The organism is Pseudomonas sp. CVAP#3 (genome assembly GCF_018986375.1).
In the GTDB taxonomy this organism is placed as follows: domain Bacteria; phylum Pseudomonadota; class Gammaproteobacteria; order Pseudomonadales; family Pseudomonadaceae; genus Aquipseudomonas; species Aquipseudomonas helvetica.
Genome location: NZ_JAHMSC010000021.1, coordinates 1 through 57,671 on the forward strand (window position 1 = coordinate 1; position 57,671 = coordinate 57,671).

Here is a 57,671-nt window from a genome sequence, read left to right on the forward strand (position 1 = left end):
ACACCTCGGTAACAAACGTCCACGTGGTCCCCGTCACCGTGGCCACGCCCAACTGATTCTCGCCCTCGTAAATATCAAGATCTTTACCCGGTGCCACCGTGCCTTCAAGGGCCAGCGGCGTCTTGTTGGTCGTGCCGGGATTGGTGACCGGCGCGCCTTCGGAGTCCGTCACTTCGCCGATCGTGGGTTTCACCACCGCAGCAGCCTTAACGGTATAGCTTCGCACCTCCGAGAGGTTCGCCTTGCTCTCGTCATCAACCTGATCAAACGCAACCCTATACCCAAGCGTCAGGACCGATCCATCGGCCAACAGCTTTAACTCACTGTAAAGAACAGACACCTCTTTGTAGCCCAGAGTGATCCAATCCTCATTGACCTCGTCCTTGAACAGCTCTCTTTCATAATCGTTGCCATCCGCCTTCTTGCCCTTCAGCACGATCCAGCACCATTGCCCTTTGGCAATCAGCGGCCAGATCTCAACGCGCACCGTCCGGTCGTCGGTGTCGGTGGTCAGGTCCAGTACGTCCCCGGTACCGTCATCGTCCTTCCCGAAGATCACCCCCGCCGTCAGATCCTCAGGCGCAAGGTCGAGCACCTTCAATTCGAGCACCTCGGACGTTACCGGGTCTTCGCCGTCACGATAGGCGGTGTATTCCACCTTGATTATCTGGTCCAGGTTAAAAGCAACGACCTCAGGATCCAGATTCAAGACCCTGAGGTTTGCTGGCCCAAACGGTAAAGGGTCGCCGTTATTGCTGGTGTACGAACCGCGCTTTTCATCAGCGTTCCAGCCCTTGAACCTGACGACGACTCCGTCGGTCTCCCGAAACCCCTGCGCGCTCCGTTTAATTTCTGCCCTCAGTTGTTTTACGCCTCCGTTGTGGACCTTCATCGGGTCCAGGTTGTCGTCAACCGGCGGCGGCCTGATGCCCGGCTTTTCAGGCGTTTCCGGGAGGTCAGCGTGTATTTTTGGGGCGTCTTCTTGAGCAGTCATGAGCAATCTCCATCTCGCAAGAGTCGCCGCAACATGAGCGGCAGGGCTGGCGCTCATCTAACACCTCGCCCCGAGACGCTGACCACTGTCAGAAATAACAGGTAGGCCGTGGTTTCCGACCAGCGGTAGGAATTACATAGCCAGAGCGGTGAGCGGGTTTTGCCCGCGCATAAACGAAAAAACGCCCCAGAGGGGCGTTTTTCATGACGGCTGGGCCTGCTTGATTACTTCAGGACAACAGCACCTTTCATCATCGAGTTGTGGCCAGGGAACGAGCAGAAGAACTGGTAGCTTTCGCCAGCGGTCAGCTTCGATACATCGAAGGTCACCGAGTCTTTCTCGCCGGCACCGATGATTTTGGTGTGAGCGATGACGCGAGTGTCACCCTCTTTCAGGTAGTTCTTGTCGATGCCGGCGGCCATGCCATCGGTCGTGATGCCAGCCATGTCTGCGGTTTTGCTCAGCACCCAGTTATGACCCATGACGTTCTTCGGCAAACTGCCGGAGTGGGTCAGGTTGACGGTGAAGGTCTTGCAGCTCTTGTCGATGGTGATCTCCTTGGTGGTGAAGGACATCTGATCGGTGGAGTCGACATCGACCTTGCACTCTGCAGCCATCAATTGGCTGCTGGCCAGTGTCAGCAGGGATACCGCAACGAGTTTGGCAAACATGGTGAATCTCCAAGGCAGGGTTAACAAAATCCGTAGGGCATAAAGACTGCCTGAAATTTCTGCAAGTGCCTATGACCTGAATCAAGAATTGTATACAACTTTCGGGCTATGACATTGATCGAAACAATTAACCGGCCAGACCTCTGGCGCGCACCTATCATCGGTTTGTCATCCCACTCTGGAGCGCCTGTCATGTCCTTCAATAGCCTGTTGTGCAGTTTGCTCGCCGCCTACGCCTGTGGCGCCAGCGGTACCTATGAAAGGCCTCGCAGCGAGGATTAGCCCTTGGAACGCCTACGGTCAGCCATTACTCTGGGGTCATCACTGACCATGGAGTAAGGCATGTCTTTAGCGTCTGTTTGTGTATTTTGCGGCGCCAGCACCGGCACTGACCCGGCGTATCGGCAAGCGGCGATCGCTCTCGGCCAGGCGCTGGCCCGGCGTAAGCTGACGCTGGTATATGGCGGCGGCGCTGTCGGTTTGATGGGCATAGTGGCCGATGCGGCGCTGGCGGCGGGTGGCGAAGTGATCGGGATCATCCCCGAAAGCCTGAAGAACTCGGAAATCGGCCACACCGGCCTGACGCGCCTGGAAGTGGTCGACGGCATGCATGCACGCAAGGCGCGCATGGCCGAGCTGAGCGACGCGTTTATCGCTCTGCCGGGCGGCCTTGGCACCTTTGAAGAACTGTTCGAAGTCTGGACCTGGGGCCAGCTCGGTTACCACGGCAAACCGCTGGGACTGCTGGAAGTGAACGGCTTTTACAGCAAACTCACTGCATTTCTTGATCATGTCGTCGGCGAAGGCTTCGTTCGCGGGCATCACCGTGACATGCTGCAAATGAGCGAATCGCCGCAGGATCTGCTGGATGCGCTGGATGCCTGGCAACCGGTGGTAGCACCAAAATGGGCCGGGCAAAAACCCAGCTAGGGTCTGTACGAAAACTCGCCGAACGGCGATCAGGCAAGGCAAAAACAGGCGAGGAAGCGGAGTTTAGGCCCCTAAATGAGCATTCCGAGCCTGTTTTTAACGCAGCCTGGTCGACGTGCAGGCAGTTTTCGTACAGAGCCTAACCCTTGCCCCCGGTTTAAAGGCAGAATAGGCGCCGCTCAACCTCACCTTCGACCCCAGAGGATCGCCCATGGCTAAACCTAATTACTCCTTCGCCAAACGTCAAAGAGACTTGGCCAAAGAGCAGAAGAAAGAGGAAAAGTTGCAACGCAAGAAAGCTGCCGCCGATGAAGAAACCGGCGCACTGAACCCCGATGCAGAAGGTGAAGTGGTTGCTGATGACGCTGTTGAAGCACCGAAAGATCAGGCGCCCGACGCCTGAGACCCACAGGGTTTGATGTTCTGATCAAACCCACCGGATCTGTGTCCAGGGTCGGCAGTCATGCTGCCGACCCTCACAGCCTCCACAATCGACTTGCACAAATCCCCAAAGCACAACCCACCCGACATTGATCGGCTGAGAACCTGTGGCGAGGGAGCTTGCTCCCGCTCGGCTGCGCAGCAGCCGTAAAACCAGCGAATGCGTTTTACCTGATACGCCGCGCGTGCAGGTTTTGGGTCCGCTGCGCGGCCCAACGGGAGCAAGCTCCCTCGCCACAAGAAACTTGCGCATTCAAGAACCGCGTTCATCCAATGGCATCACGGTCACCTGCACTTGCGGGTCATGGCTGCCGCCGCCCAGTATTACTCCACGCAATGGCGAGACATCGGAGAAATCCCGGCCCCAGGCCAGCGTGATGTGCTCCAGCGCCGGTTGCACGTTGTTGGTCGGGTCGAAATCAACCCAGCCCAGCACCGGACAGAACACCGAAACCCAGGCATGAGATGCGTCGGCGCCGATCAATCGGGGCTGGCCCGGTGGTGGCTGGGTCAGCAGGTAACCACTGACGTAACGCGCCGCCAATCCGCGGGAACGCAGGCAGGCGAGCATCAGGTGCGCAAAGTCCTGACAGACCCCGCGCCGACGTTCCAGCACTTCCACCAGTGGCGTCGCGACCTGAGTTGCCTCGGCGTCAAAGGTGAACTCGCTGAAGATTTTTTCCATCAACGCCTGAACGCCCAGCATCAATGGACGGCCCAGCGGAAAACAGCTTTCGGAGAACTCGACGAAGCTGCTCTTCAAGTGCACATACGGCGACTCGAACCGATAGCGGCACGCATCCATTAGCTGCGGAGCAATCGGCTGACTGCTGTAGGTCAACGCGCTACGGGTCATGTCCCAGGCCGGCGATTGATTGAAATCGCGCACCGGCCGGGCCAGCACTTCGACGGTCAGTCGGGCATTGACCAGCAGTTCGTCGTGAGGCCTTTCAAACGCCAGCCGGGTCAGCGGATTGCCAAACACGTCCAGCTCATCGCGGCGCGAAGTCGGCTCCGGGCTGATCTGCAATTGCTGATCAATGCAACGCTGCCAGGCGCAGTGCCGTGGCCACAAATGAGCGAGTTGCTGGGCCAGCGAGACCGGGCTGTCGTAGTGATAATGGGTGTCGTGGAGAATCTGGTAACGGGCGCTCATCAGACGGACACCGTGCGCTGGCTGACATCATCGACATGGGCGAAGTGCCGCAACGCGAGACGATCAGACACCTGATTGCTGACATCGGCGATTTCTTGCAGCAGGTCCGCCAATCCACTGAGGGCAGCGCGGACGCTGGCTTCGCCGAACAACCCGTTCTCTAGGCAACCGAGATCGAATCGCGCCAGACGCTCGACCAACGAAGGCAACGCCAGATCGCGCGGCAGACCAAAATCATCGTTCAGGCGTTTGAGGGTCCGGGCCACCAGTTTCAGCTGGAACAATACGCCGTGAGGGTTCTGCTCATCGAGCAGCAACACATCGAGCACCGGAATCAATTGCGCCACCGCCAGGTAGCGGGAACGGTAGGTGATGCTGCTGTTGCCCAGCTCCAGCAGCCATTCCAGCCCGGCTTGATCGAAAGCCCCGGCGCCGCGCAGGAACGCGGCCAGGCTGCTGCCAAGAAACTGCAATCGCTCGATCCGCCGCCCGATCATCAAAAAGCGCCAGCCTTCGTCACGGGTCATGTCGTCCAGCGCAAAGCCCGACAGCGCCGCGAGCGACATGACCAGGCGATTGAGGAAATCCAACCGCTCGCCAAAATCCGGCTCTTCGGTTTCCAGCTCCATGGCATCGCGCTGCAACTCCACCAACGCCTGCCAGTTCTCTCGCGAGAGTTTGCCGCGCACCTGGGAGGCTGCCCACTGCAAGCGTTGCAGGTTGGAGCGCAGGCTGAAGGCCCAGTCATCACCGCACAATGCCGTCAGCAAACGCTCGGGCAATTCACCTTCGTCGGGCAATAACAACAGGCTTTCACCGAGATCGACCGCGGCCTGCAAGGCTTGCGGATCGTCGCCGTCAACGTAACGCGTGAGCATGATCCGCAGCAGCCGCGCACTGTCGTCGCAGCGCTCGCAATAGCGACCGAACCAGAACAGGTTTTCGACCACCCGCGACGGCAGGTAGGGATCACGTCGCACCAGATCATGTACACCGAGGGTTCGCTGGGCTTTCCATTGCTCGCCGATCGGCGCTCGCTCGCCCAACACCCAGGTGTCCTTGCTCGCGCCGCCGCGCTGCATCGACACCACCTCGGCATCGGGTTCCGCCGCAACCCGGGTCAAGCCGCCGGGCAGCACCCGATAGCCGTCTTGACTGGCCACCGCGTAAACGCGCATGCCAATCGCGCGGGGCTGCAACTGGCCGTCTTCGGCTTGCCAGATCGGCGCCTGCGACAGTTGCGCCAGTTCTTGCGCCACATAGGCATAAGGCCGTGCCTGCATGCGCTCGGCGAGGTCCTGGCGCTGTTTTTCACTCAAGTCACGGCCCAATACCGAGGCAAAACTCTGCGAGGGGAACGCCGGCTTGATCAGCAGTTCAGGCATTTTTTCCAGGGCCTGTGCCAACACCGGAGGCTCGCCGCACCACCAGGTGGCAATGGACGGCAGGATCAGTTCTTCGCCGAACAGGAATTGATTGATCTTCGGCAAAAAGCCCAACAGCCCCGGCGACTCCAGTACGCCACTGCCCAAGGCATTGGCCACCAGCACCCGCCCCTGTCGAACCGCGTCAAGCAGGCCCGGCACGCCGAGCGCCGAGTCGGTGCGCAACTCCAGCGGATCGCAGAAGTCATCGTCGAGCCGACGCATGATTGCGTGAACCCGACGCAAACCGCTGAGGGTTTTCAGATAGACCGTGGCATCGCGTACGGTCAGATCACCGCCTTCAACCAGTGGATAACCCAATTGGCGAGCCAGATACAGGTGCTCGAAATAGCTCTCGTTGAATCGCCCCGGCGTCAGCAGCACCACCAGCGGCACTTCATCGGCACTCGGTGCCTGACGCGCGAGGGTTTCCTGCAAGGTACGGAAGAACCCGGCCAAATGCTGCACCTGCAAATCACGGTACAACTCCGGAAAGGCCCGCGACACGATGGTGCGGTTTTCCAGCGCGTAACCGGCACCGGATGGCGCTTGAGTCCGATCCGCCGTGACCCACCAACGCCCATCGGGCGTGCGCGCCAAATCCACCGCGTACAGATGCAAAAAGATCCCGTCCGGCGGTTGGATGCCCTGACAGGGCCAGAGAAAATTGTTATGGCCGAACACCAGTTCTGCCGGCAGCAGGCCTTCGGCAATCAAGCGCTGCGGGCCATACAGATCCGCCAATACCGCGTTGAGCAAACGCGCACGCTGGGCGATCCCGGCGGACAACTGCTTCCACTCATCAGCCGCCATCACATGAGGCAGCAGGTCCAGTTCCCATGGACGATCAGCGCCTTTGGGGTCGGCGTAAACATTGTAGGTGACGCCGTTTTCCTGAATCTGCCGTGCCAGCAAGGCTTGCCGTTGCAGCAGTTGCGCCGGCGTGCTGCGTTGCAACTGATCGAACAGCCGTCGCCAGTGCGGGCGCACCGCACCGCTATCGTCGAGCAATTCGTGATAGGTGCCCGGCGTAAGCGGGTAACGGTCAAGCAGGTCAGGCATGGAAAGCTCGGCAGCCAGCAATGAAAAGTCAGATTAACGCAGACCTTTGACGCCCGGATAGACGAAAAATCCGGACGTCGTGTCTGATTCAGAAACGTCGCAAATCGAGCGTCATCGGTAGCTCGTCGTTAAGGGTCAGCGTTGGCATCGGCAAGGTTCCCGGGCTGTGGCCGAGGCGGAAGAACCGCGCCATCCGCCGGCTCTCGGCCTCATTCGCGTTTACCGGCAGGCTGTCGTAGTTGCGCCCGCCCGGATGCGCGACGTGGTACTGACACCCACCCAGCGAGCGCTGCATCCAGGTGTCGAGCAGATCGAACACCAACGGCGCGTGTACCGGGATGGTCGGTTGCAGGCAGTTCGCCGGTTGCCATGCGCGAAACCGCACGCCGGCAACAAACTCGCCGACCCGCCCGGTCGGTTGCAGCGGTACCGGGATGCCATTGCATGTCAGCACATAACGCTGCGGCGCCAGGCCTGTGAGCTTGACCTGCAAACGTTCCAGTGACGAGTCGACATAACGCACCGTGCCGCCGGCCGAGCCCTCCTCCCCCAATACATGCCAAGGCTCCAGCGCCTGACGCAGTTCCAGCTCGATGCCGCTGACCGCGTAATCGCCGACCTTGGGAAAGCGGAACTCCAGATGCGCGGCAAACCACTCGGCGCGCAGCGCATAGCCGGCGGCGTTGAGGTCGACAATCACATCGGCAAAGTCCTGTTCGATGAAGTGCGGCAACAGGAAACGGTCGTGCAACTCGGTGCCCCAACGCGCCAGCTTGGCCGGTGCATACGGTTCGCGCCAGAACCGCGCCACCAACGCCCGCAACAACAATTGCTGAGCCAGGCTCATACGCGCGTGGGGCGGCATTTCAAAGGCGCGCAGTTCCAGCAGACCGAGGCGTCCGGTCGCGCCATCCGGCGAATAGAGCTTGTCGATACAGAACTCGGCGCGGTGGGTGTTGCCCGTGACGTCGATCAGCAGGTTGCGCAGCAAGCGGTCCACCAGCCATGGCGCACACTCTTCGCCGGGTTTTGGCATCTGCGCAAAGGCGATCTCCAGCTCGTACAACGCATCGTTGCGCGCTTCGTCCACCCGTGGTGCCTGGGAAGTCGGGCCGATGAAAAGACCGGAAAACAGGTAGGACAGCGACGGGTGGTTATGCCAGTAGCTGATCAGACTGCGCAGCAGATCCGGCCGCCGCAGAAACGGTGAGTCGGCCGGCGTCGCGCCTCCGAGGACGAAATGGTTACCGCCGCCCGTGCCGGTATGTCGACCGTCGATCATGAATTTCTCGGTGGTCAGCCGGGTCTGACGCGCCTCTTCGTAGAGAAATTCGGTGCGCTCGACCAACTCGTCCCAACTGGCGGACGGCTGCACGTTGACTTCAATGACGCCGGGGTCGGGAGTAATGCGGAAGTTGCTCAGGCGTGGATCGCTCGGCGGTTCATAACCTTCCAGCAACACCGGACAATGCAGTTCCTCGGCAGTGGCTTCGATGGCGCTGACCAGTTCGAGGTAATCCTCGACGCGTTCCAGCGGCGGCATGAACAGGTACAACCGCCCTTCCCGAGCCTCGGCGCAGAGCGCAGTGCGGGTCAGCCAATCGGCGGACTGGTCGACTTTCGGTGCGCGCTCATCGACGGTGGCCGGCTCGCCATGGGCCTGCAAACTGGCGGCGTCAGGCAGCTCCGGCAAATCCTGATTCGGATCGACCGGGTGCACGAACGGATACTCCGCGGCCGTCACCCACGGTTGCGAAGCCAACGGCAAGCGATAACCCAGCGGTGAATCTCCTGGCACCAACCGGCAATGGCTGTCACGCAGGTACCAGCGGCCGCTCTGCCATTGATCGCCCTTGGCGGTGCGCGCCAGCGGCAGTACTTGGCCAATCACCTTGTCCAGACCTTGGCTGAAGACCTTGTGCAGGCGCGCGCGCTCAAGTTCGTCGCTCAGCCGTGAGTCTTCAGCGCTGACGTTGACCGGCAACGCACCTTCGCGCCAGAGGTAGTAGAGGTTGTCTTCGTAGGCCGGAAACACAAAGCGCGCAGGCAGTTTCAAACGCTCGGCGACACTCGCCAGAAAACGCCCGGCCAACTTGCCATCGGCGCCGTAGTCTTGCTGCTCATCGGCAATCAGCGCGCTGTTGTGCCAGATCGGCACGCCATCTCGCCGCCAGTAGCAGTTCAGCGACCAACGCGGCAGTTGCTCGCCGGGGTACCACTTACCCTGGCCAAAATGCACCAGGCCCTTGGGTCCGTAATGCTTGCGCATGCGCTGGAACAGCTCGGCGGACAGCCGCCGCTTGTCTGGCCCGAGCGCGGCGGTGTTCCACTCGGCACCGTCGGGGTCGTCAATGGAGACGAACGTCGGCTCGCCGCCCATGGTCAGGCGCACATCGCCTTCTTGCAGGTCGGCATCAATCTGCCGGCCCAGCGCCTGGATCGCCAGCCACTGGTCTTCGGTGTAGGGTTTGGTAACGCGTGGGGCCTCCCAAATCCGCTCGACCGACATTTCGTGGCTGAATTCACACGCGCACGGTTCGACCAGGCCACTGATCGGCGCCGCCGAGGACGGATCGGGACTACAGGCCAACGGAATATGCCCTTCGCCGGCAAACAGCCCGGAAGTAGCGTCCAGGCCGATCCAGCCGGCGCCGGGCAGATAAACCTCACACCAGGCGTGCAGGTCGGTGAAGTCCACCTCGGTACCAGAAGGACCGTCGAGGCTTTTGACGTCAGCGGTGAGCTGGATCAGGTAACCGGAAACAAATCGCGCCGCCAATCCGAGATTGCGCAGCAGTTGCACCAGCAACCAGGCCGAATCGCGGCAGGAACCCGAGGCGTGTTCCAGAGTGTATTCGGGGGTTTGCACGCCCGGTTCCATGCGAATCAGGTAGCCGATGTCTTCGCTCAGGCGCTGGTTAAGGGCCACCAGAAAATCCACGGCGGGCAGCGGCGTGCGGTCGATGCCGTCAAGGTAGGCCTTGAACGTCGGCGTCAGCGGCAGGGTTTCCAGGTACGGCGCCAGCTCACGCTGTTCGTCTGCGGCATAAGCGAAGGGAATTTTTTCCGCGTAGGGCTCAAGGAAGAAGTCGAACGGATTGAACACCGCTATCTCGGCCAGCAGATCGACTTCGATCCGCAGTTCCGTGGTGTTCTCCGGGAACACCAACCGCGCCAGGTAATTACCCTGAGGGTCTTGCTGCCAATTGATGAAGTGTTGCTCTGGCGACACTTTCAACGCATAGGAAAGAATCCGCGTACGGCTATGGGCCGCCGGGCGCAAGCGAACGATCTGCGGACCGAGCTCGACAGCGCGGTCGTAGCGGTAATGCGTAACGTGGTGCAACGCGACATGAATCGACACGGCGTGCCTCCTGCGAGCCTAAAGCGTATTCGAAAGCGCGCAAGACTTATGCCACCCAGCAGCACCGGCGCTTTCACAGATTTGCTTAGGGCAGTACAGCACCAAAATCGGGCGATGCGGGAATTGGGTTCGGGCTTGTTGCACGCAGATGTAGCAAGCCGCTGCTGCGTGGGCTCACAGAGCGCGCTTGAGGCTCGCTTCGAGGCGTTTGAGTCGCTGACGGATTCGGGCGCCCACTTGCAGCACCTTGATCCCACGCTGGTAGCGACGCGTGCTCATCAAGTACAAGCCGATCAGCGACGGCACAGCGGCTATCCAGACAAACCCCAGATGATTCGCCTCGATCATCGCCAGCAACGTGATGGACAGACAAAACACCAACATCGTGAACAACCCCCAGACGGCGTTGGGGTAACCACGAATCAGCGCAACGAGACACGCGGACATCACCACGACACCTCCCATCATGGCGAAGATGAAGTACTCCATCATCGGATAGTCGTGTGGGAAAAATACTTCGTCGAAGACCGAACCGGTCAATGACATGGCGAATGTCGTCATCATCATGACCGCGATATGAATCCAACCATAGCGTCGCACATAGGGTTGCCAAGCCAGCCAGTGGGCGAACTTCAACTGCATGAGTTTGTCGGCGGTGAGTTGCTGCGCGGAGGATTTCTTGCGGCGGGCCACGGTGTTCTTCCTTGGGTTGAAAACTTGAGCAATCACTTACTTGTGATAGATGGCGAATGAGGTCTCGCCGGGGTTGGCACTCGGCCATTCTACAGAATGCAGAACGCCAACCCGAATGTTGGCGTTCTGTTCAGCTCAAGTGAAGCTTAGCGCGGTACAACCGGCTTACACGCAGGCTTTGGCCCTTTGCCTTTGGCGGCGTCCTTGCGGTCCTTGGCGGCTTGCTGGTTGCGGGCGAACGCCGCAGCCTTGGCCTGTTCACGCTTGTCCCAAGGATTGGCGCCATCGCTGGCACGCGGCGGCGAACCGGTGTGCTGGGTCAGGATCTTGATGGTCTTCTCGCCTGCCACTTTGTGGCTGCCAGCCGGCGTCGAGTTCTTGCGACGGGCGCTCTGGTAGCTGTCGGTGGCCGGCTGATGACACGGCGGCCTCCTGCGAGCCAGGGCATGGAAACAAAGCGCGCAAGACTTATGCCAGAGCGGCGGTCATTGCGCTTTATCGTAAGACCCGTTGCAGTACAGCACCAAAACGGCGCGATGGCTGCCGTCGTGGTGCGAGGGTTGCACATATTTGTGGCGGGAGTGTGAGGGTGGGTGGTGAAAGTACCCAGATGACGAGCCGTGCCGTGGTACCTATCGGTTTTTATGCTGGGCTTTTAATGCCTGCCGAAGATGGCGGATTTCCACGAGCTTAATACGCATATCTCGCTGAACGGCACTGTTGAGTATCAATAGGCCAAACAGCGGAAAAACCAAAGCAAAGCCATAAAGAACAGCGTGGGGTTTGTATTGAATCATTGGAAGCACAAACAAAAAGCACGCGAAGTAAATACCCACCGTTACCCACACCCAAGACGGTCGCCCCCGCAAAATCATGAAATTGCTATGGACCGTTAACAGGATCAGAAACGCTCCGGCAAGCATGATTGATAAGCCCAAACCTCCAGCGAGAGGAGCATCACGAAAATAGGTCGCAAAGGAAAGCGCGGTAGCGAAGCCCAAGGAAAAATAGGCCGCAAATACACCACCGATAAAAGTAAGGAAGTAGTGCCTGAAAAAATCACGAAGCGTCATCAGCTCGCTCATTCGCCGACTTCCTCATACAACCCCAATGCGATGGTTTTTACGTTGCCCGTATAAGCACTCCCACCAAAGCCCGCCGTTGCGCCTAAGGCATCTTTAATTTGGGTCTTGGTGCTGTGCTTAAGTTGAGTCGGGGTAAAACGCTTGGGTAGCTCGCCCGACAATTGCTTGAGCTTGAGCATCTTCGATGTCAGGCGGGGGTCATTGATGGTCAACAGTTCTTTGTTGATTTCACTTTCGATGCGCTGGCGCACCATGAACTGGGAGCGGTTGGAGTCCATGCCGATGCTGAGCAGGGGGTTGCTCATGGGTGTTCTTCCTTGAAGTGGAGGGTGGTCATGCTGGCCTCATCGCGGGCAAGCCCGGCTTGTATGTTTAGACTTGAAGGGGTGGGTGGTGAATCTACCCAATCAACCCGCCTTTGCCGCCTGGCGCAACCGACGTACTTCCACAAGTTTGCGCACCATCGAGCGATAGCCTTTGCTGTTGAGCAACAACAAGCCCAGCAGTGGCCAGAACAAACATTCACTGTAGATAAACCAATGCGGGCGGTATTGCAGCGTCGGCAATACCACCAGCAGGCACGCCACGAAAAACGCCACCATCCCCCACACGGCCCAAGCCCGCCCACGCACAATCAGGAAGTTGCTGTTGACCACAAACAATGCAGCGAATATCACCACAAACCAGGACACAGTGGCATTCGTAGCCATGGGCACATCGGCGAAATAGGTGCTGGCCGCTAAGGAAATTGCGCCAGAGCCACCGAGGCAACCCGCGAGAATCACGCCAATGAACGATGGGAAATGTTCCAGCAAAAACGGTTTTAACGACGGAACACCACTCATCACTCCAACTCCTCATACAGGCCTATCGCCAGGGTCTTGAGCTGCTTAGGGTTATCCGAGCGCGCCAGGCCCCAGACGCTTAGCCCTGCACTGAAGGCATCGCCCAACTGTACGATGGTGGAATGCTTGAGCTCGGTGTGAGTGAAGCGCTTGGGCAAGTCACCGCGCAGTTGCAGCAGCTTGCGCATTTTGGTCGACATCCGCGGGTCGGCAATTTTCAACAGTTCTTTGGTCAGTTTTTCTCGCTCTTGGCCATTGAGGCCTTTAAGCACCTGGCGCAGGGTTTTACCGGTGGATGCACGGGCGACATTGACCAGTTTGACCGTCGTCAGCGCAGACGCGCCCACACCGACCAAGGCGGCGCCGTCCATGATCTTGGTAGCGGCCTGGTACCACTCTTCGTTATCCAGATAGTCATTCATGCCAGGGTTGACGATTTCATTGCGGGTGCGAAATGCGCCCATCAGGCATGACGCCGTACTGGCTGTAGCACTGGCATAGCCAATGACCGTGATGACCGAACTGGCGCCAGCGGTGAACGGCACCGCGATGGTGCCACTTAACATCACCAGCCAACCCAGGACCGCGCCGCCACAGGACAACGTGGTGTTGAAAGCTTCGCTGATCAGTCGCGACTCTCGCGGGTTATTCACCACTTGGTCAGCGAATTGTGCGGGAGCGACGTATTTCTGCGCCTCACGTACGATGATGCGCTTGGGCTGGATGCTGCAAATCGGCTTGAACTCACGCAGGGTAACTACGTTGAAGTCGGCATCGATGTACACCACCCCTGCGCCGACGATGCTGGGGTCGGCGTCGATGGCAGCAAATATACGCGGCAGGTTGATTTCACTTTCGATGCGCTGGCGCGCCATGAACTGGGAGCGGTTGGAGTCCATGCCGATGCCGAGCAAGGGGTTGCTCATGGGTATTCTTCCTTGAAGTGGAGGGTGGTCATGCCGGCCTCATCGCGGGCAAGCCCGGCTCTCACATCTGGAATGCATTCCCCTGCGGGAGCTGGCTTGCCTACGATGGCAATTAATGGGCGCCACCTTAACAAACAAGTTCTCCAGCGCCTATAAAGCAAAACGCCAGCACGAGGCTGGCGTTTTGTTTTCTAGGCTGCGATCAACGCGGCACGACTGGCTTGCGCGCAGGTTTTGGCCCTTTGCCTTTGGCGGCGTCCTTGCGTTCCTTGGCGGCCTGTTGGTTGCGGGCGAACGCCGCGGCCTTGGCCTGTTCACGCTTGTCCCACGGATTACCGCCATCGCTGGCACGCGGCGGCAAGCCGGTGTGTTGCGTGAGGATTTTGGTGGTCTTTTCGCCAGCCACTTTATGGCTACCGGCTGGCGTCGAGTTCTTGCGACGGGCGCTCTGGTAACTGTCGGTGGCCGGCTGGTGCAGCGGGATCAGCTGGTTCTTGCCCGGCCCGATCAGGTCGGCGCGGCCCATGCGGGTCAACGCTTCACGCAACATCGGCCAGCCTTTCGGATCGTGATAACGCAAGAACGCCTTGTGCAGGCGACGCTGCTCTTCGCTCTTGACGATGGTCACGGCGTCACTCTTGTAAGTGACCTTGCGCAGCGGGTTCTTGCCCGAGTGATACATGGCGGTGGCGGTGGCCATCGGCGACGGGTAGAACGCCTGCACCTGATCCGCACGGAAGCCGTTGCCCTTGAGCCACAGGGCCAGGTTCATCATGTCTTCATCGGTGGTGCCGGGGTGGGCGGCGATGAAGTACGGAATCAGGTACTGCTCTTTCCCGGCTTCCTTGGAGTACTTCTCGAACATCCGCTTGAACTTGTCATAGCTGCCGATGCCCGGCTTCATCATCTGGTTGAGCGGACCTTCCTCGGTGTGTTCCGGGGCGATCTTCAGGTAACCACCGACGTGGTGGGTCACCAGCTCTTTGACGTATTCCGGCGACTCGACCGCAAGGTCGTAACGCAGGCCGGAGGCGATCAGGATCTTCTTCACACCCGGCAAGGCACGGGCGCTGCGATACAGCTGGATCAGCGACGAGTGGTCGGTGTTGAGGTTCGGGCAAATGCCGGGGAACACGCACGACGGCTTGCGGCACGCGGATTCGATTTCCGGGCTCTTGCAGGCAATGCGGTACATGTTCGCGGTCGGGCCACCGAGGTCGGAAATGACGCCGGTAAAACCTGGCACTTTGTCGCGGATCTCTTCGATTTCGCGAATGATCGACTCTTCGGAGCGGTTCTGGATGATCCGGCCTTCGTGCTCGGTAATCGAACAGAAGGTGCAGCCGCCGAAGCAGCCGCGCATGATGTTCACCGAGAAACGGATCATGTCGTAGGCCGGGATCTTCTCCTTGCCATACGCCGGGTGCGGAATACGTGCGTAAGGCATGCCAAACACGTAGTCCATCTCTTCGGTGGTCATCGGAATCGGTGGCGGGTTGAACCAGACATCGACTTCGCCGTGCTTCTGCACCAGTGCACGGGCGTTGCCCGGGTTGGTTTCCAGGTGCAACACGCGGTTGGCGTGGGCGTACAGAACGGCGTCGCCACGAACCTTTTCTACCGATGGCAGACGGATCACGGTCTTGTCGCGGGTCATCCGAGGGCTCGCCAGGATCTGCACGACCTTGGCTTCTTCCGGATCGTCAACCGGACCTTTTTCCTGCTCGATAGCGCAGGCCTGGGTGTCCTGGGTGTTGACGTACGGGTTGATGATCTTGTCGATCTTGCCCGGACGGTCGATGCGCGTGGAATCGACTTCGTACCAGCCTTGCGGCGTATCGCGACGAATGAACGCGGTGCCGCGCACGTCGGTGATGTCTTCGATCTTGTGACCGTAGGACAGACGCTGGGCAACTTCGACGATCGCCCGCTCGGCGTTGCCGTACAACAGAATGTCGGCGCAGGCGTCGATCAGGATCGAGTTGCGCACCCGGTCCTGCCAGTAATCGTAGTGCGCGATGCGGCGCAGGGAAGCTTCGATGCCACCGAGAACAATCGGCACATTCTTGTAGGCTTCCTTGCAGCGCTGGCTGTAAACCAGGCTGGCGCGGTCCGGACGTTTGCCTGCCAGGCCACCGGGGGTGTAGGCGTCATCGGAACGGATTTTCTTGTCGGCGGTGTAACGGTTGATCATCGAGTCCATGTTGCCGGCCGCGACACCGAAAAACAGGTTCGGCTCGCCGAGCTTCATGAAGTCGTCTTTGGACTGCCAGTTTGGCTGGGCAATGATCCCGACGCGAAAGCCCTGGGACTCCAGCAGCCGGCCGATGATTGCCATGCCAAACGACGGGTGGTCAACGTACGCATCACCGGTGACGATGATGATGTCGCAGGAATCCCAGCCAAGCTGATCCATCTCCTCCCTGCTCATTGGCAGGAATGGCGCTGGACCGAAACATTCGGCCCAGTACTTGGGATAGTCAAATAACGGCTTGGCTGTTTGCATGACGATGACCGGTGTTGAGATGAAAAATCGCGGGCGCGGAATATAGCACAAAATTTAACCAATTCCGACGGCTATGGTCGGAAATTGCAGAGCCGGATTCGCAACAAGCTCCTGAGGCATAACACAGCTCCTGTGGCGAGGGAGCTTGCTCCCGCTGGGCAGCGAAGCGGCCCCCATAGTTTATCTGTGATACCGCAAATTCAGGATTTACGACTGCTGCGCAGCCGAACGGGGCGGTGCGGCGTTCCGACGAGCTCCCTCGCCACAAAGTCCCTGCTCAGTTACTCGTCGTCGTCGAAGTTATAGCTGCCCGGCGCGAGGTTTTCGAATCGGGTGTATTTGCCAATGAAGGCCAGGCGGATAAAGCCGATCGGGCCGTTCCGCTGTTTACCGATGATGATCTCGGCGATGCCTTTATGCTCGGTCTCCGGGTGATACACCTCGTCCCGATACACGAACATGATGACGTCGGCGTCCTGCTCGATCGCTCCGGATTCCCGCAAGTCGGAGTTCACTGGACGTTTGTTCGGCCGCTGCTCGAGGGAACGGTTGAGCTGGGACAGCGCCACTACCGGACAGTTGAACTCCTTGGCCAGGGCCTTCAAGGAACGGGAGATTTCGGAAATCTCGTTGGTCCGGTTGTCACCGCTGGAACCCGGGATCTGCATCAGTTGCAGGTAGTCGATCATGATCAGACCGATCTCACCGTGTTCGCGCACCAAACGACGGGTCCGCGCACGCATTTCCGACGGGCTGATGCCGGCGGTATCGTCGATGAACAGCTTGCGATCGTTGAGCAAGTTGACCGCCGAGGTCAGGCGCGGCCAGTCGTCATCTTCCAGGCGACCGGCCCGGACCTTGGTCTGGTCGATCCGGCCCAGCGAAGACAACATACGCATGATCAGCGATTCGCCTGGCATCTCGAGCGAGTAAACCAGTACGGCCTTTTCGCTGCGCAACACGGCGTTCTCCACCAGGTTCATCGCAAAGGTGGTTTTACCCATCGATGGACGACCGGCGACGATGATCAGGTCAGACGGTTGCAGGCCGCTGGTCTTCTCGTCAAGGTCGGTGTAACCGGTCGACAGGCCGGTGATGGCGTTGTCGGTGTTGAACAAGGTGTCAATGCGGTCGATGGCCTTGGTCAACAGGTCATTGACGCTTACCGGGCCACCGGTTTTCGGTCGCGCTTCGGCGATCTGGAAAATCTGCCGTTCGGCTTCGTCGAGAATCTCGGCGGCGGTGCGGCCTTCCGGGTTGAAGGCGCTGTCGGCGATTTCGGTGCTGATGCCGATCAGTTGGCGCAAGGTCGCTCGCTCACGAACGATCTGGGCATAGGCCTTGATGTTGGCGACCGACGGCGTGTTTTTTGCCAGCTCGCCCAGATAACCGAGACCGCCGACTTGCGAGGTCTGACCTTCCTTGTCCAATTGCTCGGCAAGGGTCACGACGTCGATCGGCGAGTTCTGATCGGCCAGCTTGGCGATCGCGCGGAAGATCAGGCGGTGGTCATGTCGATAGAAATCACCGTCCGAGACCTGATCAAGCACGCGCTCCCAGGCGTTGTTGTCCAGCATCAGACCACCGAGCACAGCCTGTTCGGCCTCGATGGAATGCGGCGGCACTTTCAGCGCGGCGGTTTGCAGATCGTATTGCTCAGGAGCGGAGATATCGTTCATGGCCACTTGGGTTCTTTAGGAAAAGCAGGGGTTGTAAAAAATCAGGCACTGCAGAAAGACAAAGGGCACGACCTGTAAACAGGATCGTGCCCGATGTTACCGGCAAGCACCCAAGGGTGCCAGCCGACAAGTACTTCTTAAGCTGCTACCACGACAACGCGTACGGTGGCTTCAACTTCAGCGTGCAGGTGCACGGCTACGTCGAATTCGCCTACGTTGCGGATGGTGCCGTTCGGCAGACGAACTTCGCTTTTTGCAACTTCAACGCCAGAGGCGGTCAGTGCATCAGCGATGTCGTGGGTGCCGATCGAACCGAACAGCTTGCCTTCGTCACCGGCGGTGGCAGTGATAGTCACTTCCAGCTCAGCCAGTTGGGCAGCGCGGTTTTCAGCCGAAGTTTTACGGTCTGCTGCGGCTTTTTCCAGCTCAGCGCGACGCTCTTCGAACGCAGCCAGGTTGGCAGCGGTCGCAGCGGTAGCTTTGCCGTAAGGCAGCAGGTAGTTACGACCGTAACCAGCCTTAACGTTCACTTTGTCACCCAGGTTGCCCAGGTTGGTGACTTTTTCCAGAAGGATCAGTTGCATGTGAAAATCCTCTTAACTTTTAACCTTCACCGTTCGCGCTATCGACGTCTTTCGGCGTCAATCGACCGCGAAAATCAATCAGGCTGTCGACAATGGCCAGGACCACCAGCAACGGATAGATCAGCTGCATAAACAGCAACAGCGTTACGTACAACCCCACCAGCCAAAATTTGGCCAGTCGCTTTTCAGCCACCAGCCCATGAATCAGGGCCAGCCCGGCGAACACCAGCGGTACGCTGCACAACGGCGTCAACATGGCCAGCTGGGAACCGAAGTTCGGCCCCAGAAGCATGCACGCCAGCAGCAACATCGCCGGCCCCAGCGGGATTCGGATGGCGCGAAACTCGCGACCAAAACCACCGGGGTTGTACAACAACGCCTGCCAGTAGCGCCCGACAATCAGGCTCAGCACACTGACGATTTGCAACAAGGCCGCTATCAGGCCGGTCAGGACCGGGGCAATCAGGGCGGCGAGACGCGCTCGCTCCTCTACCGACAATTGCTGGTAGAGGTCACCGAGGGCCAGCGGCAGGATCTTTACCAGCTCCTGCGCCAGCATCTCGATCTGAGGGCGGTAAGCCGCGCCCAGCACCATTGAAAACACCAATCCCATCGCTATGCTGACCAGCAGCACGCGGTTCCAGGACTCACTTGCGCGCAAAACCAACGCAAGGCCCGAAGACCCCAGCAACACCATGAGTGCGCGTGGATCATCGGAATACAGCCACCAGATCAATGCCGGCAGTATTCCCAGAGCAAGAACGCCCAGGGCGTCCTTCAATCCGCGCCGCAGCAGCACAAGGCTCCCGGCGGCAGCACCCAACCAGTACAACAACGGCAATGCCGCGCATCCAGCCACTACGAGAGTGGCCTGCATACGACCGCGCATGATGAACTCAGCTATGGCGCGCATGCATTCAATCCTTTGCTACGTGTCGACTGCCCGGTCTCAGCGGCCGTGGCTGTCGGTGTAGGCCAGCAGGGCCAGGAAGCGGGCGCGCTTGATAGCGGTGGCCAGCTGACGCTGATAACGAGCTTTGGTACCGGTGATGCGGCTTGGAACGATTTTGCCGGTCTCGGATACGTAAGCTTTCAGAGTGTTGAGATCTTTGTAATCGATCTCTTTCACGTCTTCAGCGGTGAAGCGGCAGAATTTACGACGACGGAAGAAACGTGCCATGTAATAGGCTCCTCAAAAGGTCCGTGGATTACTCGTCAGCGTTATCGCTGTTGTCGCTGTCATCACTGTCAACGCTTTCAGCGCCTTCGTGCTCAGGACGGTCGCGACGCTCACGGCGCTCACTGCGGTTTTCTTCAGCCTTGAGCATCTCGGATTGGCCGGTAACGGCTTCTTCGCGACGGATGACCAGGTTACGGATCACTGCATCGTTGTAGCGGAAGTTGTCTTCCAGCTCGGCCAGGGCCTTGCCAGTGCACTCAACGTTCAGCATCACGTAGTGAGCCTTGTGAACATTGTTGATTGCGTAGGCCAGTTGACGACGGCCCCAATCTTCCAGACGGTGGATTTTGCCGCCGTCTTCTTCGATCAGCTTGGTGTAACGCTCAACCATGCCGCCGACTTGCTCGCTTTGATCCGGGTGGACCAAAAAGATGATTTCGTAATGACGCATGAATGCTCCTTACGGGTTGTAGCCTGCCGCTCAAAAGCGGTCAGACAAGGAGTGAATGACACTTATGGACTTGCCGGCGATGGACACATGCGTGCCTGCCGTCACAGCAAGGGGCGCAATTGTAGAGAAGGGACAGAAGCGGCGCAAGGCAATTGGTGATTATTTGAACAGCTCGTTCACATCACAACTTTTCGCCCCGACACAAACCATTGTGGGAGCGGGCTTGCTCGCGAATGCGGTATCACATCCAGCATTTGTACTGAATGACACACCGCATTCGCGAGCAAGCCCGCTCCCACATTAGATTTGTGTCCGCCTTAAGACTTCTTGGCGGACCCGGCGGCTTTGACGCCGCGCTGGCGCAGGGCTTCGAACAGGCACACGCCGGTAGCCACGGAAACGTTGAGGCTGCTGACGCTGCCGGCCATCGGCAAACGCACCAGATAGTCGCAAAGATCACGCGTCAGGCGACGCATTCCGCTACCTTCCGCGCCCATGATCAGGATGGTCGGGCCGGTCAGGTCTTGCTGATACAGATCCTGCTCAGCCTCCCCCGCCGTACCGACAACCCACAAGCCACGCTGCTTGAGCTTTTCCAGGGTGCGCGCCAGGTTGGTCACGGCCACCAACGGAATCACTTCCGCGGCACCACAGGCGACTTTACGCACAGTCGGAGTCAGGGTGGCTGACTTGTCTTTCGGAACGATCACCGCCAAAGCACCCGCCGCGTCGGCAGAACGCAGGCAAGCACCGAGGTTGTGCGGATCGGTTACGCCGTCGAGCACCAGCAGCAGCGGCGCGCCTTCGGTACGGTCGAGCAGCTCGTCGAGCATTGCCTCGCCCCAGACCTGGCTTGGACTTACCTCTGCCACCACGCCCTGGTGCACGCCTTCAACCCAGGCATCCAGCTCACGACGCTCGGCCTGGCCGACCGCAACGCGGTTTTCGCTGGCCAGCTCGATCAGCGTCTGAACGCGCGGATCACTGCGGCCTTCGGCCAGCCAGATCTGCTTGACGCGTTTCGGGTGATGACGCAGCAACGCTTCTACGGCATGCACGCCGTAGATTTTTTCCAACTGACTCATGACTTGGCCTTAGATTTACGTGCCCCGCCGCTTTTGGCTGGAGCCGAGCCCGCTTTTGGCGGGCCTTTACGGTGTTTACTCGGTTTGGCTGGCTTGCCGCCGGAGGCCTTTTCAGGCGCCGACCGCCCGGTCTTTCCCCCAGACGCCGCTTTACCGCCGCTCTTCGCTTCGGCCAGCAACGCCTGCTTCATTTCACGACTCTTGCGCACTTCGGCGTTTTTCGCCGCGGCATCACTCGGGCGATAAGCTTCGACGGCTTTTTCCTTCGCCGGACCGCGACGACCGGCTTTTGCCGGTGCCGGCTCAGCAGCCGTCTTGGCGGCAGGCGCCGAGGTCTCTGCGCCACGCTTCTTGCGGCCAATCGGCGCGCTGATGGTTTTTTCAGCCATCTCGAAGTCGATCTTGCGCTCGTCCAGGTCAACCCGCATCACGCGCACTTCAACGGTATCGCCGAGGCGGAAGCTGCGACCGGTACGCTCACCGGCCAGGCGGTGATGCACAGGATCGAAGTGGTAGTAATCGCCCGGCAAAGCGGTCACGTGGACCAGACCTTCGACGTAGATATCGGTCAGCTCGACGAACAGGCCAAAACCGGTCACCGCGGTGATCACACCCGGGAACGACTCGCCCACGCGATCTTTCATGAACTCGCACTTGAGCCAGTTCACCACATCGCGGGTCGCTTCGTCGGCACGACGCTCGCTCATCGAGCACTGCTCGCCGAGCTGCTCCAGCGCCGCTTCGTCGTACGGATAGATGCGCGCTTTCGGAATGGTCATCGCCCCGGCACGACGCACGTGTGGCGTGTCTTGCTTGGAGTGGATGACACTGCGAATCGCCCGGTGCGTGAGCAAGTCCGGGTAACGGCGAATCGGCGAGGTGAAGTGGGTATAGGCTTCGTAATTCAGGCCGAAGTGGCCCTGGTTATCGGCGCTGTACACCGCCTGGCTCAACGAGCGCAGCATGACGGTCTGGATCAGGTGGAAATCCGGACGATCCTTGATCCCGGCCAGCAACGCCTGGTAATCCTTCGGCGACGGGCCGTCCTTGCCTTTGTGCAGGGACAGGCCGAGCTCGCCGAGGAAGGCGCGGAGTTTTTCCAGACGCTCCGGTGGCGGACCATCGTGAACCCGGTACAGCGCAGGGATTTCGTGTTTCTTCAGGAATTCAGCGGTGGCCACGTTGGCCGCCAGCATGCATTCCTCGATCAGCTTGTGCGCGTCGTTGCGCACGGTCGGACGGATTTCGGCAATCTTGCGCTCGGAACCGAAGATGATTCGGGTTTCCTGCGTTTCGAAATCGATTGCGCCACGCACGTGACGGGCTGCCAGCAACACTTTGTACAGCGAGTAGAGCTGCTTGAGGTGCGGCACCACGTCAGTGTATTCGCCACGAAGCTGACGAGCTTCGGTGGTTTTCGGTTGTTCCAGCATCGCGCTGACCTTGTTGTAGGTCAGGCGGGCGTGGGAGTGAATCACCGCCTCGTAGAAACAGTAGTCAGTCATCTCGCCGGATTTGGAGATGGTCATCTCGCAAACCATGGCCAGGCGATCGACATGCGGGTTCAGCGAGCACAGGCCGTTGGACAACTGCTCAGGCAGCATCGGCACTACACGCTCGGGGAAGTACACCGAGTTGCCGCGAACCTGGGACTCGGCATCCAGCGCCGAACCGATCTTCACGTAGCTGGAAACGTCGGCAATCGCCACGTACAACTTCCAGCCACCGGAGAACAGCCGCAGCTTGCCCGGTTTCGCTTCGCAGTAGACCGCGTCATCGAAGTCGCGAGCATCTTCGCCGTCGATGGTAACGAACGGCAGATGACGCAGGTCGATGCGCTTCTCTTTGTCTTTCTCTTCGACCTCCGGCTTGAGCTTGGCGGCTTCTTTGAGCACCGCTTCAGGCCAGACGTGAGGAATGTCGTAGGTCCGCAGGGCAATATCGATTTCCATGCCCGGCGCCATGTAGTTACCGACCACTTCCACCACATCGCCTTGCGGCTGGAAGCGTGGGGTCGGCCAGTGCGTGATCTTCACTTCAACGAATTGGCCGATCTTGGCGTTGGCGTTACGACCCGGAGTCACCAGCACTTCCTGCTGGATCTTCGGGTTGTCGGCCACCACAAAGCCGATGCCGCCTTCTTCGAAGTAACGACCGACGATGCTCTCGTGAGCACGCGAGACCACTTCGACGATCACGCCTTCACGGCGACCACGACGGTCCAGACCGGAAACCCGTGCCAGCGCACGGTCACCGTCGAACACCAGACGCATTTGCGCCGGGCTCATGAACAGGTCGTCACTGCCGTCGTCCGGGATCAGGAAGCCGAAGCCGTCACGGTGACCGCTGATACGGCCCAGGATCAGGTCAAGCTTGTCTACCGGCGCGTAAGTGCCGCGACGAGTGTAAATAAGTTGAGCATCGCGCTCCATGGCGCGCAGGCGGCGGCGCAGGGCTTCGATCTGGTCTTCTGTGGTCAGACCAAACTCTTCGACCAGTTGCTCGCGGTTAGCAGGCGAACCCCGATCAGCAAGGTGCTGAAGGATCAGTTCGCGGCTAGGAATAGGGTTTTCATATTTTTCCGCTTCACGAGCGGCCTCGGGATCGAGGGACTGCCAATCGGCCATTAGAGAGTTTTCACCTTGTCTATATGCGGGTTAGTTTGGCATAGGCGTAATGAAACGGGAAATTTCAGGCTCCTGGAGGCCCTAAAAGCCCCTTCCTCCGCCTGGAAAGACAGCATTGAGCACCGCTCGTAAAATTTTCCAGGTTTTTTTGATATCAGGGGTTTACAGTTAAAAGGACGCTCCGTATAGTGCGCGCCATCGACGACGGACAACGTTGCCGATACTGCCCAGATGGTGAAATTGGTAGACACGCCAGCTTCAGGTGCTGGTGACCGCAAGGTCGTGGAAGTTCGAGTCTTCTTCTGGGCACCAATTTCGAGCTTGAGATTAGTTCAATTTCAAGGCTCACACAAAAACCCGCGAAAGCGGGTTTTTGCATTCTAGCCATTTGATTTATTAAAACTAAATCAGGGGTTTACAGATCAAAACGCTCTCCGTATAGTGCGCCACATCAACAGCGGCAACGTTGCTGATACTGCCCAGATGGTGAAATTGGTAGACACGCCAGCTTCAGGTGCTGGTGACCGCAAGGTCGTGGAAGTTCGAGTCTTCTTCTGGGCACCAATTCAAAGTTCAAGGTCAGCGATCTTGAATCTCACAAAAACCCGCGAAAGCGGGTTTTTGCGTTTCTGGCTTTCAATCATCTCAAGCCACCAGCCTTCCTGTGGCGAGGGGGCTTGCCCCCCGTTCGGCTGCGAAGCAGTCGTATATCCTGAGAATGCGGTCTGGCTGAATGAATACTGGGGCCGCTTCGCGCCCCAACGGGGGCAAGCCCCCTCGCCACAAAGGCCCGCGCCAACCTCACTAACAAAACCTCGCCCTCCCCCCGCAAGACGCACTTGAGAAACAATATCGTTTATCATTGTTGCAGGTTTTTGCAATGCGACAGTGAGGAACCCAGCCAATGATGTTTCGAAATACCCTGCGCCGCGGCCTGACCATCACTCTGCTGGGGCTGACCCTGGTAACGCCATTCACCCAAGCCGCCGAAAAAGTTTCCCTGACGCTCTACAACGGTCAACACAAGGAAGTCGGCGACGCTGTCGCCAAAGCCTTCGAAGCCAAGACCGGCATTCACGTCAATGTACGCAAGGGCAGCAGCAACCAACTTGCCAGCCAGATCGTCGAAGAAGGCAATCGCTCGCCTGCCGACGTGATCTACACCGAAGAATCGCCCCCTCTGAACAAACTCGGCGAACAAGGTCTGCTGGCGAAGACCGACGCCGCCACGCTAGAAGTGCTGCCCAAGGATTACGTTGCCGGTAATGGCACCTGGATCGGCATCACTGCCCGGGTCCGCGTGGTCGCCTTCAACCCAAAACTGATCGACGAAAAAGACCTGCCCAAATCGGTGTTGGGATTCTCCGATCCGAAGTGGCAGGGCAAAGTTGGCTTTGTGCCAAGCAGCGGTGCGTTCCAGGAACAAGCCGTGGCAATCATCAAGCTGCACGGGATGGATGCCGCCGAAGAATGGCTGACCGGCCTGCGCGCTTTCGGTAAGGTCTACAGCAATAACATGGTGGCCTTGAAAGCCGTGGAGAACGGTGAAGTCGCCACCGTATTGGTGAACAACTACTACTGGTTCGCCTTGCAGCGCGAAAAGGGCACGCTCGATTCGAAACTGCATTACTTCACCGGCGGCGATGTCGGCGGCCTGATCACCGTGTCCAGCGCAGCCATGCTCAAGTCCAGCAAACACCCGCAAGAAGCCCAGCAGCTCCTCGCCTACATGGCCAGCGAAGAAGGCCAGCGCGTGATCACTCAGACTACCGCCGAATACCCGCTGCGCAAAGGCCTGGAATCGGACCGCGGACTCAAGCCGTTCAGTGAGCTGCAAGCGCCGAATGTCACCCCTGCCGACCTTGGCAACGCTGAATCCGCACTGGACCTGGAACGCGACGTTGGCCTGAACTGATGAGTGCATCGCTGACCGCCACCGCCTCACGCAGGGGCTATGTGCCACGGCGCAAACGGCCATCGATCTGGCTGCTGCTGCCGGTCCTGCTATTGGTCTGCCTGAGCCTGCTGCCGCTGCTGTATGTCGGGCTCAAAGCCTGGCAGGCCGGCTGGGCGCAAGCGCTGCACCTGTTGTGGCGGCCGTATGTGTTTGGCTTGCTGCGCAATACACTGCTGCTGATGGTCGGCGTGACGATTGCCTGCGCGATCATCGGCCTGTCGCTGGCCTGGCTGCTGGAACGCAGCAACTTGCCGGGTCGGCGCCTGTGGGGCGTGATTCTCTGCCTGCCGTTCGCCGTACCGGCCTTCGTCAGCAGCTTCACCTGGGTGTCCCTGAGCGCCAGCTACGAAGGCCTGGGCGGGGCGATTCTGGTGATGACCCTGTCCAAGTACCCGCTGGTGTTTCTGCCGGTGGCGGCGACGTTGCGCAATCTCGACCCGGCACTGGAAGAGTCCGCCCGAACCCTGGGACAGAACCGCTGGGGCGCGTTCTTCAAGATCACCCTGCCCCTGCTCTGGCCTTCGCTGCTGGCCGGGTCGTTACTGATTGCCCTGCACATGCTGGTGGAGTTCGGCGCGCTGTCGATCATCGGCCTGCAAACCTTCACTACCGCGATCTATCAACAGTTCGAGCTGGAATTCAGTAACGCTAACGCGGCGATGCTTTCGGCAGTGCTGCTCGCACTGTGCCTGGTTCTGCTGTGGCTGGAGCTGCGGGTTCGCGGCAAAGGTCGGCATGTACGAATCGGCCAAGGCGCGGCGCGACATGCCGAACAAGTTCGGCTGGGAGCGTGGTCTGCGGCCGGTCAGCTCTATTGCTTGCTACTGGCGATTATCGGCAGCGGAATTCCGCTGGGGATGCTCGCGTACTGGCTGGCTGTCGGTTCATCGGCCGCTTTCCCGGTGGCGGCGATCAGCGAAGCCTTGCTCTCGTCACTGGCGTTGTCGCTGGGCGGCGCAGCGCTATGCCTGGCGCTGGCAGTGCCGGTTGGCTTGCTGGTGGTTCGCTATAAGGGTCGCCTGGCGCTGTGGGCCGAGCGCCTGCCGTATCTGCTGCATGCGCTGCCAGGATTGGTGATCGCACTGACGCTGGTGTACTTCGCCTTGCACTATGTGCCGGCGCTGTATCAGACCTCGGGCTTGCTGCTGATCGCCTATGCGTTGCTGTTCCTGCCGCTGGCCCAGGCGCCGATTCGTACGGCGCTGAACAAGGCAGCACCACAACTCGAAGAAGCGGCGCGGACGCTCGGCGCTTCGTCGCTCAGCGCCTTTGTGCGGGTGACGCTGCCGATCATCTTCCCGGCGCTGGGTGCCGCGTTTGCGCTGGTGTTTCTGGATGCGATGAAGGAGCTGACGGCAACGCTGCTGCTGAGTCCGACCGGGCTCAACACCTTGGCCACAGAGGTGTGGGCGCATACCGCGAATGTCGAGTTCGCGGCAGCAGCGCCTTATGCGGTGCTGTTGATTCTGGTGTCGGGATTGCCCGTCTATCTACTCACGACGCGGATGTATTTGAGCCGCTGAAAAGCATCGCGGGCAAGCCTTGCTCCTACAGGTGTTGTGTCATACCCCTTGTAGGAGCAAGGCTTGCTCGCGATGACGTCAGCCCGGCCAACAAAAATCTTAAGCCCGGAACTGCCCCAGGCTCGCTTTCAGCTGTGCCGCCAAACTGTCCAGCACCTTACCGCTGGCCGTGGTTTCCACCACCGCCTGCGCCGCACGCTCGGCCTGAGCGTGAATCGTCTCGACCCGCCCACGCACCGCATGCGCACCTTTGGCCTGATGCGCCGCCGCCTGGGTCGCCAGACCGATGGCCGCATGCACCTGCTCGACGGAAACCTGCACCGATTGCTGCAAACGCGCACTGTCGCGCAATACCAGCAAACCTTCGCTGGCCTGACGCCCCGCCTGCCCGATCGCCGCTACGGCCTCGCGAGCGCCTTGCTGCAACGCCCCGATGTGCGCCTGAATGTCGCCAGTCGAGCTTTGAGTCTTGCTGGCCAGCGCCCGCACTTCATCGGCCACCACCGCAAAACCACGCCCGGTCTCACCGGCCCTCGCCGCTTCGATCGCCGCGTTCAGCGCCAGCAAGTTGGTCTGCTCGGCGATCCCGTGAATCACCTCCAATACCACTTCAATCTGCTCGCTCTGCTGCGCCAGACGCTCGATGACTTTAGCCCCGGTATCAACCTGCCCGGCCAACGCCTCGATGAGACTGCCGACCTGCGCCGAGGTGCGGGTGTTTTCATCCGTTGCCTGACGAATATCCACCACTTGCTGCAACGCGGCCTGCATCGCATGGCTTTCAGCCTGCGCCTCGTCAGCCATTTGCGACAAGGCACGCAAGCTCTCCGCCACTTCATCGCGCTGGGATTTCGCCGCCGCATCGGCGCCGGCATTGCGCTTGCTCATGGCACCGATTTCCACACCGGTGCGCTGGGCCACATCACCCGCCTCGCGAACGATCGGCTGCAACTTATCGACAAAGCGGTTGACCGCCGACGCCATGTCACCGATTTCATCTTTGCTGTTGATCTGCACGCGCTTGGTCAGGTCACCCTCACCCGCCGCCAGATCCTCCATTGCCGCGATCAACAGCTTCAGGCGATTGACCACCCGTCGCCCAAGCACGACCGCCAGTAGCAGCAAGACACCGCAGCCGACCAGCGCCAGCGCCATGCCGATCCGCCAGCGCAAGGTTGCCGCCGCTTCCTGAACGGTGTTGGTGGTATTGGCTTTCATTTCGGTGGCCGTGGACTGCGCCGACTGCAAACGCGAGCGCATGGCCGTGGCACTATCAGCTGCAGCGCCCTTGAGGCTGTCGCCGACCAGCTGATCACTGCTGGCGATCAGCGCCGAGAAGCGCTTGTCGAGGGCTACCAGGTCTGTTTCCACCGACGCTGTGGAGACCCCCATCAGCACCTTGCCGATTTCCACGCCATTGGGGTTGATCGAGGCTTCGAGGTAGTAGACCGAAGGATCGTTTTTCGCTGCATCCAGCACCTTATCCAGCGCGCGCTCACCCTGGCCTTTTTCCACAAGGGCCTGGTTGATCGGGTTTTCCCGGTTCAGGTAGCGGGTCAGGTGCTGGCCGGTGGCGTCGTCATACACCACGAACAGTACGTTCGGATTGCGCTGGGCCCTACGGGCGAATTCGGACAGCGTTGGAACGTCGCTGTCCCACATCGCGCGGGGCGCGACCGACGCCAGGAGCTGAGCCATGTCATTGGCCGAGTCCTTCAGGTCCTTTTCCAGGGCCGCACGCAGTTGCGCCTGCTCGTCCTTGAGTCGTGAGGACAGACCGGCGGTCAGGCGCTGACGGGTACTGGTGGAGAGGTTATCAAGACTTGAGGTGACTTCACGCCCGGCCTGTTCGAGTTCGCCAGAAAGCTTCTGGCTATCGACGCCGAGACGATTGCCCAAATCAGCTTCCAATGCGGTCACGGTGCTCCGGGTCAGTGCGACAGCCACCAACACTTGCACCAACAGGGCGATACCAAGGGTAACGAACACGGGCCGCAACAAACGGCTTTGTAACAGTGAGAGAACAGCCGACACAGGAAATCCCTCTACTTGCACGCCATTAAATTGATGGCACTCTGGAACAGAGATTCACAGCAAAGGTCATGCCGCCCGACAGGCATAAACGACAAAGGGCCCGATTAAGGGCCCTTTGTTTTTTACATCAACGACTTATCAAGCAAACGGGTGACGCAGAACGATGGTCTCGTTGCGGTCCGGGCCCGTCGAAATAATGTCGATCGGTGCACCGACCAACTCTTCGACGCGTTTGATGTAGTTGCGAGCAGCCTGAGGCAGCTCTTCCAGGGTCTTGGCGCCCAGGGTCGACTCAGTCCAGCCCGGCATTTCTTCGTACACCGGCTCAAGACCGATGTAGCTGTCGGCGTCGGTCGGTGCGTCGATCACGGCACCATCCTGGTTTTTGTAGCCCACGCAGATATTGATGGTCTCAAGACCGTCCAGTACGTCCAGCTTGGTCAGGCACAGGCCCGAGATGCTGTTGACGTCGATAGCGCGACGCAGGATGACGGCGTCGAACCAGCCGCAACGACGGGCACGACCGGTGGTAGCACCGAACTCGTGGCCACGTTTGGCCAGGAACGCACCGACGTCGTCGAACAGCTCGGTCGGGAACGGGCCCGAACCCACGCGAGTGGTGTAAGCCTTGGTGATGCCGAGGATGTAATCCAGGTACATCGGGCCAAAACCCGAACCGGTTGCGATACCGCCAGCGGTGGTGTTGGAACTGGTGACGTACGGGTAGGTACCGTGGTCGATGTCCAGCAGGGAGCCTTGGGCGCCTTCGAACATGATGTCTTTGCCGTCGCGACGCAGGTTATGCAGCTCGGCGGTGACGTCGAGCATCATCGGCTTGAGCAGCTCGGCGTATTCCATGCACTCGTCCAGGGTTTTCTGGAAGTCGATGGCCGGCTCTTTGTAGTAATTGACCAGTACGAAGTTGTGGTAGTCCAGCAACTCGCCCAGCTTGGCAGCGAAACGCTCGCGGTGGAACAGGTCACCGATGCGCAGGCCACGACGTGCAACCTTGTCTTCGTAGGCCGGGCCGATGCCACGACCGGTGGTGCCGATCTTCAGCTCGCCACGGGCCTTTTCACGAGCCTGGTCCAGCGCTACGTGGTAAGACAGGATCAGCGGGCAGGACGGGCTGATACGCAGGCGCTCGCGCACCGGTACGCCCTTCTCTTCCAGCTTGATGATCTCGCGCAGCAGGGCGTCAGGTGCAACCACCACGCCGTTGCCGATCAGGCACTGCACGCCATCGCGCAGCACGCCCGACGGGATCAGGTGCAAGACGGTTTTCTCGCCGTCGATCACCAGCGTGTGGCCAGCGTTGTGGCCACCTTGGTAGCGCACTACGGCGGCAGCATGTTCGGTCAGCAGATCAACGATCTTGCCTTTGCCCTCATCACCCCATTGGGTGCCCAGGACTACGACATTCTTACCCATAACACTTGTCCTCATTCGCGCAAACTTGGTGCCGGCAGCCGCCGGCAGGGAAACTCAAGAAGCCAGCGGCAATACTTGCCAAAGCCCGTTCTGCTGAATCAATTGCCGGTCGCAGTCCGCATCACGGGCGGCGGCCAATGGTTGCCCAGGCAATGCCTGAACGACACGCTGACCCTCACTGCGCAACTGGCAAACCTGCTGCCAGAGTGCTGCATCCGTACTGTCAGGCATCCAGATACCGCCAGACGGTAGCTCGATTTCAGCACGCCCCAGGGTCACCAGGGTTTTCAAATCGGTAGAGAAGCCAGTCGCCGGCCGGGCACGACCGAAGTCGGCGCCGATGTCGTCGTAACGACCGCCCTGAGCGATGGACTGGCCAACACCCGGCACGAATACCGCAAACACCACGCCAGTGTGATAGTGATAACCGCGCAACTCGCCCAGATCGAAGTACAGCGCAAGATCCGGGAAACGCACGGACAAACGCTCGGCAATCGCCAGCAAGTCGTCCAGCGACGCCAAAACAGGCGCCGGCGCCTTGGCCAGGCGTTCGCGAGCGGCAACCAGCACTTCACGACCGCCGCACAGATCAACCAGTGCCCGCAGCATGCCCGACAAATCGGCAGGCAGGCCTTCGGTCAAGGTAATGACCTCATCGATGGCCTTGCGTTGCAGGGCATCGAACAATTGTTGCTCGACCTCACCGGACAAACCGGCGGCACGCGCCAGGCCACGGTAGATGCCGACATGACCGAGGTCCATGTGCACATCCGGCACGTCGGCCAGTTGCAGCATGGCCAGCATCAGGCTGATGACTTCCACGTCGCTGCTCGGGCTGGCATCGCCGTAAAGTTCGGCGCCCAGCTGGATCGGGCTACGCGAGGTCGACAACGCCCGCGGTTGCGCATGCAGCACGCTACCGGCGTAGCACAGACGGCTCGGGCCTTCGTGACGCAAGGTGTGCGCATCGATGCGCGCCACTTGCGGCGTAATGTCGGCACGGAAACCCATCTGCCGGCCCGATTGCGGGTCGATGACCTTGAAGGTCCGCAGATCGAGGTCCTGGCCTGCGCCAGTCAGCAGGGATTCCAGGTACTCGATATGCGGGGTCACGACGAACTCGTAACCCCAGCTCTGGAACAGATCCAACACCTGACGACGCGCGACTTCAATGCGCGCCGCCTCTGGTGGCAGTACTTCTTCGATGCCATCTGGCAGCAGCCAGCGGTCTACCGTTGCCATTACGCCATTCCCCTATGATCCGGGCCGCCAGCCCTCGGGCCGGCCTTGAGTGAAGCAGAAAATGTCTGAACCATACGCATAAGTCACGCGCATGAACAACGCGGCGATCGGCCTGGAATCAGCCTCGCCAAACACTTTCCTCGAAAAACCTGTCGAGTTGTTCAACCCGAGTATTGCAATAAAAAACCGCAATCAAACGTGCAGACGCAAAAAAGCCGGGAATTTCCCGGCTGCCGCATCATACACACGTTTTCCCAAAGGATCACCCCGCGAGAGGCTTTAGCCGCCCGGCGGGGTCCCTCGGGATCAGTGTTGGATCAAGGTTTGGCTTTTTCCAGGTAACGGAAGAAGTCGCTGCTTGGGTCCAGAACCATGACGTCGGTTTTGTTCGCGAAGCTTTCACGGTAGGCACGCAAGCTACGGTAGAAACCGTAGAACTCCTGATCCTGACCGTAGGCCTTGGAGTAGATCGCTGCGGCCTGGGCATCACCGTCACCGCGAACCTCTTCAGATTCACGATAGGCTTCAGCCAGCAGTACGCGGCGCTGACGATCGGCGTCGGCACGGATGCCTTCTGCCAGCTCGTTACCCTTGGCACGGTGCTCGCGTGCTTCACGCTCACGCTCGGTGCTCATGCGCTCGAACACGCTGCGGTTCACTTCCTTCGGCAGATCGATGGCCTTGACCCGAACATCGACAACTTCGATGCCCAGCTCTTTTTCCGCCATCTTGTTCAGCGAAGCAGTGATGTCCGCCATCAGCGCGTCACGCTCACCGGAAACCACCTCGTGCAGGGTGCGCTTGCCAAACTGATCACGTAGACCCGATTCCAGACGACGCGAGAGGCGTTCGTCAGCAATCTGCTTGAGGCCGGAAGTCGCGGTGTAGAAACGTTCGGCATCCTTGACGCGCCACTTGGCGTAGGCATCAACCATGACGGCTTTCTTTTCCAGCGTCAGGAAACGCTGTGTCGGTGCGTCCAGCGTCATCAGGCGTGCGTCGAATTTACGCACCTGGTTAACGTAAGGCACTTTCACATGCAGGCCCGGCTGAACATCAGTCTGAACCACGCGCCCAAACTGCAGTAACACCGCGCGCTCGGTCTGAGCCACGATGTAGAAGCAGTTCCAGGCAGCGATCGCCACGACGACGCCGACAATAAGGGCGATCAGCGATTTATTGCTCATCAGCGACTCTCCCTGGTACGTGCCGGCTGCTGCAGATCAGTTGCCGAGCGCGCATGCCCTTCATTGCTGGTCGCGGCTGCGCTGGTTACCGGCGCTGCACCACTACGACCACTGTCGATCATCTTGTCCAGCGGCAAGTACAGCAGATTGTTCTGGCCATTCTTGTTGCCGGTCACGAGAACCTTGCTGGTATTGCTGAAGACTTCCTGCATCGTATCCAGGTACAGACGCTGACGAGTGACTTCCGGTGCCTTTCGATATTCGGCGACCAGCTTGGTAAAGCGATCCGCTTCACCCTTGGCACGCGATACCGTTTCGTCGCGGTAACCGTTGGCATCTTCAATGATGCGCTGGGCCTGACCACGGGCTTCCGGCACAACGCCGTTGGCGTAGGTTTCAGCCTGGTTGCGCGAACGCTGCTCATCTTCACGAGCGCGGATCACGTCATCGAAGGCTTCCTGGACTTCACGCGGTGCCGCTGCGCTCTGAACGTTGACCTGAGTGACGGTGATACCGGTGCGATAGGTATCGAGGAAGCGTTGCAGACGCTCCTTGATTTCGCTGGCCATCAATTCACGACCTTCGGTCAGCACCTGATCCATGGCGGTGGAACCCACCACATGGCGCAAGGCGCTCTCGGTCGCGTGTTGCAGGCTGATTTCCGGCTGATCGACGTTCAGCACGAAGTCCTGCAGATTGGTGATCTTGTACTGCACGGTCAGTGGCACTTCGACGATGTTCTCGTCTTCAGTGAGCATTTGACCCTGCTTGGTGTAGGCACGCTCACGCGTGACATTCTCCATGAACTTGCGATCGATCGGCGGGAAGTAGATGTTCAGACCCGGGCCGACGGTTTCGTAGTACTTGCCGAAGCGCAGCACCACGGCTTGCTCCTGCTCGTCGACGACATAAACCGCGCTGTACAGCCAGACGACCGCCAGCACGACAAGGCCGATGCCGAGCAGGCCGTAACCGCCGCCCTTGCCCGAACCACCGCCATCATCACCGCGTTTCTTGCTACCACCGAACAACCCATTCAGGCTTTCCTGCAGCTTTCGGAAGGCCTCGTCGAGATCTGGTGGCCCCTTGCGGTCGCCATTATTGCGGCGTTTACCACCCCAAGGATCCTGATTATTCGAGTTGCCACCCGGCTCATTCCAAGCCATAGCGCTCTCCATCTGATAAAGCAAAGACGCACCCACGGCGCGCCGACCAATGCTACAGAATGCCTGCCACAGCGGCACAACCGCTTTTTCAGGCTTTTATTGCAAAGTGTGTTGCTCGATGAATTCCAACGGCTGCATTCCCTCGCGGCTCACCAGTCGATTGAGCTCGACTCGCGGCAAACGAACGGCCAGCAAACAGATGCCTTCTTCGTCGTGTTCTTCTTTCTGTACAGCGCCGAGCGCAAAGAACTGCGCACGCAGTCGAGCAAAACGCTGCGGCAAGCGCAAGGTGCCGACGAACAAATCGTTGCCGAGCAATTCCGCAATCGCCTGCTTGAGCAGGTCCAGCCCCTGACCGTCGCGCGCCGACAACCATACCCGTTGCGGCTTGCCGTCGGCATCACGCTGGATCTGTGGCTCTACGCCCTCGAGCAAATCGAGTTTGTTATAGACCTCAAGGATCGGCAAGTCTTGCGCACCGATCTCGCCGAGCACCGCCATGACCTGTTCGATCTGGGCCATGCGTTCTGGCTCGTGAGCGTCGATCACATGCAGCAGCAGGTCAGAGTTGCTCGACTCTTCGAGCGTAGCCCGAAATGCCTCGACCAGTTTGTGCGGCAAGTGACGGATGAAGCCCACAGTGTCGGCCAGTACGATTGGACCGAGGTCGGCGAGTTCGAGCCGGCGCAAGGTCGGGTCGAGGGTGGCGAACAACTGGTCTGCCGCGAACACGTCGGAATCGGTGACCGAGTTGAACAGCGTCGACTTGCCGGCGTTGGTATAACCCACCAGAGAAACCGAAGGAATATCCGCACGCTGACGACCACGACGAGCCTGATCACGCTGGCTGCGGACCTTTTCCAGACGCCCCTTGATCTGCCGCAGGCGAACCCGCAGAAGACGCCGGTCGGTTTCCAACTGGGTTTCACCCGGGCCGCGCAGACCGATACCGCCTTTCTGCCGCTCAAGGTGAGTCCAGCCGCGAACCAGTCGCGTACTCATGTAATCAAGCTGGGCCAGTTCGACCTGGAGCTTGCCTTCATGGGTGCGGGCGCGTTGGGCGAAGATATCGAGAATCAGACCGGTACGGTCAATCACGCGACACTCGAAAACACGTTCGAGGTTACGTTCCTGACTGGGCGTGAGGACGGAATTGAAAATAACCAGATCGACCTTCTCGGCTTTGACCTGGTCGCGCAGTTCCTCGACCTTGCCACTGCCAATCAGGTATTTGGCGGTTGGCCGATGACGCGGCACGTTAACAAACGCGACGGTCTCGGCGCCGGCCGAAATTGCCAACTCCTGAAACTCCTGCGGATCTTCGCGCGCCTCAGGGTCCTGACCATCCAAGTGAACGAGAATGGTTCGTTCACCACCACCGTGGCGCTCAAAGAACAAAGGAGACTCCTATCAGGCGTTACCTGGCTCAGCGTCAGCTTGTTCGGATTCGGTTGCGCTAGGCAGACGAATTGGACGAACCGGCACCACTGTAGAGATCGCGTGTTTGTAGACCATCTGGCTGACGGTGTTTTTCAGCAGGATAACGAACTGGTCGAACGACTCGATCGTGCCTTGCAGTTTGATTCCGTTGACCAGATAGATGGAAACCCCCACCTTCTCTTTACGCAATGTATTCAAGTAAGGGTCTTGTAGCGAATGCCCTTTTGACATGTGCCGCACTCCTTTAAGGATTCAATAATAAAAATAGGTAAAAAAATGGCTTAGGCCGTCACACCCCCAAGGATAGACGGCAATTGCAAGGACTCAGCTCAATATGGAGACCGTTCCCAGGTATTTCAAGGCGCGTGGCAGATTGTCGCAATCGAGGCTGTCCAGCCAGTGTAAATCAGCCCAACTGCGTAGCCAGGTGAACTGGCGCTTCGCCAATTGGCGCGTGGCAATGATCCCACGCTCCTGCATCTCGGCTGACGTCAGCTTGCCATCCAGGTAATCCCAGACTTGTCGGTAACCTACAGCGCGTATAGACGGCAACCCGGCATGCAGGTCACTTCTTTTACGCAGGGCTACGACCTCGTCAATGAATCCCTGTTCCAACATTTGTGTGAATCTTTGTTTAATACGCTCATGCAGTACCTGACGATTCGCCGGAGCGATAGCCAAGTTCGCGACAGTATAGGGCAATTGTGGGCGACCCGAAGCGCCTGCTTCAGTACTTTGCGCAGATTGTCGCGCGCGGTGTTCGGTCATGCTCTGGCCGCTGACCCGATAAACTTCCAGCGCCCGACTGAGTCGCTGCGGGTCATTGGGGTGAATTCGTGCTGCCGACACCGGATCTATGACCGCCAACTGATCGTGCAGGGCTTGCCAGCCAAGGCGTGCAGCCTCTTCCTCAATTTCAGCGCGGATCTGCGGATCGGCCGCTGGCATATCGGCCAGACCTTCGAGCAAAGCCTTGTAATAGAGCATTGTGCCGCCGACCAGCAGCGGAATATTGCCGCGTGCGGTGATCTCGGCCATGGCCTGCAGGGCATCCCGGCGAAAATCAGCCGCCGAATAGGCCTCGACCGGATCAAGAATGTCGATCAAACGATGAGGAAACTCGGCCAACAGTTCCTTCGAAGGCTTGGCGGTGCCGATGTCCATGCCGCGGTAAACCAGCGCCGAGTCGACGCTGATCAACTCGCACGGCAGGACCTTGGTCAGCTCGATGGCCAGATCGGTCTTGCCCGCAGCGGTCGGGCCCATCAGGAATATCGCTGGAGGGAGTTGGCTCATCAACGACCGCGCAAGAACAGTTTGTCCAGATCGTCCAGGCCCAATTGGGTCCAGGTCGGCCGGCCATGGTTGCATTGACCGCTGCGCTCGGTGTTTTCCATGTCCCGCAGCAGACCGTTCATTTCCGGCAACGCCAGGCGCCGGTTGGCGCGAATAGCGCCATGGCAGGCCATGGTTCCGAGCAGTTCGTTCAGGTGTGCCTGAATCCGGTCGCTGGTGCCGTACTCCATCAGGTCCGCCAATACGTCGTGAACCAGACGATTGGCTTCAGCCTGCTTGAGCAAGGCCGGAATCTGCCGGATCGCCAGGGTTTCCGGGCCCAGACGCTGAAGTTCAAAACCGAGGCGCTGGAACCAGCTGACGTGCTCTTCGGCGCAATCGGCTTCACGCTGACTGACTGCAATCGACTCAGGTACCAGCAGCGGTTGGCCGCTCAGGCCTTCGCTGGCCATCGCAACTTTCAGCCGCTCGTACATGATCCGCTCATGCGCGGCGTGCATGTCCACCAGCACCAGCCCTTGGGCGTTTTCCGAAAGAATGTAGATGCCTTTGAGTTGCGCCAGCGCATACCCCAGCGGCGGAATATCGCCCTGACCGTCTGGCAGCGCCGTGGCGTTCGCTTCCGGCAATGGCGCAAAAAATTCGCGATAGGCAGCCTGCGCTTCGGCCACCGGCACGCCCGACTGCGGACGCGGTGTGTATTGATACTGATAACCGGCGCCAGCGCCCGAGCCTGCCGTCGTATTAAAGGACGGCTGTGCCTGCGGCTGCTCCAGCAACGCATTGGCCGCCAGACGCATTTCACCTTGCGGGCCGAACTCGCCGGCTTCGATTCCGGTCGGCCTGACTATGGCTGTCGCGACAGGCGCAGCCAAATGATCTTCCGGACGCACGTCGCCCAAGGCGCGGTGCAAGGTGCCGTAGAGGAAGTCGTGGACCATGCGCCCGTCACGGAAGCGCACTTCGTGTTTGGTCGGGTGCACGTTGACGTCGACGCCCGCCGGATCGACTTCGAAAAACAGCACGAACGTCGGATGCCGACCGTTGAACAGCACGTCACGATAGGCCTGGCGCACCGCGTGGGCCACCAGTTTGTCGCGCACCGCACGGCCATTCACAAAGAAATACTGCAAGTCCGCCTGACTGCGGTTAAAGGTCGGCAACCCGACCCAGCCCCACAGATGAAGGCCATTGCGCTCGATCTCGATTGGCAGCGCCTGCTCCAGGAAGCCCGCGCCGCAGATCGCCGCCACACGCCGGGCGCGAGCCGCATCGTCATGGGCTTCGTGCAGACTGAGGATGGTCTTGCCGTTATGGCGCAGATGGAACGCCACGTCGAAGCGCGCCAGCGCCAGACGCTTGATCACTTCTTGCAGGTGATCGAATTCGGTTTTTTCGGTCTTGAGGAATTTGCGCCGCGCCGGAGTATTGAAGAACAAGTCACGCACTTCAACCGAGGTGCCCACCGGGTGGGCGGCCGGCTGGACGCGAGGCGCCATGTCCCGGCCTTCGGTCTCGACCTGCCAGGCCTGATCGGCACCTCGGGTGCGGGACGTCAGGGTCAGACGCGCCACGGAGCTGATCGACGCGAGGGCCTCACCGCGAAACCCGAGGCTCATCACCTGCTCGAGGTCTTCGAGATTGCGAATTTTGCTGGTGGCATGCCGCGCCAGCGCCAGCGGCAAATCATCGGAGGAGATCCCGCTGCCATCGTCGCGAACCCGCAGCAGCTTGACGCCACCCTGCTCGACATCGACGTCGATACGTTTGGCGCCGGAGTCGAGACTGTTTTCCAGCAGCTCCTTGATCACCGAAGCCGGGCGCTCAACCACCTCACCGGCGGCAATCTGGTTCGCCAGTCGCGGGCTGAGCAGCTCGATACGCGCTGCGGTGTTCACGGCATCGTTCATTCCTTGGCCGCCAATTCGGTGCCCGGGATGTTCAGGTGCTGGCCGATTTTCAGTTCGTCGGATTGCAGGCCGTTGGCGCTGCGCAGGGTCGCCGGCGAGACCTGATAACGCACCGCGATCATCGCCAGGGTTTCACCCGGCCGCACCGTGTGGTCACGCGGCCCCTGGGCGATCTTGCCGGAATCGCGCAGCCAGCCGATGTAGGTGCCAGGTGGCGGGTTCTGCTGGAAGAACTGGCGCACACCCGCGCTGATCGAACGGGCCAGCGCTTGCTGGTGACCAGACGCCGCCAGTTTCGAGGCTTCGTTGGCGTTGGAGATAAACCCGGTTTCCACCAGGATCGATGGAATGTCCGGCGACTTCAGCACCATGAATCCGGCCTGCTCGACGCGCTGCTTGTGCAACGAGGTGACCCGGCCAATGTTGCTCAAGACCTTCTGGCCGACGTTCAGGCTGGAAGTCAGCGACGCGGTCATCGACAGATCAAGCAGTACGCCGGCGAGCATCTTGTCCTTGTCGTCGAGGCTGACGTTGCCGGCACCGCCGATCAGGTCGGAGCGGTTTTCGCTGTCGGCCAGCCAACGCGCGGTCTCGGACGTTGCGCCGCGCTCGGACAAGGCGAATACCGAAGCGCCGAACGCTGCAGCGGAGGGGGCCGCGTCGGCGTGAATCGAGACGAACAGGTCGGCGCCCTTCTTGCGGGCGATCTCGGTACGGCCACGCAACGGAATGAAGTAGTCGCCGGTACGGGTCAGTTCGGCCCGGAAGCCTTTCATGCCGTTGACCTGGCGCTGCAGCTCGCGAGCGATGGCCAGCACCACGTCTTTTTCGTGCTGACCACGGGAACCGGAAGCCCCCGGGTCCTCGCCGCCGTGTCCGGCATCGATGACCACGATGATGTCGCGCTTACCGGCCGGAGCAGGCGGCAGTTTGATTGCCGGCTCAACCGGAGCCACCGGCACCGCTGGCACAGTGGCAACGGTTGGGGCCGGGGTCGGTGCGGGTGGTGGCGCGGCATCGGCGGCGTTGTCGAACAGGTCGACCACCAGGCGATTGCCGTACTGCGCATTCGGCGCCAGCACGAAGCTCTTCGGGGTGACAGCTTTTTTCAGGTCGATGACCACCCGCAGATCGGTCGGCGTGCGCTGAGCCGAACGCATGTCGGTAATCGGGGTATTGGCGGTAGAGACCTTCAGCGGCGCGCCAAGGACGGCGCCATTGATGTCGATCACCAGACGATCCGGGGACGTCAGGGTAAAGACGCTGTGCTGGACCGGGCCGGACAGGTCAAACACCAGTCGGGTGTTATCCGGTGCCCGCCACAAGCGAACACTGTTGACCTTTGTCGCGGCCACAGCGTCGACGGCCAGTGCCGTAAGCAGCATTCCTACGACAGCAACCAACGCGCGAAAGCGCATACCTAACCCCATCATTTATTTGAATTCCAATGCCAAAGCGGCACACCAAGACTCGCCACGCAAACCCTGGGGCGACAGATTCAGCGAACGCCCGCTGTCATGCGGGCTAATGGTAATGGTCAGGTCGGGCTTTGGCAAAAAGCCTGCACCCTTCTGGGGCCACTCGATCAGACACAGTGCATCGTCTTCGAGGTAGTCACGAATGCCAAGAAACTCCAGCTCCTCCGGATCGACCAGTCGATACAGGTCAAAATGGAAGGCGCGAATGTCGCCGATCTCGTAAGGTTCGACCAAGGTAAAGGTCGGACTTTTTACTGCCCCAACGTGCCCCAAACCGCGAATAATGCCCCGCGACAGGGTGGTTTTACCCGCCCCAAGGTCACCGTCCAGAAAGATGATGCCGTGCCCTTGGGTCACTTGAGCGATACGGTTGCCCAACGCGACCATGGCGTCTTCATTGGCCAGATACAGGGTTACTTCAGACACGGTGCTTGCTCCTCCAGCAACTGACGAATGGCGGGAATCAGATCACTGGCCGCCAGCCCACGGCCCGCCTTACCTTCACGCTCGCCGGCGTTGGCGTGCAGCCAGACCGCCAGGCACGCAGCATCGAATGCATTCATGCCCTGGGCCAGCAAGGCGCCGACCAGTCCGGCCAGCACATCCCCCAGACCCGCAGCAGCCATGGCCGGGTGGCCTTGATGACACAGCGCCAAACGACCATCGGGACTGGCAATCAGGCTGCCGGCCCCTTTGAGAATGACGGTGGTTGTGTATTTTTTGCTCAATGCATGGGCCGCGGCGGGGCGATCGGCTTGAACCTCGGCCGTGGAAATCCCCAATAACCGCGCCGCCTCCCCCGGATGCGGAGTGATCACGCAATCCTTCGGCAGACGCACATCACCCCGGCTCAGCAAATTCAACGCATCGGCGTCCCAGACCTGCGGTAACGGGGCGTTGGCCGCTGCCGACAACAAACTGCGACCCCACGCGCCCTTGCCGAGCCCCGGCCCGACCACCAGCACACTGGCCTGGCCGAGCGGGTCCATCAGTTGGTTGGCCGAGTGAACGCCCAGCACCATGACTTCGGGCACCCGCGCCAATGCGGCCGGTACATGTTCACTGCGGGTGGCCAGAGACACCATGCCCGCGCCGCTGCGCAGGGCACTTTGCGCGCTCATGAGAATGGCGCCGCCGAAACCGCGATCGCCACCGATCAGCAGGATGTGACCGAATCGGCCTTTGTGAGCGCTCGGTGCCCGAGCTGCCAGGCGCGGCAGGTTGCCGGGGTTCAGGCGGTGAGCGCTGACGGCGCTTTCGGCGACGATCTGCGGGTCGGCTTGCAGATCGTTGAACTGCAGCTCCCCCACCTGATCCGCCGCATCGCCGGTGAACAGCCCAAGTTTGAGGCCGATGAAGGTCACGGTGAGGTCGGCCCGAACCGCAACCCCTAGGACCCGACCGGTATCGGCGCACAGCCCCGATGGGATATCCACCGCTGCAACGGGCAAGCCACAGGTATTGATCGCCTCGATCGCAGCGACATAGGGTTCGCGCACCTCACCGCTCAGACCGGTGCCCAGCAGCGCATCCAGCACCACCCCACGCAGTTCCACGGCAGGTGACCAGACCTCGACGACAACCCCGGCGGCCAGCGCTTCGGCATATGCCAGCGCGGCATCGCCCTGCAAGCGCGACGGTTCAACCACCGCCAGCACTCGCACCTGCCAACCGGCTCGCAACGCCAGTACCGCCACCAGATAACCGTCCCCGGCGTTATTGCCGTGGCCCGCCAACACACTGAGTTCAGTGGTCGTCGGCCAGTGCCGGACCATCGCCCGCCATGTGGCACGAGCCGCCCGATGCATCAATTCGAAGCCCGTTGTCCCGGCCGCAATCAGCCGCGCGTCGAGCGCCCGGACCTGTGCGGCGCTGTACAGTGCGTCGGGTAAATGGTGTTTTGTCTGCGGCATGCGTCTTCAGGCTCCGATGTCTGGCAGAATTATACGCACCTCAGCTCCGGTTTCCCCTGTCTCATGCCTGCAATTACCACAGATCTTCCTGCTCTCGCCCAATCGATCAAGGACTGGGGCCGCGAGTTGGGCTTTCAACAAGTCGGCATCAGTGGTCTGGACCTGGCTGAGCATGAACAACACCTGGAACGCTGGCTCGAAGCCGGCTACCACGGCGAGATGGACTACATGGGTGCCCACGGCAGCAAACGCTCGCACCCGGAAGAACTGGTGCCGGGCACGTTGCGGGTGGTTTCGCTGCGCATGGACTACCTGCCGGGCGACACGGAAATGGCCAAGCGCCTGGGCCAACCGGAAAAAGCCTACGTCTCGCGCTATGCCTTGGGCCGCGACTATCACAAGCTGATCCGCAAACGCGTGCAGCAACTGGCCGAGAAGATTCAGCAGGTCATCGGCCCCTTCGGCTACAGGGCTTTCGTCGACAGCGCCCCGGTGCTGGAAAAAGCCATCGCCGAGCAGGCAGGTCTCGGCTGGATCGGCAAAAACACCTTGGTACTGAACCGCAAGGCCGGCAGTTACTTCTTTTTGAGCGAGCTGTTCGTCGACCTGCCGCTGCCGGTCGACCCGCCTCACAGCACCGAGCACTGCGGGCGCTGCACGGCGTGTCTGGACATCTGCCCGACCAAGGCCTTTGTCGGTCCCTATGTATTGGACGCCCGCCGCTGCATTTCGTACCTGACCATCGAGCTGAAAAGTGCGATACCCGAAGACTTGCGGCCGCTGATCGGCAATCGGGTGTTCGGTTGCGATGATTGCCAGATCGTTTGCCCGTGGAACCGCTTCGCCCGTCCGTCCGGCGAAAGCGACTTCAAACCGCGACACAACCTCGACAACGCCGAGTTGGCGGAACTGTTCATGTGGGATGAAGAGAAATTCCTGAGCAGCACCGAAGGCTCGCCGCTGCGCCGCGCCGGTTATGAGCGCTGGCTGCGTAACCTGGCTGTGGGGCTTGGCAATGCGCCTTCAACGATTCCGGTGCTGGAAGCCCTGAAGGCGCGTGCAGACTATCCGTCAGGGCTGGTACGCGAGCATGTGCAATGGGCGCTGAAACAACACGGACTCGCGTAGGAGCTGTGGTGTCAGGCTTCGTCGTTGTAGACGAACTTGGGCATTTCCCAGTGGAAACGAATCGCCAGCAAGCGCAGCAGGAAGCCGCCAAACAAGGTGATCAGGATCGCCTGTTCGCCGGGTAATTGCAGGTAAAGGCAGAGCATGTAGCACCAGGCGGCAGCGAACGAGACGCTGGCGTAGAGCTCGCGACGGAAGATCAGCGGGATGTCGTTGCAGAAGATGTCGCGCAGGATGCCGCCGAACACTCCGGTGATCACCCCGCTGACCGACGCCACCAGCATGCCGTGACCCATTTCCAGCGCAGTCATGCAGCCGATCAGGGTAAACGCTACCAACCCCACGGCGTCGAGTACCAGGAACAGCGAGCGCAGATGGCGCATCCAGCGTGCGGTAAAGACCGTGAGCATTGCCGCAGCCGAGGTCAACACCAGGTATTCCGGGTGTTTGACCCAGGTCAGCGGGTAGTGCCCGAGCAGTACGTCACGCACCGAACCACCGCCCAGCGCCGTCACGCAGGCGATCAGCACCACGCCAAACCAGTCCATGCCACGCCGACCGGCAGACAACGCGCCAGTCATGGCTTCAGCGGTAATGGCAATCAGGTAGAGCATCAGCAACATGGCGGCGGTCCTTACGAGAAGGCGCGCAGTCTACTCAGATCGCAGGGGCACCAAAAGAGGGCGATGGGCAAATGCAAACCCTGTGGCGAGGGAGCTTGCTCCCGCTGGAGTGCGAAGCACTCCCAACCTAGGCTGCCTGATAAACCGTAGCTGCCAGACTTACGGCTGCTGCGCAGCCGAGCGGGAGCAAGCTCCCTCGCCACAAAAAGCCCCTCAGGCCGCAAATATTCGTTATGCCGAATCAGAACTTGATGAAATGCGTGCGGTAGTGCTGCAGCTCTGCGATCGACTCGCGGATGTCGTCCAGCGCCAGGTGAGTGCTGCCCTTCTTGAAGCTGTCGCGTACGTCCGGAGCCCAGCGTGCGGCCAGTTCCTTCAAGGTCGAGACGTCGAGGTTGCGGTAGTGGAAGTAGCTTTCCAGCGCCTTCATGTGCGTATAAAGGAAGCGCCGATCCTGGCAGATGCTGTTGCCGCAGATCGGCGACGTGCCCTTCGGCACCCACTTTTCCAGGAAGGCGATGGTCTGAGCTTCCGCTTCAGCCATACTGATGCGGCTGTCGCGTACCCGCTGGGTCAGGCCGGAGCCACCGTGTTGACGGGTGTTCCACTCGTCCATGCCCGCCAGGATCTCGTCGCTGTGGTGAATGGCGATTACCGGGCCTTCGGCCAAGGTGTTGAGATTGCTGTCGGTGACAATGGTGGCCATCTCGATGATGACGTCGGTGTCAGGGTTCAGACCGGTCATTTCCAGATCGATCCAAATCAGATTCTGCGGGTTTTGCATGTGTCGGCTCCTCGGCATAGGCATGCAGTTTAGCCTAGAGGAATCTCGGGGCGTGCTAAACTCGCGGCCGTTTTACCTAATCGCTGCATTATCGACACGGAACACCCATGGCCAAACGCCAACTCAATCGTCGTCAAAACTGGCGCATCGAAAAGATTCAAGGCGAGCGCGCTGCCCGCGCCGCCAAACGCGAATCCTCTGCCGTAGAAGCGCTCGAGGGCGGCGACCTTGGCCCCGAGCAGACGGGCCTGGTAATCGCTCACTTCGGTGTGCAGGTCGAGGTCGAAGCCCGCGACGGCGAACTCGCCGGCCAGGTGTTCCGCTGCCATTTGCGGGCCAACCTGCCTGCGCTGGTGACCGGCGACCAGGTGGTCTGGCGCGCTGGCAACCAGGGCATCGGCGTGATCGTCGCGCAATTGCCGCGCAACACCGAGCTGTGCCGTCCCGACAGCCGTGGTCAGCTCAAACCGGTAGCGGCCAATGTCGACATGATCGTGATTGTCTTCGCCCCGCTGCCCGAACCTCATGCCAACCTGATCGACCGCTACCTGGTCGCTGCAGAACACGCCGGTATTCGCCCGCTGCTGTTGCTCAACAAGTTCGACCTGATCGACGAGCAGAATGCCCCGGCGCTGAATGCCTTGCTGGCGGTCTACCGCACTCTGGGTTACCCGGTGCTGGAAGTCTCGGCGCACCATGGCAATGGCATGGAGCAGTTGCAGGAACAACTGGACGGGCGCATCAGTGTGTTCGTCGGTCAGTCCGGCGTCGGCAAGTCTTCGCTGGTCAACAGCCTGCTGCCGGAAGTCGAAACCCGTGTCGGCCCGTTGTCCGAGCTGTCCGGCCAGGGCACCCACACCACCACCACCGCGCGATTGTTCCACTTCCCCGGCGGCGGTGAGCTGATCGACTCCCCGGGTATTCGGGAATTCGGCCTGGGCCACGTCAGCCGTGCCGACGTTGAAGCCGGTTTCATCGAGTTCAACGACTTGATCGGCACCTGCCGCTTCCGCGACTGCAAGCACGACCGCGAACCCGGTTGCGCCTTGCTCAAGGCGCTTGAAGATGGCCGCGTGCAACAGCAACGCATGAACAGCTACCGCTCGATCATCGCCAGTTTGCCCGAAACCAGCTATTAAACAGACGCACCGACAGACAATAAAAAGCCGCGATGATCGCGGCTTTTTATTGGGTCACTGCTTGGGTGGTCCAGCCGGTTTGGCCGGGTCACCTGCTTTCGGCGCCGGGTTGTCGAACAGGTTCAGTCGCTCCCGAAGCTCATGCGCCGGTAGCGGCTCCTTGTCCGCCGGCAAGGCGTTCGGATCGGCGGGTACGGTAGGCACTTCACCCGGAGCGCCCTGCCCCGGAGTCGGTGCCGGCTCCGAACCTTGCTCACCCTCAATGGCGCGCTGGGCCTTCTTGGTCAGCACGACGATGTCGATACGGCGGTTGACCGGGTTCAACGGGTTCTTGCGATCGAACAACACTGACGAGGCGTAACCCACCACCCGCGCCACTTGCGGATCCGGATAGCTACCCGCAACCAGCGCACGGCGAGCGGCGTTGGCACGGTTGGCCGACAGCTCCCAGTTGCCGAAATCACCGGTACCCGCATAAGGCTTGGCGTCGGTGTGACCGCCGATGCTGATCTTGTTCGGCACCGCTTTGATGGTGTCGGCCATGGCCAGCAAAATGTCTTCGAAGTACGGCTTCAAGCGCGCGCTGCCCGAGTCGAACATCGGCCGATTTTCGGAATCGATGATCTGGATGCGCAAGCCATCTGGAGTGATGTCGAAAAGAATCTGGTCCTTGAACTTCTGCAACTGCGGGTTCTCTTCGACCTTGTTCTGCAATTCTTGCAGCAACAGTTCAAGGCGTTCCTTCTCGACTTCCTCGGCCATTTTCTCGACCTGATCGGTATCGACAGTGACCTTGTCCGGCTGCGGCTGAGACTTGACCTCGGGATTGAGGGTCTTGTCCGGCGCCAGCACCGGCGTGCCGCCCAGATCGATGATGTACGGCGTACCGCTTTCAGAGAAGCCGATCGGGTCCTTGAAGTAACCGGCAATGGCGATTTTCTGTTCCGGCGTGGCGGTGGATAACAGCCACAACACCAGGAAGAACGCCATCATCGCCGTCGCGAAGTCAGCGAAGGCAATTTTCCACGCGCCCCCGTGATGCCCGCCAGCAATGCGCTTGACGCGCTTGATGATTATCGGCTGATTATTTTCCATGACTTAACGACCGCGAACCGCTTGTTCCAGCTCAGCGAAGCTCGGACGGTGCGCCGGGTACAGAACCTTGCGCCCGAACTCCACGGCCAGCGATGGCGGCATACCGGACGCCGAAGCCACCAACGAAGCCTTGATGGCCTCGTAAACGTTCAGCTCTTCCTTGGCATCGTGAGCCAGCGAGTGCGCCAGCGGGCCGAAGAAGCCGTAGGCCGCGAGAATACCGAAGAAGGTACCGACCAGCGCGGCACCTACGTGCATGCCGATCGCTTTTTGATCGCCTTCACCCAGCGAGGCCATGGTCACCACGATCCCCAGTACCGCCGCGACGATACCAAAACCGGGCATCGCATCGGCGATACCGTTAACCGCATGGGATGGGTGCTCGAGGTCTTCCTTGAGGCTGTACAGTTCCATGTCGAACAGGCCCTCAAGCTCATGCGGCGCCATGTTGCCGGACGACATGATGCGCAAGTAATCGCAGATGAACGCGGTCATGCGGTCGTCCTTGAGGACTGCCGGATACTTGGCAAAAATCGGGCTGGCAGCAGCGTCTTCGATATCCCCTTCAATCGCCATCATGCCTTCGCGACGGCTCTTGTTGAGGATCTCGTAGACCAGGCCCAGCACCTCCAGGTAGAAGGTGTGATTGAAACGCGAACTGAACATGCCCAAGGACTTCTTGAGCACGTGCATCGTCGTGGGGCCGGGGTTGGCCTGAAGGAATGCACCCAGCGCCGCACCGCCGATGATCATCACCTCGAAAGGCTGAATCAGGGCGGCAATCTTGCCGTGGGAAAGCACGTATCCGCCGAGCACGCTCGCGAATACGACGATGATGCCGATAATTTTAGCCATAGGTAGAAGGTACTTACTTAAGTCGGGTTCAAGGTCATATTCGGAAGTTAAAAAATCTCTTCTTCTACTTATCGGCAAAACTGCGCCAGACTATAGCCAGTTAAGGCGAAAAGCTAATTTGGCCCGCTCCGGGCGTGTTTAATGCAGACGATGATCGCGCCCAACCATGGCTAATGAAACGACCGTTCCAACTGCTAAACCGACCACACTCGAAGGCTGGGTCAAGCTGCTCGACGGCGTAACCTTGCCCGTGCCGCAAGCCAGTCATGACCGCGTTTGCAAGGCTATCGCCGACAATCGCAGCTCGTTGCGCGATATTGCCGAGTTGATGCAGGGCAGCCCGGCCCTCGCCCTCAGCGTCATTCGCGAAGCCAATCGCCACACCCACGGCAGCATGAGCGAGCCCAGCGAGAACCTGGAGGTGGCGATCAATCGCCTCGGCCTCAAACGCACCGAAGAACTGCTCGCGCGCCTGCCCGCCCTGCCTCAGAACGAAATTCCACCGGCCCTGCGCCAACTGCAATTGATCAGCCAGCACGCGACCCAACAGGCCAACGGCTTTTTTGCCAGTCGCCTGGCGCGGCTCTGGCAGGACATCCATTGGGGCAGCCTGCTGTTCCTCTCGCCGTTCTGGCCACTGGCACTGACCTTCCCGCAACTGCTGGAAGACTGGGAGCTGCGGGTCCTGCACAAGCGCGAGCCAGCAAGCAAGGTCGAAAAAGAATTGTTCGGCGTACGCCTGCTGGATCTCGGCCAGGCACTGGTGGAAGTCTGGCGCCTGCCAATCTGGGTAGGACAAGGCTATCGATTGCTGCTGGATGAACAACGCGAGCTGGCGAAAGTCGTGCATATCGCCCGCGACGCCGAGCACCCGTTGCGCCAGCAAAACCGCCTTGATGACGACCCGACGCTGCGCCGCTGGCTCAATCAACCGGCCAACACGGTATTGCTGGCTAACGGTCTGGCGTTATCGGCACAGCAAGCCTGGAGCAGCCCTCACTGCCTGCGCTGGCAGTTTCTGACCAGCCTCTACCTGCAAATGCCGATGGACGAGGTCCAGCAGCAACTGCACCAGCAAGCCGCACTCAGCGCCCGCAACCACGCCATGCCGGACCTTTGGCATCCCGCCGGAGCATTGCTCTGGCCGTGGGACGAGCGACGCCTTCATCGCGGCCAGCTTCCGGCGCCAGCCCCCACCGCCGAAGACCTGACAAAGTGGCGCAAGCAATGCGCAGAACTGCTGGCGGAGCCGAGCCGCTTTACCAATGCCATGCACCTGGCCACCTTCGCCCGGGACGCGCTGGTTGCCTGCGGCATGCGTCGGGTGATGATTCTGATGGCTGATCGCACGCACAGCCAATTGCGCGTGCACCAGATTCACGGCCTGCCTAAAGAAGCCGCGACGCTGAACTATGTGGTCAGCCAGAGCACCGTGCTGCAACGCTTGCTCTCGCAACAGGCTCAGGTGCGACTGACGCCAGTCAACAACGCACAGTTTTCAGCCTTGCTGCCTGCCAGCCTGCGGGCGCTGTTCGGCGGCGAGCACCTGCTGCTGCGTTCACTGGTCAACAATGGCCGGGTGATCATGCTGGTCGTGGCGGACCAGGGCGGCGGTCCATTTTCGGAAATCACCGTGCAAGCCTTCGGTAAAACCGCGCAGTGCATCGAAAAAGCCCTGCACAGCTTTAGCAACCGCGGCCAGTAGTTCCTGCGCTACAATCCTTCCCTTTGTGCTCTGGAGACCTCACATGTCTGACTTCTCTGGCTTGTCGCTGGTCATCGAGCCGAGCGACCTGCTCGCCCGTCTCGATGCTCGCGAACTGATTCTGGTCGACCTGACCAGCAGCGCCCGCTACGCCGAAGGCCATATTCCCGGCGCGCGCTTCGTCGACCCCAAACGGACTCAACTGGGTCATCCGCCGGCGCCGGGCCTGCTGCCGCCACAGGCTGCACTTGAAACCCTGTTCGGCGAACTGGGGCATAACCCGGACGCGGTCTACGTGGTCTACGACGATGAAGGCGGTGGTTGGGCCGGACGCTTCATCTGGTTGCTGGATGTCATCGGCCACAGCAACTACCACTATGTGGACGGCGGCCTGCTGGCCTGGCTGGCGGAAGGCTTGCCGGTTTCAACCGAGGTTCCAGCGGCTGTCGGCGGCCCGGCTGCACTGACCTTGCACGACGAGCCCACCGCTACCCGCGAATACCTGCAAAGCCGTCTCGGCGCCGCCGATCTGGCGATCTGGGACGCACGCGGGCCGCTGGAATATTCCGGCGAGAAAGTCCTCGCTGCCAAGGGCGGACACATCCCCGGCGCAGTCAATTTCGAATGGACCGCCGGCATGGACAAGACCCGCAACTTGCGCATCCGTAGTGACATGCCGCAGATCCTCGAACAGCTCGGGATCAGCAAAGACAAAGAAGTGATTACCCACTGCCAGACCCACCATCGCTCTGGCTTCACCTATCTGGTGGCCAAGGCGCTCGGTTATCCGCGGGTCAAAGGCTACGCCGGCTCCTGGGGCGAATGGGGCAACCACCCCGACACGCCTGTTGAGATTCAAGGTTCTTAAGGACAGTTAATGAAAAAGCGTTTGTTTATCCTCAGCCAGTACCTGCTGCCTCATCACCTGCTCTCGCGTCTGGCCGGCTGCATCGCCGAATGCCGCGTGCGCTGGTTCAAGAACGCCTTCACCGCCTGGTTCGCCAAGCGTTATCAGGTGGACATGTCGCAAGCGCTGGTCGAGGACCTGACCGCTTACGAACACTTCAACGCGTTCTTCACCCGCGCACTGAAAGATGGCGCCCGCCCGCTGGACCAGACCCCGGACGCAATCCTCAGCCCGGCTGACGGTGCCGTCAGCCAGCTCGGCCCGATCGAGCACGGTCGCGTGTTCCAGGCCAAGGGCCACAGTTTCAGCGTGCTGGAATTGCTCGGCGGTGATACGGCAAACGCTGCGCCGTTCATGGGCGGCGATTTCGCCACTATTTACCTGTCGCCCAAAGACTACCATCGCGTACACATGCCGCTGGCCGGCACCCTGCGCGAAATGGTCTACATTCCGGGCCGGATCTTCTCGGTCAACCAGACCACCGCGGAAAACGTTCCAGAGTTGTTCGCCCGTAACGAGCGCGTCGCGTGCATCTTCGACACCGAACGCGGGCCAATGGCTGTGGTCTTGGTCGGTGCGATGATCGTCGCTTCGATCGAAACCGTCTGGGCCGGGCTGGTAACGCCGCCCAAGCGCGAACTGAAAACCTTCCGCTACGACGAAGCTGCCCGCGCGCCGATTCACCTGGAAAAAGGTGCCGAGCTGGGTCGCTTCAAACTGGGTTCGACGGCGGTTGTGCTATTTGGCCCGAATCAAGTGAAGTGGGCTGAAGAGCTGGCGGCTGGTTCGCCAGTGATGATGGGCCAAGGCATGGGCTTGCCAAACGCCTGATCCTTGCGCATGTGATCGTTCCCACGCTCCCGCGTGGGAACGCCGCCCGGGACGCTCCGCGTCCCTTCTCAAGCGTGACGCAGAGCGTCACCGGATGCATTCCCACGCGAAGCATGGGAACGATCAGGTTGGTCAGGCTCAGAGTTGACCGTCGCGGTCTCTGAAGCCCAGCAGATACAGCACGCCATCCAGCCCCAGGGTCGAAATCGCCTGCTTGGCCGACTGTTTGACCAGCGGCTTGGCACGGAACGCCACGCCCAGACCTGCAATTGCCAGCATCGGCAAATCGTTGGCACCGTCGCCGACGGCAATGGTCTGCTCCAGACGCAAGCCTTCCTTGTGCGCCAGCTCACGCAGCAAATCAGCTTTGCGCTGTGCATCGACGATTGGCTCGACAGCCACACCGGTCACTTTGCCGTCGACCACTTCCAGCTCATTGGCGAACACATAGTCGATGCCCAGCTTGGCTTGCAGCTGTTTGGCAAAGTAAGTGAAACCGCCCGACAGAATGGCCGTCTTGTAGCCCAGGCGCTTGAGTTCGGCGAACAAGGTTTCAGCGCCCTCGGTCAGGCGCAGGGAAGCCCCGATCGAGTCCAGCACGCTGACGTCCAGCCCTTTGAGCAAGGCCAGGCGCTCCTTGAAGCTGGCGCGGAAATCCAGTTCGCCGGCCATCGCCCGCTCGGTGATTTCCGACACCTTCTCGCCCACCCCGGCGGCCTTGGCCAGTTCGTCGATCACTTCGGCTTCGATCAGTGTCGAGTCCATGTCGAACACCGCCAGACGACGGTTGCGACGGAACAGTGAATCTTCCTGGAAGGCGATATCGACGTTCAGCTCCTGGGCCACGCTGAGGAACTCGGCACGCAGGGCCTGCGGATCGGCCGCTTCGCCACGCACGGAGAACTCAATGCAGCCCTTGCCCTTATCAGCCGGAGTGTCCAGTGGCATACGCCCTGACAAGCGGTCAATGTGATCGATGTTCAGCCCGTATTTGGCAGTGATCGAACTCACGCGCTGCAACTGCTCGGCCGTCACTTTGCGGGTCAGCAAAGTCACAATATGGCGCTTCTTGCCTTGAGCGCCGACCCACTGCTGGTAATCCTCTTCGGAGACCGGCGTGAAACGCACCTGTTGCCCCAGCTCGTAGGCCTTGAACAGGATGTCCTTGAGCACCGACGAACCCTGTTCGGTGTCGGGAATTTCAACCAGGATGCCGAACGACAACGTGTCGTGGATCACCGCCTGACCGATGTCGAGAATGTTCACACCACCCTGGGCCAGTACACCGGTAATGGCCGCAGTCAGACCCGGACGGTCGACTCCCGTGATGTTTATCAGGACGATTTCGCGCAAGGCGCACCCCCGCAAGTGGAAAAAAACCGCATTCTACCCACTTTCAGTGACCATCGGGCACAGCGAGCGCTTTGCCGGTCTGGGGCCTGTCGCTATACTGCGCGTCAACTTCACGGACAAAAGAGCCGAGCTCAGTGAACCGGCCTACGCCAGTTAAAACCGATAACTTCTTTCTGCTGATCTTCCGGGCACTGCGCCATCGCCGTGTACCGATTGCATTGCGCATTGCCAGCCATAACGTGATCCTGGTCGCATTGGCCCTGGTGATCTACGCCTGCGTGATGGGTCTGCAGTTCAAACAGGCCATGCACGAGCAAGCGGATGCCCTCGGCCAGAGCCTGACTACCCAGACAGCGATGTCGGCGACCGAACTGTTGGTGTCCAACGACATCCTCAGCCTCAACGTGTTGCTGAACAACCTGACCAAGAACCCGTTGGTGGCTCACGCGGCTATTTATAGCGTGGACAACCGGATTCTTGCCGAGGCCGGACAGCGTCCCAAGCATGGCTTGCTGGGCGAAGCCGAAGGCATGTACGAGAGCAAGATCACCTTTCAGGACGTGACCGCCGGTCAACTGCGGATCAGCCTGGACATGGCGCAGTTCGAACAGCCAATGACCATCAGCCTGCAAAGCATGGGCATTCTCAGCGCCATCCTGCTGGCGTTGTCCCTGGCCCTGAGCTTGCGCCTGGGTCGGCACATCTCCACGCCGCTGCTGCAATTGCGGGTGTGGCTGCGTGACATCGACGAACACACTCCGGCGACTCAGCGCCAGGACGAAATCGGTGACCTGGCCCGCCAGCTCCACAGCAGTTATGCACCTGAAAAGGTCGAGCCTGAACCCGAGCCAGAACCTGAATTCGACGATTTCGAAGACACTGAAGAGGCCGAGCCGACCTTTGAAGTGCGTAATCTGCGCGACCCGAGCTTCGATGAAAGCGCTCCGGTGGCCGGCCTGAAACCGGCAGCACGGCACGTGGTCAGCGCTGAAGAAGACGAACTGGACGAAGATGATCCTTTTGCCGACCTTCGCGACACCGCTGCCGCCGCGCCCGTTGCCAAGCCGCAGCTCAACAAGCCTGTTGCCCCGGCGCAACCACAGCACAGCGCGGTATTGGCGGTGCAGCTGGGTGCTCAGGATCAACTGCGCCGCCTGCCGCGTGCGCGCCTGACCGAGCTGCTGGAGCGTTATCGCGACTGCCTGGACCAGGCGGCTTCGTTGTATGAAAGCGAACTGCACACCCTGAACGATGGCAGCACGCTGATGCTGTTCCACAGTGAAGACAGCGGCGACGACTACCTGACCAACGCCATCTGCTGCGGCGAGCTGCTGCGAGCGCTCGGCCACCAGTTGCAGATCGAAGTCGCCGACAGCGGCATCACCCTGCAATTGCAGTTGGGCCTGACCTTGGGCGATGGGCTCTTCGGCCTCAGCCAGATTGATCTGCTGCTGACCGAAACGGCTCAGGATGCTCTCGCCTTGTCCCAACACAGCCGAAACCTGCTGCTGGTGGAACGCAAGATCAGCGACGACGTGCTGATCCGTCAACGTGCACGGATCCGCCCAATCGCCAGCCCTGAAGGCGCTTGCTGCGTCGAACGGTTGATGGAACCTTACCCGTCGATGCTGGAGCGGCAACTGGCGCGCATGCATGAGACACGCGCCAAGAGCTGAACCCGGCCGTGAACCAAAAAGCCCGCAGACGAGTGATTGTCTGCGGGCTGATCGTTCCCATGCTCCGCGTGGGAATGCCTCAAGGGACGCTCCGCGTTCCAGCTCCGCCCCATGCACATAGCCTGACATTGATGTGACGCAGAGCGCCAAGGGCTGCATTCCCACGCAGAGCATGGGAACGATCAGCAAAGATCTCCAACCTGCAGAAACAACAAAGCCCGCATCAATGCGGGCTTTGTCTGTACGGCAATCACCTTAGAACCTGAACACTTCCATGTCCGTGCGAATCGGTGAAGCCATCGGGATCTTCGGTTTCTCCGGCTCTGCCGGCGCCGCCGGCTTGGACGCAGGTTTACGCGGTGCTTCGACAACCGGTGGCTGATTGGCCAGCGGCTTGAGCGCGACCGACAGCTGCTCGGCCAAACGTTGCAGCAATATGCCCTGGGCCTGCACCTGAGCGGCTGTACCACTGGCGTGCGGCTCTTGCAGATGAATGATGCGATTGTCACGCACCTGGCCACGACGGTCGATCAACCGCCACTGGGCATCGAGGATCGCCGGTTGCGACTCACCCGAATCCAGGCGAGTGATCGACAGCAAAACCTGTACATCCGGGGTGAAACCCAAGGTTGCCGGTGCCAGCACTACGCGCTGGCTGTCCAGATGGCCGGCCACCTGACGCAATAAAAGCTGGTTGATGTCCGAAGACAGGCTGCCTGCCCAACGACCGTCGGTGGACGCTTGCAGGCTGCCATCAGGCTGACGCTGCAGCAGGGTTTCACGTTGCAGGTAATCGGCAATCGATACCGGGCCCAACAAAACCGCCATGCCCGCACTTTGCGCAGGCTGAGCCGGACTTCCGCTGTCCAGCTGATACAGCGACACCGGCTGGTGAACGCTGCAACCCGCCAGGCCAAATACGCCAGCGAGCAACAAAAGTAGAGGAAGGCGCAGAACAGTCATCATCCCATCCAAGTGACGGCCAACGAGCCGACCACAGTGAAAAATACTCAATCAATATGAAGAACGCAGGACCACGCCCACGTTTGAAAGGCCATATCATCCGTGAATATGGCCTCCGACTCCAGCGCGAAAGCATCGATCTACGGGTTAAATCGTAGATCGAGCGCCCTCGATCGCTTAATTGAGAGTTTCTACCAATAGTGCATCGACACGCTGAAAGCCTCGCGGCAGCTTGTTACCACGGCGTCCGCGCTCACCTTTATAGTGTTCGAGGTCATCGGCTTTGAGCGACAGCGTGCGCTTACCGGCCTGCAATACCAGGGTCGCACCTTCCGGCAATACCGCGATGTCGGTGACATATTCCTCGCGACTGGCCACACGTTCGCCGGAGATACCGATGATCTTGTTGCCTTTGCCCTTGCCCAGTTGCGGCAGGTCGCTGATTTTGAAAATCAGCAGGCGACCTTCGGTGGTGACCGAGGCCAACCAGTTCTGCTCACGGTCAGCGACCGGACGCGGCAGAATCACCTTGGCGTTGTTCGGCAGGCTCAACAGCGCCTTGCCAGCCTTGTTCTTGGCTTGCAGGTCTTCACCCTTGACCACGAAACCGTAACCGGCGTCCGAGGCGATGACGTACAGCCCGTCGTCTTCAGGCATCAACACGCATTCGAAGGTCGCGCCGGGCGGCGGCGTCAGACGCCCCGTCAGTGGTTCACCCTGGCCACGGGCCGATGGCAGCGTGTGCGCCGGCACCGAATAACTGCGACCGGTGGAATCGATAAACACCGCAAACTGGTTGGAACGACCGGCCGCCGCGGTCTTGAAGCCGTCCCCGGCCTTGTACGAAAGCCCGGTGGCGTCGATGTCGTGGCCCTTGGCCGAGCGCACCCAGCCTTTCTCGGACAGCACCACGGTGACTTTTTCGTTCGGCAGCAGATCGTGCTCGGTCAGCGCTTTGGCCTCGGCACGCTCGACAATCGGCGAGCGACGGTCGTCGCCATAGGTTTCGGCGTCTTTGATCAGCTCGCTGCGCACCAGCTTCTTCAGCTTGGTTTCGCTGCCCAGCAAGGCTTGCAGCTTGGCTTGTTCCTTGAGCAGTTCATCCTGCTCATCGCGCAGCTTCATTTCTTCGAGGCGCGCCAACTGACGCAGGCGAGTGTCGAGAATGTAGTCAGCCTGGATTTCGCTCAGGGCAAAGCGTTCGATCAGCTTGGCTTTTGGGTGTTCCTCGGTACGAATGATGTGGATCACTTCATCCAGGTTGAGGTACGCGATCAGCAAGCCGTCCAACAGGTGCAGACGACGCTCGACCTTGTCCAGGCGAAATTGCAGGCGGCGGCGCACGGTCTGAACCCGGAACTCCAGCCACTCCACCAGCAACGCCCGCAGGTTCTTCAGCTGCGGCTTGCCATCCAGGCCAATGATGTTGATGTTGACCCGGTAGCTCGACTCCAGCTCGGTGCTGGCGAACAGGTGCTGCATCAACGCCTCATGATCGACCCGGCTGTTGACCGGAATGATCACGATACGGCATGGGTTCTCGTGGTCCGACTCATCGCGCAGGTCCGCCACTTGCGGCGCCTTGGACGGCTTGGCCTGCATCATCGCGGCAATCTGTTCCAGCACTTTGGCGCCGGAGACCTGGTGCGGCAATGCGGTGACGACAATGTCGCCGTCTTCGATGTGGTACACGGCGCGCATGCGCACCGAACCGCGACCGGTTTCGTAGATTTTCAGCAGGTCGGCGCGCGGTGTGATGATTTCCGCTTCGGTCGGATAATCCGGGCCCTGGATGTGTTCACAGAGCTGCTCGACCGTGGCTTTCGGTTCATCGAGCAAGCGCACGCAGGCCGTGGCGACTTCCCGCAGGTTGTGCGGCGGAACGTCGGTGGCCATACCCACGGCGATGCCGGTGGTGCCGTTGAGCAGAATGTTTGGCAAACGCGCTGGCAATACCAGCGGTTCGTCGAGGGTGCCGTCGAAGTTCGGGCCCCAATCCGCCGTGCCCTGGCCCAGTTCGCTGAGCAGCACTTCGGAATAACGCGACAGGCGCGCCTCGGTGTAACGCATGGCGGCGAAGGATTTCGGATCATCCGGCGCACCCCAGTTACCCTGCCCGTCCACCAGCGTATAGCGGTAGCTGAACGGCTGGGCCATCAGCACCATGGCTTCGTAGCACGCCGAGTCGCCGTGCGGGTGGAACTTGCCGAGCACGTCACCGACCGTACGCGCGGATTTCTTGTGCTTGGAGTCAGCGTCCAGCCCCAACTCGCTCATGGCGTAGATAATACGCCGCTGTACAGGTTTCAAGCCGTCGCCGATGTGCGGCAAA

Annotated in this window: 46 protein-coding genes, 2 tRNA genes and 2 pseudogenes (1 of these 50 running past the window's edge); 12 read left to right on the forward strand and 38 right to left on the reverse strand. The window is 60.2% G+C overall.

Going from position 1 to position 57,671, the window contains the following annotated elements:
• Together KRR23_RS25275 and azu are read right to left on the reverse strand one after the other, a co-directional pair.
• Positions 1-994, reverse strand: a 994-nt coding sequence (locus KRR23_RS25275) for a hypothetical protein (protein ID WP_216744677.1), incomplete at its 3' end; no start/stop codon positions are given.
• Between the two features lie 224 nt (positions 995-1,218).
• Positions 1,219-1,665: an azurin gene (gene azu / locus KRR23_RS25280; RefSeq protein WP_216744678.1), complete on the reverse strand. Its 447-nt coding sequence runs from the start codon at positions 1,663-1,665 to the stop codon at positions 1,219-1,221.
• Positions 1,666-2,007: 342 nt separating this feature from the next.
• Between azu and KRR23_RS25285 the strand changes: the two genes are divergently transcribed.
• Together KRR23_RS25285 and KRR23_RS25290 are read left to right on the forward strand one after the other, a co-directional pair.
• Positions 2,008-2,595, forward strand: a complete 588-nt coding sequence (locus KRR23_RS25285; RefSeq protein WP_216744679.1) for a TIGR00730 family Rossman fold protein — start codon at positions 2,008-2,010, stop codon at positions 2,593-2,595.
• A gap of 211 nt (positions 2,596-2,806) precedes the next feature.
• Positions 2,807-2,998 carry a hypothetical protein gene (locus KRR23_RS25290; protein ID WP_054595375.1) on the forward strand — a complete coding sequence of 64 codons (192 nt, stop codon included), beginning with the start codon at positions 2,807-2,809 and terminating at the stop codon, positions 2,996-2,998.
• 291 nt (positions 2,999-3,289) lie between these two features.
• On the opposite strand, the gene KRR23_RS25295 is transcribed toward KRR23_RS25290, so the two are convergent.
• The 17 genes and pseudogenes from KRR23_RS25295 to rnr form a co-directional block, all read right to left on the reverse strand.
• Positions 3,290-4,192, reverse strand: coding sequence for a transglutaminase family protein (locus KRR23_RS25295; RefSeq protein WP_216744680.1), 903 nt, complete (start codon positions 4,190-4,192; stop codon positions 3,290-3,292).
• Positions 4,192-6,678 (reverse strand): circularly permuted type 2 ATP-grasp protein, encoded by a 2,487-nt coding sequence (locus KRR23_RS25300; RefSeq protein ID WP_216744681.1) that lies wholly within the window; start codon positions 6,676-6,678, stop codon positions 4,192-4,194. Before KRR23_RS25300 ends, KRR23_RS25295 begins: the two co-directional genes overlap by 1 nt.
• A gap of 88 nt (positions 6,679-6,766) precedes the next feature.
• Positions 6,767-10,042, reverse strand: coding sequence for a transglutaminase family protein (locus tag KRR23_RS25305; RefSeq protein ID WP_216744682.1), 3,276 nt, complete (start codon positions 10,040-10,042; stop codon positions 6,767-6,769).
• A 174-nt stretch (positions 10,043-10,216) separates the two neighbouring features.
• On the reverse strand, positions 10,217-10,735 hold the full coding sequence (locus KRR23_RS25310) for a hypothetical protein (RefSeq protein ID WP_216744683.1): 519 nt from the start codon (positions 10,733-10,735) through the stop codon (positions 10,217-10,219).
• Between the two features lie 146 nt (positions 10,736-10,881).
• Positions 10,882-11,154 (reverse strand): annotated as a pseudogene (locus tag KRR23_RS25315) (YgiQ family radical SAM protein); the annotation flags it as partial.
• 213 nt (positions 11,155-11,367) lie between these two features.
• On the reverse strand, positions 11,368-11,820 hold the full coding sequence (locus KRR23_RS25320; RefSeq protein WP_216744684.1) for a hypothetical protein: 453 nt from the start codon (positions 11,818-11,820) through the stop codon (positions 11,368-11,370).
• Positions 11,817-12,053 (reverse strand): annotated as a pseudogene (locus tag KRR23_RS25325) (NAD synthetase); the annotation flags it as partial. The pseudogene KRR23_RS25325 and the gene KRR23_RS25320, both read right to left, overlap by 4 nt.
• Positions 12,054-12,227: 174 nt before the next feature.
• Positions 12,228-12,665 (reverse strand): hypothetical protein, encoded by a 438-nt coding sequence (locus KRR23_RS25330; protein ID WP_216744685.1) that lies wholly within the window; start codon positions 12,663-12,665, stop codon positions 12,228-12,230.
• Positions 12,665-13,591, reverse strand: a complete 927-nt coding sequence (locus KRR23_RS25335; protein ID WP_216744686.1) for an NAD synthetase — start codon at positions 13,589-13,591, stop codon at positions 12,665-12,667. The genes KRR23_RS25330 and KRR23_RS25335 overlap by 1 nt, the downstream gene beginning before the upstream one ends.
• A gap of 202 nt (positions 13,592-13,793) precedes the next feature.
• Positions 13,794-16,097 (reverse strand): YgiQ family radical SAM protein, encoded by a 2,304-nt coding sequence (locus KRR23_RS25340; protein WP_216744687.1) that lies wholly within the window; start codon positions 16,095-16,097, stop codon positions 13,794-13,796.
• Positions 16,098-16,378: 281 nt separating this feature from the next.
• Positions 16,379-17,776 (reverse strand): replicative DNA helicase, encoded by a 1,398-nt coding sequence (gene dnaB / locus KRR23_RS25345; protein ID WP_019691515.1) that lies wholly within the window; start codon positions 17,774-17,776, stop codon positions 16,379-16,381.
• A gap of 137 nt (positions 17,777-17,913) precedes the next feature.
• Complete coding sequence (gene rplI / locus KRR23_RS25350; RefSeq protein WP_008157007.1) at positions 17,914-18,360, reverse strand: 50S ribosomal protein L9; 447 nt, start codon at positions 18,358-18,360, stop codon at positions 17,914-17,916.
• 19 nt (positions 18,361-18,379) lie between these two features.
• Entirely contained in the window at positions 18,380-19,273 is an 894-nt protein-coding gene (locus KRR23_RS25355) for a hypothetical protein (protein ID WP_216744688.1), read from the reverse strand.
• Between the two features lie 36 nt (positions 19,274-19,309).
• A complete protein-coding gene (gene rpsR, locus KRR23_RS25360) occupies positions 19,310-19,540 on the reverse strand; it encodes a 30S ribosomal protein S18 (protein ID WP_002551829.1) in 231 nt (76 codons plus the stop codon).
• Positions 19,541-19,568: 28 nt separating this feature from the next.
• On the reverse strand, positions 19,569-19,991 hold the full coding sequence (gene rpsF / locus KRR23_RS25365) for a 30S ribosomal protein S6 (RefSeq protein WP_054595362.1): 423 nt from the start codon (positions 19,989-19,991) through the stop codon (positions 19,569-19,571).
• A 317-nt stretch (positions 19,992-20,308) separates the two neighbouring features.
• A complete protein-coding gene (rlmB, locus tag KRR23_RS25370; protein ID WP_216744689.1) occupies positions 20,309-21,076 on the reverse strand; it encodes a 23S rRNA (guanosine(2251)-2'-O)-methyltransferase RlmB in 768 nt (255 codons plus the stop codon).
• Positions 21,073-23,703 carry a ribonuclease R gene (gene rnr / locus KRR23_RS25375; protein WP_216744690.1) on the reverse strand — a complete coding sequence of 877 codons (2,631 nt, stop codon included), beginning with the start codon at positions 23,701-23,703 and terminating at the stop codon, positions 21,073-21,075. The genes rlmB and rnr overlap by 4 nt, the downstream gene beginning before the upstream one ends.
• Positions 23,704-23,928: 225 nt before the next feature.
• On the opposite strand from rnr, the gene KRR23_RS25380 reads away from it, so the two are divergent.
• From KRR23_RS25380 to KRR23_RS25395, 4 genes are all read left to right on the forward strand, one after another.
• A tRNA-Leu gene (locus KRR23_RS25380) sits at positions 23,929-24,015 on the forward strand.
• Between the two features lie 165 nt (positions 24,016-24,180).
• Positions 24,181-24,267: transfer RNA gene (locus tag KRR23_RS25385), tRNA-Leu, on the forward strand.
• 340 nt (positions 24,268-24,607) lie between these two features.
• Positions 24,608-25,618, forward strand: a complete 1,011-nt coding sequence (locus KRR23_RS25390; protein ID WP_216744691.1) for an extracellular solute-binding protein — start codon at positions 24,608-24,610, stop codon at positions 25,616-25,618.
• On the forward strand, positions 25,618-27,183 hold the full coding sequence (locus tag KRR23_RS25395; RefSeq protein WP_216744692.1) for an iron ABC transporter permease: 1,566 nt from the start codon (positions 25,618-25,620) through the stop codon (positions 27,181-27,183). Before KRR23_RS25390 ends, KRR23_RS25395 begins: the two co-directional genes overlap by 1 nt.
• 99 nt (positions 27,184-27,282) lie before the next feature.
• Here KRR23_RS25395 and KRR23_RS25400 read toward each other — a convergent pair whose 3' ends face one another.
• From KRR23_RS25400 to KRR23_RS25455, 12 genes are all read right to left on the reverse strand, one after another.
• On the reverse strand, positions 27,283-29,217 hold the full coding sequence (locus KRR23_RS25400) for a methyl-accepting chemotaxis protein (protein ID WP_216744693.1): 1,935 nt from the start codon (positions 29,215-29,217) through the stop codon (positions 27,283-27,285).
• Positions 29,218-29,355: 138 nt separating this feature from the next.
• Complete coding sequence (locus tag KRR23_RS25405; protein WP_054595356.1) at positions 29,356-30,648, reverse strand: adenylosuccinate synthase; 1,293 nt, start codon at positions 30,646-30,648, stop codon at positions 29,356-29,358.
• Between the two features lie 54 nt (positions 30,649-30,702).
• On the reverse strand, positions 30,703-31,890 hold the full coding sequence (locus KRR23_RS25410; protein WP_216744694.1) for an ATP phosphoribosyltransferase regulatory subunit: 1,188 nt from the start codon (positions 31,888-31,890) through the stop codon (positions 30,703-30,705).
• 317 nt (positions 31,891-32,207) lie between these two features.
• Positions 32,208-33,077 (reverse strand): protease modulator HflC, encoded by an 870-nt coding sequence (gene hflC, locus KRR23_RS25415; protein ID WP_019691508.1) that lies wholly within the window; start codon positions 33,075-33,077, stop codon positions 32,208-32,210.
• Positions 33,077-34,243 (reverse strand): FtsH protease activity modulator HflK, encoded by a 1,167-nt coding sequence (hflK, locus tag KRR23_RS25420; protein ID WP_216744695.1) that lies wholly within the window; start codon positions 34,241-34,243, stop codon positions 33,077-33,079. The genes hflC and hflK overlap by 1 nt, the downstream gene beginning before the upstream one ends.
• Before the next feature lie 96 nt (positions 34,244-34,339).
• Positions 34,340-35,641, reverse strand: a complete 1,302-nt coding sequence (hflX, locus tag KRR23_RS25425; RefSeq protein WP_103316307.1) for a ribosome rescue GTPase HflX — start codon at positions 35,639-35,641, stop codon at positions 34,340-34,342.
• Positions 35,642-35,653: 12 nt separating this feature from the next.
• Positions 35,654-35,914, reverse strand: a complete 261-nt coding sequence (gene hfq, locus KRR23_RS25430; protein ID WP_019691505.1) for an RNA chaperone Hfq — start codon at positions 35,912-35,914, stop codon at positions 35,654-35,656.
• A gap of 93 nt (positions 35,915-36,007) precedes the next feature.
• The gene (gene miaA / locus KRR23_RS25435; RefSeq protein ID WP_054595352.1) at positions 36,008-36,979 is read right to left on the reverse strand and encodes a tRNA (adenosine(37)-N6)-dimethylallyltransferase MiaA; all 972 of its coding nucleotides are present in this window, start codon (positions 36,977-36,979) and stop codon (positions 36,008-36,010) included.
• On the reverse strand, positions 36,979-38,877 hold the full coding sequence (gene mutL / locus KRR23_RS25440) for a DNA mismatch repair endonuclease MutL (protein WP_173859975.1): 1,899 nt from the start codon (positions 38,875-38,877) through the stop codon (positions 36,979-36,981). The genes miaA and mutL overlap by 1 nt, the downstream gene beginning before the upstream one ends.
• Positions 38,878-38,885: 8 nt before the next feature.
• Positions 38,886-40,322 carry an N-acetylmuramoyl-L-alanine amidase gene (locus KRR23_RS25445; protein ID WP_103316309.1) on the reverse strand — a complete coding sequence of 479 codons (1,437 nt, stop codon included), beginning with the start codon at positions 40,320-40,322 and terminating at the stop codon, positions 38,886-38,888.
• Positions 40,323-40,793 (reverse strand): tRNA (adenosine(37)-N6)-threonylcarbamoyltransferase complex ATPase subunit type 1 TsaE, encoded by a 471-nt coding sequence (tsaE, locus tag KRR23_RS25450; protein WP_216744696.1) that lies wholly within the window; start codon positions 40,791-40,793, stop codon positions 40,323-40,325.
• The gene (locus tag KRR23_RS25455; RefSeq protein ID WP_216744697.1) at positions 40,781-42,280 is read right to left on the reverse strand and encodes an NAD(P)H-hydrate dehydratase; all 1,500 of its coding nucleotides are present in this window, start codon (positions 42,278-42,280) and stop codon (positions 40,781-40,783) included. The genes tsaE and KRR23_RS25455 overlap by 13 nt, the downstream gene beginning before the upstream one ends.
• Before the next feature lie 63 nt (positions 42,281-42,343).
• Between KRR23_RS25455 and queG the strand changes: the two genes are divergently transcribed.
• Positions 42,344-43,408, forward strand: coding sequence for a tRNA epoxyqueuosine(34) reductase QueG (gene queG, locus KRR23_RS25460; protein ID WP_216744698.1), 1,065 nt, complete (start codon positions 42,344-42,346; stop codon positions 43,406-43,408).
• Between the two features lie 11 nt (positions 43,409-43,419).
• Here the strand turns inward: queG and KRR23_RS25465 are convergent, their stop codons facing one another.
• Positions 43,420-44,031 (reverse strand): trimeric intracellular cation channel family protein, encoded by a 612-nt coding sequence (locus tag KRR23_RS25465; protein ID WP_216744699.1) that lies wholly within the window; start codon positions 44,029-44,031, stop codon positions 43,420-43,422.
• A gap of 241 nt (positions 44,032-44,272) precedes the next feature.
• Positions 44,273-44,815 carry an oligoribonuclease gene (gene orn, locus KRR23_RS25470; RefSeq protein WP_103316313.1) on the reverse strand — a complete coding sequence of 181 codons (543 nt, stop codon included), beginning with the start codon at positions 44,813-44,815 and terminating at the stop codon, positions 44,273-44,275.
• A 107-nt stretch (positions 44,816-44,922) separates the two neighbouring features.
• Here orn and rsgA point away from each other — a divergent pair, with 107 nt between their 5' ends.
• Positions 44,923-45,954, forward strand: a complete 1,032-nt coding sequence (gene rsgA, locus KRR23_RS25475; protein WP_019691497.1) for a small ribosomal subunit biogenesis GTPase RsgA — start codon at positions 44,923-44,925, stop codon at positions 45,952-45,954.
• 54 nt (positions 45,955-46,008) lie between these two features.
• On the opposite strand, the gene motB is transcribed toward rsgA, so the two are convergent.
• On the reverse strand, positions 46,009-47,049 hold the full coding sequence (gene motB, locus KRR23_RS25480; protein ID WP_216744700.1) for a flagellar motor protein MotB: 1,041 nt from the start codon (positions 47,047-47,049) through the stop codon (positions 46,009-46,011).
• Between the two features lie 3 nt (positions 47,050-47,052).
• Positions 47,053-47,904, reverse strand: a complete 852-nt coding sequence (gene motA / locus KRR23_RS25485) for a flagellar motor stator protein MotA (protein ID WP_216744701.1) — start codon at positions 47,902-47,904, stop codon at positions 47,053-47,055.
• A gap of 166 nt (positions 47,905-48,070) precedes the next feature.
• Between motA and KRR23_RS25490 the strand changes: the two genes are divergently transcribed.
• From KRR23_RS25490 to asd, 3 genes are read left to right on the forward strand one after another with little or no spacing between them, the layout of a single operon-like run.
• Positions 48,071-49,609 (forward strand): HDOD domain-containing protein, encoded by a 1,539-nt coding sequence (locus KRR23_RS25490; RefSeq protein ID WP_216744702.1) that lies wholly within the window; start codon positions 48,071-48,073, stop codon positions 49,607-49,609.
• Positions 49,610-49,652: 43 nt separating this feature from the next.
• Positions 49,653-50,477 carry a rhodanese-like domain-containing protein gene (locus KRR23_RS25495; protein ID WP_216744703.1) on the forward strand — a complete coding sequence of 275 codons (825 nt, stop codon included), beginning with the start codon at positions 49,653-49,655 and terminating at the stop codon, positions 50,475-50,477.
• Positions 50,478-50,486: 9 nt separating this feature from the next.
• On the forward strand, positions 50,487-51,347 hold the full coding sequence (gene asd / locus KRR23_RS25500) for an archaetidylserine decarboxylase (RefSeq protein WP_216744704.1): 861 nt from the start codon (positions 50,487-50,489) through the stop codon (positions 51,345-51,347).
• 138 nt (positions 51,348-51,485) lie between these two features.
• On the opposite strand, the gene serB is transcribed toward asd, so the two are convergent.
• Positions 51,486-52,700, reverse strand: coding sequence for a phosphoserine phosphatase SerB (serB, locus tag KRR23_RS25505; RefSeq protein WP_019691491.1), 1,215 nt, complete (start codon positions 52,698-52,700; stop codon positions 51,486-51,488).
• Between the two features lie 134 nt (positions 52,701-52,834).
• On the opposite strand from serB, the gene KRR23_RS25510 reads away from it, so the two are divergent.
• Positions 52,835-54,376, forward strand: a complete 1,542-nt coding sequence (locus tag KRR23_RS25510; RefSeq protein WP_216744705.1) for an AhpA/YtjB family protein — start codon at positions 52,835-52,837, stop codon at positions 54,374-54,376.
• A gap of 255 nt (positions 54,377-54,631) precedes the next feature.
• Here KRR23_RS25510 and KRR23_RS25515 read toward each other — a convergent pair whose 3' ends face one another.
• Both KRR23_RS25515 and parC read right to left on the reverse strand, forming a co-directional pair.
• A complete protein-coding gene (locus KRR23_RS25515; protein ID WP_054595336.1) occupies positions 54,632-55,339 on the reverse strand; it encodes a membrane integrity-associated transporter subunit PqiC in 708 nt (235 codons plus the stop codon).
• A 177-nt stretch (positions 55,340-55,516) separates the two neighbouring features.
• Positions 55,517-57,671, reverse strand: partial view of a DNA topoisomerase IV subunit A gene (parC, locus tag KRR23_RS25520; RefSeq protein WP_216744706.1) — the 3' portion only. 110 nt of this gene lie beyond the right edge of the window; 2,155 of the gene's 2,265 nt are visible here — the last part of the coding sequence; its start codon lies beyond the right edge, outside the window; the stop codon is at positions 55,517-55,519.

What these genes read in the sequence shown, in the direction of transcription:
- azu (WP_216744678.1), bottom strand. Translation starts at nt 1,665, where the DNA reads ATGTTTGCCAAACTCGTTGCGGTATCCCTGCTGACACTGGCCAGCAGC.
- KRR23_RS25285 (WP_216744679.1), top strand. Translation starts at nt 2,008, where the DNA reads ATGTCTTTAGCGTCTGTTTGTGTATTTTGCGGCGCCAGCACCGGCACT.
- KRR23_RS25290 (WP_054595375.1), top strand. Translation starts at nt 2,807, where the DNA reads ATGGCTAAACCTAATTACTCCTTCGCCAAACGTCAAAGAGACTTGGCC.
- KRR23_RS25295 (WP_216744680.1), bottom strand. Translation starts at nt 4,192, where the DNA reads ATGAGCGCCCGTTACCAGATTCTCCACGACACCCATTATCACTACGAC.
- KRR23_RS25300 (WP_216744681.1), bottom strand. Translation starts at nt 6,678, where the DNA reads ATGCCTGACCTGCTTGACCGTTACCCGCTTACGCCGGGCACCTATCAC.
- KRR23_RS25320 (WP_216744684.1), bottom strand. Translation starts at nt 11,820, where the DNA reads ATGAGCGAGCTGATGACGCTTCGTGATTTTTTCAGGCACTACTTCCTT.
- KRR23_RS25330 (WP_216744685.1), bottom strand. Translation starts at nt 12,665, where the DNA reads ATGAGTGGTGTTCCGTCGTTAAAACCGTTTTTGCTGGAACATTTCCCA.
- KRR23_RS25335 (WP_216744686.1), bottom strand. Translation starts at nt 13,591, where the DNA reads ATGAGCAACCCCTTGCTCGGCATCGGCATGGACTCCAACCGCTCCCAG.
- KRR23_RS25340 (WP_216744687.1), bottom strand. Translation starts at nt 16,097, where the DNA reads ATGCAAACAGCCAAGCCGTTATTTGACTATCCCAAGTACTGGGCCGAA.
- dnaB (WP_019691515.1), bottom strand. Translation starts at nt 17,776, where the DNA reads ATGAACGATATCTCCGCTCCTGAGCAATACGATCTGCAAACCGCCGCG.
- rplI (WP_008157007.1), bottom strand. Translation starts at nt 18,360, where the DNA reads ATGCAACTGATCCTTCTGGAAAAAGTCACCAACCTGGGCAACCTGGGT.
- KRR23_RS25355 (WP_216744688.1), bottom strand. Translation starts at nt 19,273, where the DNA reads ATGCGCGCCATAGCTGAGTTCATCATGCGCGGTCGTATGCAGGCCACT.
- rpsR (WP_002551829.1), bottom strand. Translation starts at nt 19,540, where the DNA reads ATGGCACGTTTCTTCCGTCGTCGTAAATTCTGCCGCTTCACCGCTGAA.
- rpsF (WP_054595362.1), bottom strand. Translation starts at nt 19,991, where the DNA reads ATGCGTCATTACGAAATCATCTTTTTGGTCCACCCGGATCAAAGCGAG.
- rlmB (WP_216744689.1), bottom strand. Translation starts at nt 21,076, where the DNA reads ATGAGTCAGTTGGAAAAAATCTACGGCGTGCATGCCGTAGAAGCGTTG.
- rnr (WP_216744690.1), bottom strand. Translation starts at nt 23,703, where the DNA reads ATGGCCGATTGGCAGTCCCTCGATCCCGAGGCCGCTCGTGAAGCGGAA.
- KRR23_RS25390 (WP_216744691.1), top strand. Translation starts at nt 24,608, where the DNA reads ATGATGTTTCGAAATACCCTGCGCCGCGGCCTGACCATCACTCTGCTG.
- KRR23_RS25395 (WP_216744692.1), top strand. Translation starts at nt 25,618, where the DNA reads ATGAGTGCATCGCTGACCGCCACCGCCTCACGCAGGGGCTATGTGCCA.
- KRR23_RS25405 (WP_054595356.1), bottom strand. Translation starts at nt 30,648, where the DNA reads ATGGGTAAGAATGTCGTAGTCCTGGGCACCCAATGGGGTGATGAGGGC.
- KRR23_RS25410 (WP_216744694.1), bottom strand. Translation starts at nt 31,890, where the DNA reads ATGGCAACGGTAGACCGCTGGCTGCTGCCAGATGGCATCGAAGAAGTA.
- hflC (WP_019691508.1), bottom strand. Translation starts at nt 33,077, where the DNA reads ATGAGCAATAAATCGCTGATCGCCCTTATTGTCGGCGTCGTCGTGGCG.
- hflK (WP_216744695.1), bottom strand. Translation starts at nt 34,243, where the DNA reads ATGGCTTGGAATGAGCCGGGTGGCAACTCGAATAATCAGGATCCTTGG.
- hfq (WP_019691505.1), bottom strand. Translation starts at nt 35,914, where the DNA reads ATGTCAAAAGGGCATTCGCTACAAGACCCTTACTTGAATACATTGCGT.
- miaA (WP_054595352.1), bottom strand. Translation starts at nt 36,979, where the DNA reads ATGAGCCAACTCCCTCCAGCGATATTCCTGATGGGCCCGACCGCTGCG.
- KRR23_RS25445 (WP_103316309.1), bottom strand. Translation starts at nt 40,322, where the DNA reads ATGATGGGGTTAGGTATGCGCTTTCGCGCGTTGGTTGCTGTCGTAGGA.
- KRR23_RS25455 (WP_216744697.1), bottom strand. Translation starts at nt 42,280, where the DNA reads ATGCCGCAGACAAAACACCATTTACCCGACGCACTGTACAGCGCCGCA.
- queG (WP_216744698.1), top strand. Translation starts at nt 42,344, where the DNA reads ATGCCTGCAATTACCACAGATCTTCCTGCTCTCGCCCAATCGATCAAG.
- KRR23_RS25465 (WP_216744699.1), bottom strand. Translation starts at nt 44,031, where the DNA reads ATGTTGCTGATGCTCTACCTGATTGCCATTACCGCTGAAGCCATGACT.
- orn (WP_103316313.1), bottom strand. Translation starts at nt 44,815, where the DNA reads ATGCAAAACCCGCAGAATCTGATTTGGATCGATCTGGAAATGACCGGT.
- rsgA (WP_019691497.1), top strand. Translation starts at nt 44,923, where the DNA reads ATGGCCAAACGCCAACTCAATCGTCGTCAAAACTGGCGCATCGAAAAG.
- motB (WP_216744700.1), bottom strand. Translation starts at nt 47,049, where the DNA reads ATGGAAAATAATCAGCCGATAATCATCAAGCGCGTCAAGCGCATTGCT.
- motA (WP_216744701.1), bottom strand. Translation starts at nt 47,904, where the DNA reads ATGGCTAAAATTATCGGCATCATCGTCGTATTCGCGAGCGTGCTCGGC.
- KRR23_RS25490 (WP_216744702.1), top strand. Translation starts at nt 48,071, where the DNA reads ATGGCTAATGAAACGACCGTTCCAACTGCTAAACCGACCACACTCGAA.
- KRR23_RS25495 (WP_216744703.1), top strand. Translation starts at nt 49,653, where the DNA reads ATGTCTGACTTCTCTGGCTTGTCGCTGGTCATCGAGCCGAGCGACCTG.
- asd (WP_216744704.1), top strand. Translation starts at nt 50,487, where the DNA reads ATGAAAAAGCGTTTGTTTATCCTCAGCCAGTACCTGCTGCCTCATCAC.
- KRR23_RS25515 (WP_054595336.1), bottom strand. Translation starts at nt 55,339, where the DNA reads ATGACTGTTCTGCGCCTTCCTCTACTTTTGTTGCTCGCTGGCGTATTT.